Here is a 57,671-nt window from a genome sequence, read left to right as displayed (position 1 = left end):
ATTTTTGAATTTTCATTCCATTTTGTATAGCAGTTTCTCATTCGTTTTGGTTCTAAATTGTATTTTTGTAAAAGTGATAGAACTTCTGCTAGGCGTTTACTTCGGAATACGATTGAGAAACTTCCCATATTTTTTAATAAATAAGAAGAAATTTTTATTATTTCTTCAAATGTCAAATTGATATTATGCCTTGCATTTGCCAGCTGCTCCAAATCGTTTGTCTGGGAAATGTCGCCAGTAAATTCAAAATATGGGGGATTTGTAACGATGGTATCAAATTCGTTACGGTTAAAAATATTTTTATAATTTTTTATATCTTCATTTATTATTTTAACCTGATTTTCAAATTCATTAATTTTAATGTTTCTTATGGCAATTTCTGCCATTGTTTTTTGTAATTCAATGCCTGTAATTTGTGCTTTTGAGCGTTGTGCCAGAAGTAATGCGATAATTCCGCTGCCAGTGCCAATATCAAGAATTTTTTTAGTTTTTCGGTTAATTTTTACAAAATCAGAAATTAAAACAGAATCAAGCGTGAAATTTTGAAAATCGTTTCGCTGAATGATTTTCATATTTTTTATTGGAGTGATTGTTTCTTCTCCAGTTTTTTTCATAAAATGTAGCTCCTTTTTTTATACTAAATTTTTTTAAATGTTGCATTTTTAATATTCCAATTTATGATAAAAATAATTGCGGAAATTAATTCCGCAATTAAAATTTATAAATTTATAGATATTTTTTATAGTTCTCCAGCGTAGTTGTGATGAACTTTTTGGACATCATCGTCATTTTCCAGAGTGTCAATTAATTTTCTTAATTTCTGCAAGTCTTCTTCACCAAGAGTGTCAACTTCGATAGATGGCAAATATTGAATATCTGCTTCTAGCAATGTGTATCCTGCATCCCTTAAGGCATCCGCCACTGTATCAAAGTTCTCTGTTTCAGTTGTAATGTAAAAACTGTCTTCCAAAGTTTCCATATCTTCCATTCCAGCTTCAAGCGCTACTTCCATTAATGCTTCTTCATCAATGTCGTCAGTTTTTTCAATGATAATTTCACCTTTTCTTCCGAACATATATGAAACTGATCCAGAAACTCCGAGGTTTCCGCCATTTCTATCAAAAGCCATTTTTACAGATGAAGCAGTTCTGTTTTTGTTATCTGTAAGAGCTTCTACAATGATTGCAACTCCCGCAGGGCCGTAACCTTCGTAATTTAATGTTTCAAAGGCTGTTGAGCCGTCAGTTCCTGCTCCTTTCTTGATTGCTCTGTTAATGTTGTCATTAGGCATATTGATTGCCTTTGCTTTTTCGATTGCATGTTTTAGGGCAACGTTAAATTCAGGATTTTCTCCACCTCTTGCTGCAACTGTTATAAGTCTGACAAGTTTTGTGAATGATGCGGCTCTTTTTTTATCCTGTGCTTCCTTACGCCCAGCTATTGTACCATGTCTTCCCATTTTTTCCTCCTAAATTAATTATATGAAAAATTATATCATAAAAAAAAAGTCTAATCAATGGGGAAATTAAAGGAAATTTTGAGAAATATATTTAAAAAGCAATTTCTTGGCTTGAATTAAAGTCCATTTGCATATTGCTAATTTTTATTTATAAATTTTAATTGACTTTTTTAGAAAAAGTGCTATGATAAAGATAGAGATAAAAAGTTTGTAAATCAAATTATTTTGATTTGGGAGGAATTTACGATGAAAGAAAGATTGGAAAAAATGAGAAATGGAAAAGGATTTATTGCAGCATTGGATCAAAGTGGAGGAAGCACTCCGAAAGCATTGAAATTGTATGGAATTGACGAAAGTGAGTATTCAAATGATGCAGAGATGTTTGACTTGATTCATAAAATGAGAACTAGAATTATAAAAAGTCCAGCATTTAACGATACAAAAATTTTGGGTGCTATTTTATTTGAGCAAACTATGGATAGAAAAATTGATGGAAAATATACAGCAAATTTCTTGTGGGAAGAAAAGAAAGTTTTGCCATTCTTAAAAGTTGACAAAGGACTTGAAGAATTAGAAGATGGGGTTCAAATAATGAAACCAATGCCAGAATTGGATGAACTTTTGAAAAGAGCAAATGAAAGACACATTTTTGGGACAAAAATGCGTTCTGTTATAAAAAAGGCATCACAAACAGGAATTGAAAAAGTTGTAGATCAGCAGTTTGAAATTGCAAACAAAATTATTGCAGCAGGACTTGTTCCAATAATTGAACCAGAAGTGGATATTCACAATGTTGATAAAGCAGAATGTGAAACAATATTAAAAAATGAAATCAAAAAACATCTTGATAAATTGCCTGAAACCTCAAATGTTATGTTAAAAGTAACATTGCCAACAGTTGAAAACTTTTATGAAGATTTGACAAAACATCCAAGAGTAGTGAGAGTTGTCGCATTATCAGGAGGTTACCCAAGAGAAAAAGCAAACGAAATTCTTTCTAAAAATAAAGGAGTAATTGCAAGTTTCTCAAGAGCATTAACCGAAGGATTGTTCGCACAGCAAAGCGATGAAGAATTTAACAAAACTTTGAAAGCAGCTATTGAAGAAATTTATGCAGCTTCAATAAAATAATTTTTATAAAAATAAGGTAAATATGAGGGCTGGCTTGTTTTAAAAAAATGAGTCAGTTTTTTTATTTCAGAAAATTGTGTTGCTAAAATTTTGTAAAAATTATATAATAAAATTGGTTTATTTAAATTAAATTTATTCTTTGTAATCAGCAATTAAGTTGATTTCTAAATTTTTTTATATTTTTTTGTTAATAACAGTTTTTACTATTTTTACTTATGTTTTTTCTCTTTATATTTTCGCAGGATTGCTCATTGCCGCAAATCCTTATCTTGCAGTAAAGGTTTATCCTGATAATTAAAATTGTGGCAAGATTGCTACGCAATACCTATGGCTAGACTACGACTTTTATTTGCCCAACTCCGAAACGCCTCCTTTTAGTCGTCAAACAATCGTAGTTGAACAAATAAAAGCTCCGTCGGTTTATTAAAATTAAAAAAGTTTATTTTGTTATAATCTAAACCTTTTTAATAAAATTACCTGTTATGATTAAACTAAAAAATGCTTAGACAAGCTGGGATTAGTGCGTAGCACTTTCGCCAAAATCTTCAGATGTTATAATTTGAAGAAATTGAAATAACTAATATTGCGAAATAAAAGGGGATGGCGATTGATCCCCTTTACGTAAAATATAAATTAATAGAAAATTTTTATTAACTAAAATAATTAAAAAAAATCAAGAAAATAACTTAGTGAAAAGATTTGAGAATAGAAGTTGATTTAAAGTTATTTGATAAAAAATAGAAAAAGAAATAGGGGGCATAGATAGAAAAATGAGTACGAAGTATTTGAAGGTTAAGCCATCAGAAGATTTTTTTAGAAAATATGGAATTAAGAATTTTGAGATTGAGTATGTTAATCTGTTTTCTAGGAAAAGGGAGATGGAGATATTCATAAAGGTAAGCAGTCTGGTTGCACATAGTGAGATACAGGACTTGAGGCAGCTGCTTTATAAGAGTTTTGAGAATGGGCTGAAATTGAAGATTAAGATGGATGTTAATCCTGAGCTGATACAGAAGGATGTTGTTGGATTTGTAAAATTTGCGATTGAGAATTATAAGCATGAGAGCAAGAGGTATCAGTATATTTTTGCAAGTTATGAAGTGGAAAGTTTGGAAAATACGGTGTTTATAAAATTACCATCGCACCATTTGATAGAAGAGGCAAGACGAACTGAGGCAAAGGAAGAACTTACAAGAAAAATTTATGAATGTATGGATAATTCGATAAAAATTGAGTTTGTAAATGGGGATTTTGAGGAAGTGAAGGCTAAAATTAAGGCTCAAAATGAATTAAATTCGGTAAAAGCAAGTGAACTTCCAAAGTATGAAAATGTTAGTATGAGCAATGGTAATGGAAATAATTACGGAGGAAACGGAAATTTTAATAACGGAAATAACGGAAACGGTTATTCAAATGGCGGGAATGCTAATGGAGGCAACAATAAAGGTAATTATAAATGGAAAAAAATTCCTGATATAGATGCAATGCCATTTTCTACACTTGATATTTTGAACAATGGCGATGATGTGGCACTAGAAGGAAAAATTTTTAATGTGGATATGAGGGAAACTAAAAATGGGAAGTTAATGTGTGATTTTATGATTACAGATTATACAGACTCTGTTAGTTGTAGAATATTTTTTAACACGGATGAGGATATTAAGGTAAAACTTGGGGAGTGGATAAAAGTTACTGGAAGTTTTGAGGCGGATATGTATAGTGGGGAAAAATATGTCAGAACTCAAAGAGTGGAAGCTATAGAATCTAAAGATGTGAAAAAGGAAGACAATGCTCCGAAAAAAAGAATAGAACTTCATGCACATACGAATATGAGTGAAATGAGCGGAGTTATGTCAATCAAGGATTATGCGAAAAGGGCTAAAGAATTTGGGCATAGTGGGATTGCTGTAACAGATTACGGAGTAGTGCATTCATTTCCGTTTGCGTTTAAGGAGGCAAATGAGGATTTTAAGGTTATTTTTGGGATGGAGGCGTATGTAGTCGATGATGAGCAGGACTTGATTACAAATCCTAAGGACAAGATGATTGAAGATGAAATTTATGTTGTATTTGATATTGAAACGACAGGGTTTGATCCGTTTAATGACAAGATAATTGAAATTGGGGCTGTGAAAATGCGTGGAAGGGAAATTATTGGAGAATTTTCTGAATTTGTAAATCCTGAAATTCCAATTCCGCCAAAAATAACAGAGCTTACAACGATTACTGATGAAATGGTTGCAAATGCTGAAAAAATAGAAACTGTACTGCCAAGATTTCTAGAATTTTGTACTGATACAACGGTAGTTGCCCACAATGCGAAATTTGACGTGGGATTTATCAAGCAAAAAACTATAGAGCAAGGACTTGAGTATTCTCCGAGCGTGATTGATACATTGCCTTTGGCTAGAACATTGCTTCCAGATTTGAGAGGATATGGACTTGCTAATTTGGTAAAATATTTTGGAATTACGCTTGAAACACACCATAGGGCTGTTGATGATGCAAAGGCTACTGCGGAAGTTTTTCAGAAATTTTTAAATATGATTTTAAGTAAAGGGATTTTGAAATTGATTGAGATTAATACGGATTTACAGCCAAATATTCAAAATTCTGAAACATTGAACACGATGATTTTGGTAAAAAATCAGGCTGGGCTTCGTGACCTATACGAGCTTGTATCACGTTCCAACATAGAATTTTTTGGAATGAGAAGACCTAGAATACCAAAAACTTTGTTAAACAGCATGAGGAAAAATCTACTAATTGCAAGTTCTGCTTCGGCTTCTGAAAGAAATAAGGGAGAACTTGTAAATCTTTATTTACGTGGGGCGGAAAAAGATGACATTGAGGAAAAAGCGAGATTTTATGATTATATCGAGATTCATCCACATACAAACTATGCTGACATGGTGGAAAGAACGAGCAAGGAAATTGAAAGTTACGATATAATAAAGGAAATGAACAAGTATTTTTACGAACTTGGAAAAAGTCAGAATAAAATTGTAGTTGCCACAGGGGATGCACATTATCTTGAAGAGCGTGAAGCGATTAACAGGAATGTTCTTCTTTTGGGAAGTGGAATGATGTGGAAAACTGAAACTTCGGAAGGAGTGAGAGGATATGAGTTTTTTGATAGAAAATTGTATTTTAAAACTACCGAAGAAATGTTGGAGGCGTTTGATTATCTGGGAGAAGAAGTGGCTCAGGAAGTCGTTGTCGAAAATACCCATAAAATTAGCGATATAATAGAACAGGTGCGTCCAATTCCAACTGGATTCTATCCGCCAAAAATTGATGGGGCAGAAGATGAAGTAAGGGAAATGACTTATAAGAAACTTGAGGAACTTTATGGGGAAAATATTGATGAAAGCCTGAAGGAAAGAGTGGAAAAGGAGCTTAATTCGATTATTCAAAATGGATTTGCGGTGCTTTATCTGATTGCACAGAAACTTGTGCATAAATCGGTGGACGCAGGTTATCTTGTAGGTTCACGTGGTTCGGTAGGATCTTCAATAGTTGCCTATCTTATGGGAATTACCGAAGTAAATGGACTTTATCCACATTACAGATGTCCAAAATGTAAGCATACGGAATTTATGAATGAGGAAGGAAGTGGAGTTGACTATCCTGACAAAACTTGTCCAGAATGTGGTACAAAATATATAAAAGATGGACATGCAATCCCGTTTGAAGTGTTTATGGGATTTAATGGAGATAAGGTACCAGATATTGATTTGAACTTTTCTGGGGAATATCAAGGGGAAATTCATAAATATACGGAAGAGCTGTTTGGAAGTGACAATGTCTTTCGTGCTGGAACGATTTCTACGCTTGCTGAAAAGAATGCTTTTGGGTATGTGAAAAAGTATCTTGAAGAAGTGGAAGGAACGCCTGAAATAAAGGAAAGAAAAGCAGAAGTTATGAGAATCGCAAAAGGCTGTGAAGGGGCTAGAAAAACTACTGGACAGCATCCTGGTGGAATGATAGTCGTTCCAAAGGACAAGTCAATTTACGATTTTTGCCCAATCCAGCGTCCAGCAAACGATATGAAATCAGCTTCCAAGACAACCCATTTTGATTATCACGTAATGGACGAACAGCTTGTAAAACTGGATATACTGGGACACGACGATCCGACAACGCTTAGAATTTTACAGGATTTGACAGGTGTTGATATTTATACGATTCCGCTTGATGATAAGGAAGTAATGAGTTTATTCAGCGGTACAGAAGTACTTGGTGTAACTCCCGATGAAATCGGCTCGCCGACAGGTACATCAGGAATACCCGAATTTGGTACATCTTTCGTAAAACAGATGTTAGTTGACACACGTCCAAAAACTTTTGCGGAATTAGTCAGAATTTCTGGACTTTCACACGGAACGGACGTTTGGCTGAATAATGCACAGGATTATGTAAGAAGTGGAATTGCAACCTTGAGTCAGATTATCACAGTGCGGGATGACATTATGAATAAGCTGATTGACGATGGACTAGATAAATCATTAGCCTTTTCCATAATGGAATTTGTAAGAAAAGGACAGCCTACCAAAAATCGTGAAAAGTGGCAGGAATATTCTAAAACGATGAAAGAACACGGTGTAGAGCAGTGGTACATTGATTCATGCGAAAAAATAAAATATATGTTCCCAAAAGGGCATGCGGTGGCTTATGTAATGATGGCAGTAAGAATCGCTTATTTTAAAGTGCATTATCCAATAGAATTTTACACAGCTTTCCTAAATAGAAAAGTCGGAGATTTTAAAATGACAACAATGTTCAGACCAGTAGAAGAATTGAAACGTGCAAAAATGGAAATGGACAGAAAAGGAAACTTAAACGCTAAAGAAAAGCAAGAATTATTTCTATATGAAATTTTGATTGAAATGCATTACCGTAAAATCGAACTGGAACAAATTGACATTTATAAATCAGAAGCAAAACTTTTCACAATACAGGACGGCAAAATCAGAATGCCATTAATCGCAATGGATGGACTAGGAGAAGCTGTTGCTGAAAATATCGTTTCTGAACGAAAAGTTGACTTTTTATCAATCGAAGATTTAGTAAAACGTACAAAATTGAATAAAACGATTGTGGAACTGATGAAAGAATATGGATGTTTAAAGGATTTGTCAGCAACAAATCAGCAGACATTATTTTAGAAAATAATACAAAATCAATTTTGTTTTCAATATTGACAACATTTTAATCTATATTTTTTAAGCATAAAATATGTTATACTAAACCCCGTTTAAAAATAGGAATAAATTTTTATAATAGGGTTGTTTAATAGCTAATTCATAATCATTAAATTATTTTTTAGATATTTTGATTAATAAATATTTTTTCATATTATTATGTTTTTTCTTTTTATTTTCGTAGGATTGCTCATTGCCTCAAAACCTTATCTTGCAGTAAAGGTTTATCCTAATAATCAAAATTGTGGCAAGATTGCTACGCAATAACCTATGGCTAGTCTACGACATTTTTCTGCACTGACAAAAAACTCGCTATGCTCAGACAGTTTTGCCAGCACAGAAAAATGCTCCGACGGATTATTTATACTAAAATCTGTTTGAAAAATGAAAATTATATTTTAATTATTTTAAAATATAACTTTTTTGTTTTAATAAATCGACGGAGCTTTTATTTGTTCAGCTACGACTGTTTGACGACTGAAAGGAGGAGTTTCGGAGTTGGGCAAATAAAAGTCGTAGTCTAGCCATAGGTGCAGGATTTGCGGCAATGAGCAATCCTGCGAAAAAAAGAAAGAAAACAGTAAAAATAGTAAAAACTGATATTAAATAAAACAATCTAATATTAAATCTTGATTCTTTATTATCTTGCATTCTTCCAAAATTGAAGATTAAGTCTCATATTTATCCTTGTAAAAACAGTTTTTTAAAAAAATGAAAAAGACGAATTACTGTTAAAAATATTGACAATTATAAAAAGATATAATATGATGTATTTATGAGAAGATGATGTTAATTAGAATTGTAGGTTAATTTAGGGAAAGAGACTCACTTGTAGAAATTAGTAACTAATATGAATTTCTAAAGAAAAAATTATAAAAAATGAACAAATTATAAATGAATATCGGAAAAGTCTTTTAGTTACTAATTTATGGCTTTTTCGATTTTTATATAAATAATAAAAAATACAGGAGGATGTTAGGATGACGGATATTGAAATTGCTCAAAATGCGAAATTGAAAAAAATCGGTGAGATTGCAGAAAGTATTGGGCTTATGGAGGATGATTTTGAGCCTTATGGGAAATATAAGGCTAAAGTTAGTTTGGAAGTGCTAAAAAGAAATGCAGGGAAAAAAGATGGGAAATTGATTTTGATGACGGCTGTTACTCCTACGCCTCCAGGGGAAGGAAAGTCCACTGTTACTGTTGGATTGACTCAGGCGTTGAACAAGTTTGGGTATAAGTCGATTGCCGCACTTAGGGAGCCGTCTTTGGGGCCTGTGTTTGGGATGAAAGGTGGAGCTGCTGGTGGCGGAATGTCGCAAGTAGTACCTATGGAAGAGATAAACTTGCATTTTACGGGGGATATTCACGCAATTTCAGCTGCACATAACTTGATTTCTGCGTGCATTGACAATCATATACATTTTGGAAATGAACTTGATATTGATGTGAATAATATTACTTTTAAACGTGTGCTTGATATGAATGACAGAAATTTAAGAAGCATTGTCGTTGGGCTTGGACCAAAAGTGAATGGCGTGCCTCGTGAAAATTCGTTTCAAATAACGGTTGCTTCGGAAATTATGGCGATTTTCTGTCTTGCTGACTCTATTACCGATTTGAAGGAAAGAATTGGCGAAATAGTTTTTGCATATGACAGAAAAGGGGAAATGCTTAAAGTTAAGCAGCTTAATATTCAAGGGGCAGTAGCTGCATTGCTAAAAGATGCAATAAAGCCTAATTTGGTACAGACTTTAGAAAACACTCCTGTATTTATTCACGGTGGACCTTTTGCGAATATTGCACATGGATGTAATTCGTTGCTGGCTACAAAAATGGCTTTGAAATTGTCGGATTATGTGGTTACGGAAGCTGGATTTGCGGCTGATTTGGGAGCTGAGAAATTTTTGGATATAAAAGCTAGGCTTGGGAACTTGGAGCCAAATGTTATTGTAATCGTTGCGACAGTTCGTGCATTGAAGCATCACGGCGGAGACAAGGATTTGAAGTCGGAAAATATTGAAACATTGACAAAAGGACTTGTAAACCTTGAAAAACATATTGAAAGCATGCAAAAGTACAATTTGCCAGTTGTTGTGGCAATTAACAAATTTATAACTGATACTGACGCTGAAATTCAAGTGATAAAAGACTTCTGTGCAAAAATGGACGTGGAAGTTGCCAACTGCGAAATCTGGGAAAAAGGTGGAGAAGGTGGAAAAGAGCTTGTGGAAAAAGTTATGAACGCCATTGAAAAGAATGAAAAATCAGATAAAAAATACACTCCACTTTATGATTTAAACTTGTCAATTCAGGAAAAAATAGAAAAAATCGCAAAAGAAATTTACGGAGCAGATGGAGTGAATTTTGCACCAAAAGCACTTAATAATATTAAAAAATATGTAGAAAATGGCTATGATAAATTGCCAATATGTATCTCAAAAACACAAAAATCATTATCAGATAACCCAAATCTGCTAGGACGTCCAACAGGCTTCATAATTACAATCAATGAAGTAAGATTATCAGCTGGAGCAGGATTCTTAGTAGCAATGGCTGGAGAAATCATCGATATGCCGGGGTTGCCTAGAAAGCCAGCGGCAGAGTTAATTGACATTGATGAAAATGGGGTAATTTCAGGATTATTTTAAATTTAATATACAGATATAATAGAATGGAAAAATATAAAAATGGAAAATAAAAAGGTAAAAATGCGAAGACGGGACAGAGAAATTACAGACAACGAAAAAATAAAAGAAATTATAAAAGCCTGTGACTGTTGCCGTCTTGGCTTAAACGATAACGGAAAGGTGTATATTGTTCCATTAAATTTTGGCTTCACCGAAGAAAATGGAAACTATACATTTTACTTTCACGGTGCGAGAACAGGACGAAAACTCGATATAATAAGAAAAAACAGTCATGCAGGCTTTGAACTTGACACAAATCACGAAATTTACACAAAAGGCGATAAAGCCTGCAATTATACCGCTAGATTTCAAAGTGTAATCGGAAATGGAAAAGTTGAGATTATTGAAGATTCGCAGGAAAAAGTGAAGGCATTGCTGGAACTGATGAAACATAATACTGGAAAAACAGAATGGGAGTTTGATGAACGAATGTTGAAAGCAGTTTGTGTGTTTAAACTTGTAGTTGAGGAGATGAGCTGTAAGGAGCATGAGTAGAGGAAAAAATTTTAAAAAGGGATGTAAGGAGGGAAGATGTTAAAAACATTCACAGTTCAAAATTTTAAGAATTTTGAAAATATTACATTGGATTTTGGAAATATTGGAAATTATAATTTTAAAGAAAATATAATAGAAAATAATATAATTTCTAAAATGTTGATATTGGGAAAAAATGGAAGTGGTAAATCAAATGTCGGGCTTGCAATTTTTGATATTATTAACCATTTAACAGATAAAGAGAAAAGACTTAATGAATACAAAAATTATTTAAATTATAATTTAAGCAATAAAGATAATGCTTTTTTTTGCTACATTTTTCAATTTGATAGTGAGAAGGTAAAGTATGAATATAAAAAAATTGATAGTGAAACAATAGTAGAAGAAAAACTTTATATAAATGATAAATTGTGCATTGAGTATAACAAAAATAAAAAAATAGTAAAAATTGAAATAGAAGATTATGTTAAAAATTTTGAAAATTTTAACAAAGATTTGTCTGTTAATGAATTTGAAAAAATATCGTTAGTAAAGTATATTAAAGGAAATATCTTGCTTATAAAAGAAAAGGCATTATATAAATTTTTTGATTTCATTGACAATATGTTATGGATTCGTTCCTTGCAGGAAGGAAATACTTATATGGGTTATAGTAATGGAAGTGAGAAAATATTAAAAGGGATAATAGATTTAAATAAAGTTAAAGAATTTGAGAAATTTTTAGAAGAAGCTGGAATAAAGCAAAAATTAGTACAAAATGAGGATAGAATACTGATAGAGTTTAAGTCAGGAAAACAAGTGGATTTTTATAAAATTGCTTCAAGTGGAACTAAAATTTTGGCATTGTTATTTTTTTGGATGGAAATTTCTATAAAAAACGTAAGTTTTTTATTTATAGATGAGTTTGATGCCTATTTTCATTATTCATTATCAAAATTCATACTTGAAAGATTATTTTCAAATGACAATATAGAACAAGTAGCATTATCTTCACATTCGACAAGTTTGATAGATAATGAAATTTTACGTCCAGACTGTTATTTTGTTTTAAATGATAAAGGTAAAATTAAACAATTTTCAGAAATTACTGATAAAAAAATAGAGGAATACCACAATATAGAAAAAATGTATCGTACAGAGGTATTTGAATATGAGTAAAATTTTGATGCTTACGGAAGGGAAAGATCCTGATAAAAAACTTATAGAGCATATAATAAATGAATTTCAAATAAAAGGGGAAGCTATTTGGGCAAAAATTGGAACAATTTATGCTTTTTATAAAGATATTAAAGAAAAGTATGATGAAAATATAGACGTTATCAGATATATAAAATACAAATATTCAGATAAAATCAGTAAAGAATTTAAAGCAAGTGAAATATCTTATGTATATTTATTTTTTGATTATGATTTACATTCAAAATTAAATGAAGAATATAAAAATATTGAAAAAATATATGAAAGAATAAATGAAATATCGGAAATAAACAGTTTTTTTGAAAATGAAACCGAGAATGGTAAATTATATTTAAGTTTTCCAATGATAGAAGCGTATCATAAGCCTATTGGTTGCAATTATATTTATGAAAAAAATAACTTTGAAGAAAAGTTGGAGGATTTTAAGGTTTTTAAAAAGAAAATAAAAAATGAAACTGGAAACATGGGAATGACGGCTCTTAAATCACAATATAAGGAAATTATAAAATTTTATATTAATAATTCAGAAAACATATTAGAAATGAAATTTAAAGATGTAGAAAAAAATAAAATATTGAAATTTCAAAATGAATTACTAAAAAGTAAAAATAAAGTAAAAATTTATCCATCAATACCAATATTTCTAAATGAATATTATAAAATTGAAAAGTTACAGGAAAAACTGAAAATTTAGTATAAATTTGTTGAAAAAGGAAGAAGTGAAAAAATGTCAAAAAAATATGATTTTGAAACAATCCTAAGCAGAAAAGGGCAAGGATCGTACAAATGGGAGCAGATGTATGAAGTGCTTCCAGAGCTGGAAGACGATATTGTTCCATTTTCTGTGGCGGACATGGAATTAAAGATTGCTCCTGAGATAACGGAAGGGCTGAAGAAGTATATTGATGAGGCGGTTTTAGGGTATTCGGGGACTTATCCGAAATATTATGAGGCTGTTATAGGATGGATGGAGAGAAGGCACGGTTTTAAAGTGGAAAAAGACTGGATTTTATGTACTCCTGGAGTGGTTTCAGCTATATATGTTGCGATTAAGGCTTTTGCGAAGGAGAATGAAGGTGTGATTACGTTTACGCCTGTTTATTATCCGTTTTATAGCGCGATTACTTCAAATAAAAGAAAATTAGTGGATTGCGGCTTAGTTGAAAGTAAAAATGAGAATGGGAAAGCCAAGTATTCTATTGATTTTGAAAAATTTGAGGAATTTGCGAGAGATGAAAATAATAAGGTATTGCTTTTGTGCAGTCCTCATAATCCGCTTGGAATCGTATGGAGCAGGGAAGATTTGGAAAAAATTGGGAAAATTGCGGTTGAGAATAATTTGATTGTGATTTCTGATGAGATTCATTTTGATATTGTGATGGCTGGGCATAAACATACGGTTTTTCAGACTTTGTCAGAAAAATTTGCTGAAATTACAATAACATGTACTGCCCCTACAAAGAGTTTTAATCTAGCTGGAGCAGGAATCTCAAATATAATTATCAAAAATGAGAAACTACGTAAAAAATTCAAGACTGAAATGGAAAAAATGTCGATGCATGTTTTTGCAACATTATCATATAAGGCATGTGAACTGGCTTATACAGAAGCAGAAGAATGGCTGGATGAATTTTTGTTATTAGTTGATAAAAATCAGAAATTGGTGAATAAATTTTTTGAAGAAAAGTTCATCAATTTAAAAGCCCCGTTAATTGAGGGAACTTATTTACAATGGCTGGATTTTCGGGCATTGGGACTTAAAAATAAAGAACTTGCAGAGTTTATGAATAAAAAAGTAAAAATATTCTTTAGTGAGGGATATACGTTTGGAAAGGCTGGAGATGGATTTGAGAGGGTAAATCTGGCTGTGCCAACGAAATATTTGGAAAAAATGCTGGAAAGGCTTTATGAAGTGCTGAAAGTTGAATTTCCGAAATTTTGTAAATAGAATTTGATTTTATGTTTTACTTTTTTAGGGGTATTGTGGTATAATATACAAGAAAAATGAAATTTTCTACTTGAATAAAAATTTTGTAAAAAAGGATGGAGAGATATTAATGAAAAAAGTGAGCAACTTTTTGATTGATGAGTGGAAATGCTGTAGAAAGAATAGATGTAGGAGGGGAGTTCGTGACAAAAAAATTGGATAGTATTATTGAAGCAGGAAAAGAAAAATTGAAAATGAAAAAATGGAAGAAAATGGAAATCGGAGTATTGGCATTAATTAATACAGTTATAGCATTTAATGCAAGTGCGGAGCCATTAAACATGCCAAAGGAATATTCTGAAAATATTACGGTAAAGGGGCAGGAAAAGGACGTATTTGATTACGACTTTAACAGTGACGGAATCAATGAGAAAGTTGTCGTAACTTATAATCTGGTGGATAACTTGATTGGCGCAGTTCTTTCAATTTATACAAATCAGGGAGGAAAAGAAATTTTGACATATCAGGTAGCTTTTGATAAAAAGTTTGACATTCTGGAACTTCAGGCAATGCAAAAAATGCTTGACAAGGTGAAGGAATACTATCCTGAGTATTCTAAAAATATTCAGCCTAATGAAACTAGATATATTACAATTTATGGGGATAATAGAAATAATGACATAATTTTTGATAAAATAAAATTCAATAACCATGCACCGGAAAATACAAATAATTTTTTATTTATAAAAAGAGCATCTAGCATGTTAAATGCTCCAAATGGAAATGCTGTGGCACATCTGAGCTTTAGTGAAAAACCTGAAATATTATTTGATATGGTGTCAGATGCCGCAAATAGCCAGACAAGATGGTATTATACAGAATTTACAAAAAGAGCCAGCACTAATGTGAGCAGAAAAACTAGCAAGGATAAAAATGGTAAAGTTGTTGCAGAAAATCCAGTGACTGTCAGAGGATTTATTGCGGGAAGTGAAGATAATGTTTCACGAAGAGGATTCCATTGGGACAAAATGATTAAAAAAATTGAAATTGTAAATAAATTTATTGATACGGCAGTTAAAGCTAATGAGGAATTGTATATTGTTACAGAATATAGGCCTTTATCACGTGACAAACCTAGTGAAAAGGATAGATTTGGAAATAAAAACAATCAAAGTATTGTAGGTTATACAAATTCTAAAAAAGAAGGAGAAAAAATCAATATTCCTGATCAGTCAATTTTTAAAATAATTGGTGAAGAAAATAATATGCTAAAAATTGAAACACCATTTTATGGAGGGCCTTACTTTATCGAAAAAAATGAAGATGCCTATAAGAAAGTGGAAAATATAAAAGGTGAAGTAAATAAATTTATTGCAATTGATCCAAACAGTCAAGCAGAAGTGCTTTTCCAAAGAATTCCTGAAACTGAAAAATATGAAGTTGTAACATATTCGTATGTAACAACAGGAAAAGACGGATGGGGTTCATATGAAACGCCACATGGAGCATTCCTGATAGCTTTCACAAGGCCATATATGACATTTACAAGACACGCAAGAGAAGGGGATAAAACTCTTCCTGGAAGATCTGACTTGACTATCGGTGGAAGTGCCAGATATGCTGTAAGATTTAGTGGTGGAGGTTATATGCACGGAATTCCTGTAGGACTTAATTTTAGAGGCTCTACATTAAACACAGGAACAGCCCATAAAATAGGAACATACAAAGATTCTCACAAATGTGTAAGACACTTTGATGATCAGATTGAATTTATTGTCAAATGGATAAATGCAGACAGTAAAATCAGGGATAGGGATAATACAATTCCTGAAGAGCCTGTAATAGCAGTAGTTTTATAAATAAACCTTAAAACAAACAATAAGGAGAATTAAATTTATGATAAAAAAAATAAATTTACAAAAAATAAAATTTTCAGTAGTAATATTGGTAATACTTTCTGCAATGTCAATTAATACTTTTTCAGCGCCAAAGGAAGTAAAAAAATTAGAATGGAAGCAAATTTCACTGGAACCTGATTTAGATGGAGATGGAATTAAGGATAAAATAGATGTGGATTATGCAGTAGAAGGAAATAATGTACATTTAAAATTTACTCCTTACGTATTTAACGAAAAAGCTAAATTTACAAGAGGAAAAAGTGTAGAAAAAACGATAACTAAAACTGAATTTGAAGCAAAGTTTGATACTTTTATAAAAGGCTTTATAGCAGAATATCCAAAAAAAGGTGGAGCAGCATCTGCACAAAAACCAAAAACACAAACTTCAAAACCGGAAAAGAAACAGGAAACACAGCCAGTAAAGGAAATTAAAACTAATGAAACAGACAAAAAGCCTGTTTCACAAAAAAAAAATAAAGACGATTCTAAAGGAAATCAGAAAAACAGCCAAGCCGTAGGAAATAATAAACCTGCGGAAACTCCAAAACAGTCTAATATGGAAAAGGCTCAAGATTCTGTAATTGAAAAAAAGCAAAATGAATCGAAGGAAAAAGAACCGAAAGAAACAGCCAAAGCACCTAAAAATATAAATTCAATAAAAGGGCAGTATTCGTATGTTAAGGAATTTAATACTCAAAGGCCAAAAAACTTGACATTTGATTTTCAATATGACAAGCATTCTCCAAAGGAAATGGATGAATTTGTCTTTGTAAAAACGGCAGCAAGCATAAGAAAAGAACCAAATTCTAACGCCAAATCCATAAAGTCAGCAGCCTATTCTCATAAATATAAAACAACAGGCATTGTCAAAACTAACAGTGGAAATAAATCTGATGAATGGTATGAACTGTTTTTTGATAACCAGGTTGGATATATTCCAAAATCTGCTGTTGAAAAAAGGGAATTTGACTGGAATGATATGATGGCAAAAGTTGACAAGACAAATAAATTTATAAGAGAGGCAGTTAGTGCAAATAAAAAAATATATGTATTAGATGATTATGTTCCACTTGGCGGCGGTGAATCTGGAAAGCGGGATAAGTTTGGGAATCGTGCAAATCAAAGTGAATTTGGATATACAGATAAAAGTTTTAAAGACTATATAAATATTCCAGATAGGACTATTATGGTTGTAGAAGATGAAAATGACAAATATGTGAAAGTTAAAATAGATGCCTACGATAATGGCACTTATTACTTAAAACCTTCTACAAAAAGATATTTAAAAGATGCAGGAATTACTGGGGAAATAACAAGATTTATTTATGTTGACAGAGCCAGCCAGGATGAAATAGTTATTGAAAAATCTGGAAGCGGCTGGAATGTCGTAACTTCTTCATTTGTAACAACAGGAAAAGATGCTGGAAATTCATTTGCTACACCATACGGGACTTTTTTAATCGCCTACTCAAAACCGGTAATGTCCTACACAGGTTCTGGAAGTAATGCCGTTGTTGGTGATGCAAGATATGCAGTAAGATTTAGTGGTGGTGGATATATGCACGGTATTCCGTCACTCTTTGAGCCAAAAAATACAAGAGAGCAAAGAAAGGCTGCAACAGCCAAAAAAATTGGAACTTATCCAGAATCTCATAAATGTATAAGACATTACGATGATCAGATTAAGTTTATTTATGACTGGTTAGGAAATTCAACACCAGGAGATTCAGAAGGCCTTAGAGTGCCTAGCGTTCCCACAGTTATGTTAGTTAAATAAATTTTTTAATATAGTATTTTTGAAATTAATTCAGATGTTTGGGAAAATCCATCTCTAAAAAAAACCTTTTGGAAACACGTATTATTCAAAAGGATAGTATGTGTTTTTTATTTGTCTAAAAAATAGGGAAAAGTTTAATTAAATAAAAATAAAAAATTATGAGGAGGAAAAATTTTGGAATTTTTTAGAAACTTTCAGTTTGGAGTAAATGAATTAATGTGGTTGGGATATTTGCTGCTTAATTTTACAGCGGTTATTTTGGCTTATAGATTCTGGGGAAAGGCAGGACTACTTTCAATTGTGCCGCTTTCAATAGTTATTGCGAATATTCAAGTTGGGAAGATGATGACCTTGTTTGGTGTGGATACGACTATGGGAAATATTGCATTTGGAGGGATTTATCTGGCATCGGATATTCTTTCGGAAAATGAAGGCAAGAAGTATGCTAGAAAAGTGGTTTCGCTTGGGTTTGCCTCAATGCTGTTTACGACGTTTATTATGCAAATTGTCTTGAAAATACAGGTGGCGCCATCTGACACTATGCAAGGTGCGCTAAGCCAGATATTTGGATTTATGCCAAGACTGGCAATAGCAAGCGTAACAGGATTTGCGACATCACAAGCATTTGACATCTGGTCTTATCAAGTAATAAGAAAGTTACGTCCAAGTTTTAAGGATATATGGATCAGAAATAATGCAAGTACGATGTTGAGCCAGATACTTGATAATATAGTTTTTTCATTTATGGCATTTTTAGGGAAGTATCCATTAAATGATATAATTGTAATTATATTTTCAACATATTTCCTAAAAATAGTAATTGCATTGCTGGATACTCCATTTGTATATATTGCGACAGTTTGGAAAAATAATGGGAAAATAAATGAAGATTAATGAAAAGGAATAAAGATGATAAGATATAGTGTGATAAAAGAAAAAAATCCTAGAGAAATAGTGCTTTTAAAAGGATTCAGCTGTGCATACGGAAAATGTGCATTTTGTAATTATATTTTAGATAATACGGATGATGAAGAGGAAATGAATAGGACAAATTTAGAGGCGATTAATCAGATTACTGGAGAAACAGGAGTTTTGCAAGTTATAAATTCTGGCTCCGTCTTTGAGTTGAACGATTTTACGCTTTCTAAAATTAAGGAAGTTTGTCGTGAGAAAAATATAAAAATATTGTATTTTGAAGCGTATTTTGGGTATATAAACAGGCTTAATGAAATTAGGGAATATTTTAGTGAGCAGGAAGTGCGGTTTGCTATTGGAATGGAAACTTTTGATAATGAATTTCGTACAAAAGTGCTTACCAAGAATTTTGTTACAAATAATAAAGTTTTGGAAAAAATAAAAAAGGAATATAAAATGGGGCTTTTTATGATTTGTATAAAAGGGCAGACAAAGGAAATGATTTTGCGTGATATAGAGCTTGCTCAGGAGTATTTTGACGAAATTGCACTAAGTGTGTTTGTGAATAATGATACAAAAGTAGAGCGGGATGAGGAGCTTGTAAAATGGTTCTTGACAGAGATTTATCCAGAATTGAATAAAAATCAGAATATTGAAATTCTTGTTGACAATAAAGATTTTGGAGTATATGTACAATAAAAGGGGTTACTCCCTTTTATTTTTTGGAACTCCAATCCCATTTTCAAACATATCAATTTCATTTTCCAATTTCTTTAAGTCACTTCGGACATAATGCTCATTATCGCTTCCAAGTCTAAAAGTTCGTATTAATGGACTATTTTTATGATTTACTTCAAACATATATTCCTCCACAACCATCTTTTTACGATTATTAGTCAAATCATCCTCAAAATCTATAACAAGTGTCACATTCAAATCAGAAAGTTCATTAATATCAATCCCTTTTTCATTTACTAAATAGTTTAAAATACTTTGCTTTATTACAAATTCAAGTTCTTCTTCAATTATTTCACGTGGTTTTTCAATATTTTGCGTTAAATACAAAATAGCCTTATCTAAAAAAATCATCTTTTTTCCTCTCTTTTTAATGAATTATATAAATTTATTCCTAAACATTCAATTAAATTATTTTCTAAATTTTTTTTAGAGTTTTTTGTTAATAATAGTTTTTTCTTTTATTTTTATGTTTTTTTATCTCTTTAAAGCAAGGGAAATCAATCGCCATTTCCCTTCATTTCGCAATAATAGTTATTTTAACATATTTAAATAATGGCATATTAAAGAGAATGGCGAAAGTGCTACGCACTATCCCTGGCTCGTCTAAGCATTTTTTGAAAACAAAATCGAAACTCGCTACGTAAAACTTCGCTCAAACAATCGATTTTATTTCCAAAAAATCACGACACTTTTCAGTTTAATTATAATGGTTAATTTAACTAAAACAAAAATTAGTAAAAATTTTGTTAAAAAAATATTTGTTATGATTTTTCGAGATTTTAATTTTTCAGTAAAAAACTAATATTAAATAAAATACGAAAAAACATTTATTAATCAAAAAAATCTAAAAAAAATTTAGAAAATAACTTAATTGTTGATTTTAAAGAATAGACTTTAAATAGATTATACAATAAAAAAACTTTAAAAACAAATTTTTTAAGTTGCCTTTAAAGTTTTTATAAAATTGATAAATTTTTCAAATTAGAATTTATGTGTATAACCAAGTGTGAATACGTTTATGTTTTTGTCGTATTTTACTTTTGATTTATCAATGTGGATTCCTGGAAGTGAAGTTTGTTCACGTTTTCCATTGGAAGAATTATAATTTACGTGGGCAATTCCGAATTTCCATTCTGAAGATTCTGTTGGCTTATATGTTAGCCCTGTTGCGTAAATTTGTGAATTTATTGCAAATTCTACATCAGAGAATGATTCTCTTTTGGCACCTGTATCTGCATAATTGAATCCAGCGTGCCAAGTAAATTTATCGTTTATTCTGTAATCTACTCCAAAGTTTATTTCATACCCGTCGTTATATTTAAATCTGTCCATTTTTGCGGCTTTGTTGAAGTAATGTGTGTATCCGCTTGAAAGAGTCCATTTATCAATGTCCTTTGATACTCCTAATGCTAGAACTCCTGGCAAGTCACGTCTTGAATGTACACCGTCTGCATATTCAGGATAGAAGAATGAAATTCCAAGAGAATGTCCTCTAAATAACATTTTGTTGTTTTCTTCGGCTTTTGACTTAAATTTTAATTTTACAGGAGTTTCGTACTTTACTGCAAAGTTTAGAGTGTCAGTTGGCTTGTAGTCAAAGCCGATAACTGCTCCGATACCTTTAGCGTCACGTTTTGAATTCATTGTTAAATAATTTCTGCTAAGCCCGATTGCAGCACCTACACGTGAATTGTAGCCATACTGAGCTTCCCCGTCAAGTTTTCTATGGGCGTAAACATATTTTAGCCCTCCTGACATTGAGAAGTTGTCGTTAATTTTATATGCTCCGCCAAGCATTAGCTGATAGTAACGGTTTTGCCCCGTAAAACGGTTTTTTACAACAGTTGAGCCAAGTCTGCCGCCTGTTAAGTTATCAAAAGTTTCACTAGCCAGTTCGATTCCCGCTACGCCATTTTTATAACGTAAAGTCGCTCCACCTGCGATAACGCTTAAATTTCCGAAAAGTGAATAGTTATCTTTTTTGTGAAGAAGGTTAAAAGATGGCGCTCCTGCATATCTGTCTGATTTGAGTTTTTTTCCGTTCAATGTCATTGACTCTTCAATTAGTGAATTTTGCAAGTTTGCATTTATATAAGTCCCGTCGTCTAAAAATACAGTTCCTGCCGGGTTGTAAAATACGCCTTCCACAGAAATTTGTCCAGTTTGAGAAGGATTCTGGAAGTATGCTGCTGAGTTATTTGATAAATAGTCGATACTTGCTGCATTTGCGAAAATCGCAGTTAAAATTGACATAATTGCTATTTTTAATTTCATAAAAACTCTCCTTTTTGCTCTAATAATTTATTTTTATACTTTCAAATTTAATAATAAAAATCTAAGTACACAATAATATAACATGTGTTATATAAAAAGTCAACAAATTTATTTTGATTATAAAATTATTTATTGTATAAATTTTTATAAATTTACTTGGTAATATAGATAAAATTTTATATAAAATAAAATTAAGCATTATAAAAAATTAATAAAACATATAAAAAATATATGATTAAACCTTTGACAATATATTATTTATATACTATAATTATAGCATAAATAAGAATTCTAAAACCAATTTCACAATGAAAACTTAAATTTTTGAACGAATGAATGTGAGAATCAGGTTGAAGGGAAAATTTTAGTAAAGGTGGTAAAACTATGGGTAAAAACAGTGTAGAGAAAAAGGCTAAGAATAGCAGTGTGCTGATAGGAGCGGCATTTATTATGGCTACATCCGCTATTGGGCCAGGATTTTTAGTGCAGACGGCTAAATTTACGAATGATGTGAAGGCAAATTTTGGGTTTGTAATATTAGTGTCCGTCTTGCTTGCGATGATTGTGCAGCTGAATGTGTGGCGCGTCTTATGTGTGAGCGAGCTGCGTGGGCAAGATGTGGCAAATAAATTATTGCCGGGACTTGGGTATTTTGTGGCATTTCTTGTGGCATTAGGCGGACTTGTGTTCAATATTGGAAATGTTGGTGGCGGCGCATTAGGTTTTAATGCTTTGCTCGGTATTCCTAAAATGGCTGGATACTTTATTTCCGGCGGTATTGCAATAGCGATATTTTTGTTGAAAAATGCAACGAAGGCTATGGATACACTTACAAAAGTGCTTGGTGGATGTATGATAATTGTAATATTTATCGTTATTTTAATTGTAAAGCCGCCAATTGGTCTTGCTGTTAAAGATACATTTATGCCAAGTGAAAGTATTTCAAACTTAATTCCTGCAATTTTAACGCTGCTTGGTGGGACTGTTGGAGGATACATTACTTTTTCAGGAGCACATAGATTGATTGATGCAAAAATCACAAAAGAAGAGAATCTGGCTGAGATAAATAGAAGTTCAGTTATGGGAATAGGAATTGCAACGCTTGTAAGGGTTCTATTATTTTTAGCAGTGTTGGGAGTAGTAATTAAGGGTGTAACTTTGGCGGCTGAAAATCCAGCAGCAGATGCATTTCGTCAAGGAGCTGGAGAAATTGGATATAGATTTTTCGGTTTAGTTCTGCTAAGTGCGGCAATTACTTCTATCGTTGGGGCGGCATATACTTCTGTATCTTTCTTGAAAACATTTAATAAAAATATTGAAAAATATGAAAAATGGGTAATAATAGCTTTTATCGTAGTTTCTACAGTTGTTATGGCAATTGCGGGAAATCCAGCTACATTGTTAATTTTGGCAGGCTCATTAAATGGATTGATTTTACCGGTTACTTTGGGAATTTGTCTAGTCGCTTCACAAAAAAAGTCAATTATGGGAGAAAATTACAAACATCCGAAAGTATTGCTGATATTGGGAATAATCGTCGTGTTAATTACGGCATACTTGGGAGTTGTATCATTAGGAAGTTTAGCAAAATTATTTAGTTAAGACAGAAAGAAGGTATAAGAATGACGGGGAAACAGTTGGAAGATGTAAAAATACTTCCTGAAGGGGATTCAGCCATTTTAATTGAATTCCCAAAAGCTATATCGCCTGAAATTAATGGAAAAATCACTTCACTTGCACATTTGCTGAAGGAACAGCATATAGAAGGAGTGATGGATATGACGCCAGCGTTTTGTTCACTTCTTATTCATTATGATCCACGTGTTATTACATATGGGAAATTATTAAACAGAGTGAATAAAATAATGAAATTAAACTTGGACATGAAGTCAAAAATTAAAAAGGTGTATGAAATACCAGTCTGTTATGGTGGAGAATACGGGCCGGACTTGGAATTTGTCGCTAAAAATGCAGGTATTTCAACCGAAGAAGTTATAAAAATTCATAGTTCAAAAGATTATTTGATTTATATGCTTGGATTCTTGCCGGGATTTTCGTATCTGGGCGGACTTGATGAAAGGATTCATACGCCAAGGCTGGCTAATCCGAGAATAAAAATTCCTGCTGGAAGTGTGGGAATTGGCGGCGCTCAAACTGGAATTTATCCGCTGGAATCACCGGGAGGATGGCAATTAATAGGGAAAACGCCAGTGAAAACGTATGATTCTGACAGAAAAAACCCAATTTTGTTTGAAGCGGGGGATTATATACGTTTTGTGCCAGTTTCAGAAGAAGAATTTGAAAAAATTGAAAAAGAAGTAAATGAGGATAAATACGAGTGTGTCGTGCATATTGAGGAGGTGAAATAATGGGTTTTAGAGTTTTGAAAGGCGGACTTTTGACAACTGTTCAGGATATTGGGAGAACAGGGTACCAAAGTCAAGGTTTTGGGACGTCTGGAGTTATGGATGTGCGTTCCTTTAAAATCGCAAATATGCTTATTGACAATCCTGAAAACGAGGCTGTGCTTGAATTTACAATGATTGGACCGACGCTTGAATTTACGAGCGAAACAATAATTGCAATAACAGGTGGTGATTTTCAGCCGCTAATTAACAAGAAGCCTGCTCCAATGTATACAGCGATTTATATTAATAAAGGGGATGTGCTGGAATTTCAGGGATCAAGGACAGGAGTGCGGGGTTATATAGCTTTTTCGTGCTATTTAAATATTCCTGTAATAATGGGAAGCCGTTCTACAAATATGAAATGTGGAATTGGCGGATTTAAGGGACGTAATTTGAAAGAGGGGGATTATATTTCCTTTAGGATAAGACGCCGATACTTGCCTTATTTTTTATCAAGAACCCTCGACTTGGATGAATTTAATCAGGAAGATGAAGTAATCCGTGTAATAATGGGGCCACAAGATAATCTGTTTACAAAAGAAGGAAAGGAAACTTTTTTAAACAGCGAATTTACGATCACAAATGACTTTGACAGAATGGGATGCCGAATAGAAGGGCCTTATATTGCCCATAAAGAGTCGGCTGACATAATATCGGACGGAATAGCATTGGGAGCGATACAGGTTCCTGCACACGGAAAGCCGATTATTTTGCTGGCAGATAGGCAGACAACAGGCGGGTATCCAAAAATAGCGACAGTCGCAACGGTGGATTTGCCAAAGTTAGTACAAAGAAAAGCAGATCACAAAATCCGTTTCAAGGCAATCAGCGTGGAAGAAGCACAAAATCTTTTAATTGAAGAAATGAATGAATTTACTCAGTTTAGAAAAAAAATTCATGCGCCTTGCAAGGAAGTACTGGATGTAAGAGCTGTGTCCAAAAGGCTTGAGACGTTATTTGAGTAATTATTGCAAAGGTTAAGACTATTTAAGCTCAATCTCTTGAATTATCATTTTTACAGTTTGATTTTTAAGAAAATTTGAGTATATTTTTCAGAAAGGAAAATTAAAATGGATTTAGAACAAATTGAAAAATTAGTAGAAATTATAGAAAAATCAACGCTTAAGGAAATTACAGTGGAAGAAGGCAATCTAAAAATCAATTTAAAGCGTGAAAATAATGCAGAAATTCAGAATGTTCCAAAAAATATAGAAAGAAAGCCAGAAATTGTGGAAGAGCCAGATGAAGAAAGCTTTATCACTTCACCAATCGTAGGAACTTTCTATTCAGCGGCTTCTCCAGAAACTCCTGCATTCGTGCGTGTAGGCGACACAGTGAAAAAAGGGCAGCCAGTCTGCATCGTAGAAGCAATGAAACTGATGAATGAAATAAACTGCGACTTTGACTGCGAAATAGAAGCAGTGTTAGTAAGCAATGAGCAAAAAGTAGAATATGGACAGCCATTGTTTAGAGTGAAAAAAATATAGAAATATCGTAGGAAATTAAGAATTTTAGAGTTATCTTGAAGGTTAAGATAGCTCTTTTTTAATAAAATAAAATTAAAAAAATAATTCTAAGTCAAAAAAACACATATAATAATAGATTTTTATGCAAAATTGTGATAAAATAAAAAGGATAATTTCTTTTGGATATAAAAATTTAAAGGAAATACAAAAAATGGAAAATTAGGACAATGAAAATAATTATCCTTTTCAAAATAAGAGAAGAGGAGGTAAAAAGCGTGAGATGAAATACATAAAGAAATCTTTAATTGTATTTATTTTTCTTCTAATGTCTTTATTTGCGATAAAGTTTTATATTTCTACAAAAAACTTTAAGGGTATGCTGACTTCGATTTTGAAAAGCAGCGGACTGAATGTTGAATTTAAATCTGTTAAACTGATAGGATTCAATAAACTTCAAATTGATAATTTGAAAGTTAAGGATATGGCTGGAAATATAGTTATCTACGGAAAAAGGACTACAGCTGGAATAAGTCTTCTTATGCCGACACGGCTTAACAGAATTGACATTTACAACGGGACTGTAAATCTGGAGCGTAGAAAAAATAATGATTTTAATATTTTTCATGTGATAAAGCCGCAGCCTAACAAGCCGAAAACGTTTGATCCTACGAGCAGAATTGGAAAACTTTATATTCATAATGCAACCTTGAATTATACAGATATAAGTTTTGATAAAAAAATATCGAAAAGGTTGATAAAAGTGAATGGACGGCTGGAAATTGCAAAATCCCGTGGATTTTCACTTTTTGCTAAAGGTGTAGGAAATAAAAATCAAGATGGAACAGTGGAAACGTTAAAGATTGAATTGAAACAGATTGTAAAGTCGAAGCAGTCAATTTATTCGATGTTTGATAAAATAAAGAACAGCGATGACAGGAGAAAGGAATTTCGTCTGAACTTCAGTTTTGAAAATGTCGGGATAACAGAGGAACTGGGACAGTATGTGCCGCTTGAAATGATTACTGCAAAAGGCGGCATATTAAACGGTGTGCTCAAATTGGAAAATGACAAAGTCAAGAAGACAATGCACGCTTTGGGAAATCTGAAAATTCGGAATGGAAAACTTAAATATGTTGACCTGGATGGCGATATTGAAGGGGCAAATGCTTTAATTGACTTGAAAAAGGACAAAATTACAGTAAATGCTAATACAAAGCTGAGAGGAAGTCCAGTATCTCTGATACTGAATTATCTTGTTAAGGAGCAGAAGCTGAATTTAAAGCTCGTTGCGGACAAATTGCCTTTTGAAGAGGTTGCAAGATATAAAATAATTAAAGATGCTAAAATTAAGGCACAAGGAAATGTTACAGGAAATCTTGAAGTGAATGTCGATACAAAAAAGAAAAAAACTGTACTTGATGGGAAATTTTCGTCAGACAATATAAAAATTTCAAATTACAATTTTCAGAATATAAAAACTTCTATGAAAATTGCAGATGAAAAACTGACTTTGACTGATACGTCCTTTGTATTTAATGAAGAATTTTCAGGATTTAAAGTGAACGAAGATGTTAAAGTTTCAAAATTTGTGTATGACTTGAAAAAGAAAACTGGGACAGGAAATTATGTCTTAAATAATCTAGGCTCGGATTTTAATATCAAGACAATTATAGGAAGCGCTGAAATTTCACCTAAAAATATTATAACGGGAACAGCAAGATCTAAAGTTTTAAATGGAAGATATACAGTAAATCCAAAAGCGCAGACAGTAGTAGTAAATGTTAGAAGTAACGGTTACTTTACTGTAAATTACGGTGGAAAAAATTACACAATAAATCCTGATGTCGATAACCTGGTTATAAAATTTAATGAAAAAAATATACTTCGTTCTGGGCAAATTAATGCAAAAATAAAAGATTTGTCAATGCCGTTTGTGAATGCTGTAAATGCTAAAATAAAAATACATAACGGAAATTACAGCATAAATGGAACAGCTGGAATAAAAGGCGGTGGAGTGATAAATATCTCAGGAACTACAACTTCAGATATGAAGCATTCATATTCGTTAAACTTACCTAAAAGCATAGATATTGCAAAACTGCTAAGAGCAAATGGCTACAATTTCAAAGGTTTGAACAAGGCAAAGCTGCCTGCAACGCTTACAGCGAAAATTAGCGGAAATGGGAATAAAATTTCTGGAACGTACAAACTTTACAGCCCTTATGGAGAATATATCGGAGAGTATGAAAAACTGCATGCCAGCGGTAAAATTAATGATTTGGCAAATATGGACATAACAGTTAATACAAATATGGATGAATTGTGGTTTGGTTATCAGAGGTTTAAAAATGTTAGCGGAAATCTGAGAATAAAAGATAATGTTGTAAACATTACAAGTATTCAGAATGAAAATTTGAATGCCAGCGGAAAATTTGATATGAAAACCGGAAAAATGGACGTAAATGCAGGATTAAGAGATTATATGCTCTATAATACCTCTAGCCCAAAAATTAATTTGAGAGTTGGGACATTGGATGCGAGTCTATCGGGAACAATAGACAAACTTTCGGGGGCAATAACGATGCCATCTGCGGTAACGTCGATAAATTCAAATTATGTAGGTGATACAAATGCACGTCTTAGCATAAAGGATGGAGTTGTAAACTTTGAAGATGTGACTTTGCGTGAAAACAGCCTTTATGGGACTTATGACTTGAAGACGGGGATTTCAGATATTGGAATTAGTTTAAATGAGCCTGACATTCCGAAACTTTTGAAAATGAAGGACTTGACTTTTGGAACAAGATCGGATCTTAGCTTAAAAGGAGATTTGAATAATTTTAATCTGGCAGGGCAGGTAACTCTTGGGAATATGAGCTTTAAAACTTATAAAATTCCACATGTTGTTGCAGAGCTTGAATATTCCAATGGAAATATAGATAAATTATTCAAATATGGAACATTCGATTTGCAAAAACTTAGATTTGTTGGAGATAACGAAGAAACATTGTTTGAAACACAGACTAAATTTGATTTGGCAAATGTAAACATTGATTACCAGCTGGAAAAACAAAAGTTTTCACTTGATTCAGTTCAGGATTTGAAAAACAAGGGATACAGCGGAGATATAAATATTGGATTCATGTATCGTGGAAGTTTTGAGAATTTTACAACTGGACTTCAAATTCAGGCGGATGAAATAAAACTTAGCGGCTTTCCTGTGAACAAAGTTGATATTGATTTACAGGCCAATGAGAAAACCTTGAATATAGGGCAGTTTTATTTGGAATATGAAAATAATCCGCTTTTATTAAATGGATACGTTCAGTTTGTACCTATACAATACAATGTTTCGATGCTTGCAAAAGACTTTAACTTAGACTTTTTAGGAGTTAATAAGGATGTTCAGCAGGCAAGCGGTATTGCAAATATAGATACTATTTTTTCAAATGATTCTACGTCAGGACATATTTTGCTGGATAATTTTAACTATAAGACAAAAGACAAGTCAACACTTGTAGACAACGTAAATGCCAATATTGATTTAAATAATAATAAACTTGTGGTAAATAGGCTGGATGGCGGATATAATGGAGGAACTTTTAAAGTTACAGGAGATTTGGATGTTCCAACGATTCCTGCTGATTTTATGCAGACAAAGCGGCTGGAACTGGGGAAATTTGAATTGAATGCGGCACTTAACAAAGTTGGACTGCATTATGGAAAAGGAATTGACTTTGCGCTTACGGGAAATCTTATATTTACAGAAAACAGGCTGTTTGGAGATTTGGTTGTAAGCGATGCAGAAGTGCGTGAAATACCAAACTTTAATTCCAAATCCGAAACAGAAAATTTATCAGAGGAGGCAAAAGCTAAAAAAGCTCAAGATAAGACTGTCGTTGAAGGAATTGTAGAAGAAGTAATTGATAAGATAGTAAAACAATACACAGTTAACCTGAATGTACGGACTGGAAGCAATGTTAAAGTGAATATTCCAAATGTAAGCATCGTGCGAAATATAAAAGGAAAAGTGAAAGGTGCTTCTGAAATTTCATATTCTGGTGGAGAACTTGGAATGGATGGACAATATTCGATTACAAGAGGTTCATTTTCTATAAATGGGAATGACTTTAAAATAGATGGTGCTGAAATAAGATTTTTGCCGTCTTCCAATGGTTCAGCCACATTAATATCAGATCCGTTTGTTATATTTGATGCAAGCACAGTGATAAATGGAGATAGAATAGAAATAAATGTGACTGGAAATGTAAGTAAGCCAGACATTAAATTTTCATCTTTATCAGGGAAGACAAAAGAAGAGATTGTATCATTGCTCGCATTTAATACTGTAGTTGGAAACAGCGAAAGAAAACCGGGAAGTACCGAGGAAAATTCGGCTGACGGACTGGTAGTGGCAGGCTCTTTAGTTAATAGTGCATTAAATGAGTTGCTTTTTTCGTCAGTAACTGGTAAAATTAAAGATGTACTGGGAATATCAAAATTTGCTGTTTCAACGAATGTAAATCATTCGGATAAGACTGGAGAATACAGTGCAGCAACAACAGTAACAGTTCAAGATAATATCTACAAGGATAAATTATTCTGGAACGCTTCATTTAAATTCCCATATCAGACTTCAAAATCTGAAGAAAAAATTCCAATGGGATATAACGCATGGCTTAGCTATAATGTTACAAATGGGTTAGATTTGCGACTTGGGGGAGAGAGTATAAACAAAAGCAGAACAAGCGCAAATATGAGCAATGGAGCAAGAGTAAATTATTACTTTGGAATAGATTTTTCAACGAGAGGCGATACACTTGGAGATATTTTCAGAAAAATGTTTAGAAAGAAAAAACTTGATACATTAAAAAAATAGGAGGAAAGATGTCAAAACTAAAAGTAAAAAACAAGGTTTATGCTTTGATTATTGCAGTAACATTATTCGTATCTGTAAATAATTTGTCGCATGCTGAAGAAAAAAGAGGGATAATTGGAAAAGAATTGGCTGATAATACAAGCAGCGCTACAGAAAATGAAGTGCAAAATGATGAAATATCAGATGTCAAAATCAGATATAGTCAAGAAGAAATTGACATGGCTAATCAATTATCAGACAAAGTGAAGAAAAAAAGAAAAAAAGAAAAGAAAAAAGAAACAGCAAGAAATAGAAGAAGAGGAAAAAATAACGATATTTTTGAAGCTCAGGAACTGGCAAGAGAGGATCTGAAAGTTGGAACAATTGAATTTTCTCAGCTAAAGGAAGTTTCACCAGAGCTTCTGATGTCTAAGATGCCTGTAAAGACAGGAGATAACTATTCAAATAAAACTTTGAGTGACATTTATTTGGCACTTAAGAGACTGGGATATGTATCAGAAGTCAATGTTATTCCTAAAATAAGAGGAAATAATGTAAATATAGAAGTTCAAGTCGCAGAAGTGGAAAATGCGGGAACGGTTCTGCAAAGACAGCAAATGCAGGAAGAAATGCAAAAGGAAACAGAATACACAGTAGCAAATGTAGACATTGAAGGTACAAGCAAGCTTAATAAGGAAGATTACTTAAAAGATTTGCCAATCAAAGCGGGAGATGTTTTCGTTCCTCAAAAAGCGGTTGACGGAGCCCAAAAAATATTTAAATCGGGATATTTCTCTACAGTTGAACCAAAAATTGACAGAAAAGTTGACAATACTGTTTCAGTAGTTTACCAAGTTAAAGAAAATCCAGACATACAAAGTGTAAACTTTGAAGGTAATACTCTTTATAAATCTGAGGAATTGGAAAAAGCGCTAGGTGTAAAAAGAGGAGAAATCTTAAATGGTAACTTATTAAATCCAGATGACAATGGAATTCTTAAATTATACGCCAAAGATGGGTATTCCCTTGTAAGAATTGACTCAATAAATGTTTCAAATGAAGGGGTTGTAAATATTGGATTAACAGAAGGAGTTATTGATTCTGTTGAATTTGAAAAAGCGCCAGAGAAAAATGATAATGAAAGACAATCGTCAAGACGTTCTGTTTTAAGAACAAAACCTTATGTGTTTGAAAGATATTCAGAATTAAAGCCAGGACAAATTTTCCAAGAGAAAAATATAGAAAGTACAGTAAGAGAACTTTATAGAACAGGTATGTTCACTAAGATAGTACCGTCTATTGAAGGAAAAGAAGACGATCCGAATGCAAGAGTTATAAAGCTGCTTGTGGAAGAACGTCCAACTACTACAATTAATGGAAGTATTTCTTATGGAACTTCAGTTGGATTAGTAGGAGAACTTAAATTGGCGGACTCAAACTTCTTAGGAAGAGGACAGGATGCGTCGGCTACACTCTCAGCTTCAAATAAAGGTGATAAAACATTTGAGCTTAGATGGTTTGATCCTTGGCTGAGGGGAACAGAGCAAGTTCAACTTGGAGGATCGATTTACTGGACTCAATCTGTAGATGACAATGCTGATGCTGATGAAGTGGAAAAAGTTAAGAAAATAGGAACTCGTTGGACAATTGGTAAAGGGCTTAATAAAGACATTGGAGTAAGCTTCTCTGCAAGATTTGATAACTATAAAGAATTGTTTGCAAATAAAAAGGTAAACGACAAATATAAATTATTTGCATTGGGGCCAACACTTACTTTTGATACAAGAGACAACAAGTTTAACCCTACGAAAGGGCTTTATGCAACAATGTCATATGAAAGAGGGGAACTTATAAACGATCCTAGAAAATATGATCAGTTTGAAACAGATTTAAGAGCTTACCATCCGACATTCTTTGGTGATAAGAACATAATGGCATACAGAGCGGCTTGGGGAACAACAGGAAGCGGAACACCGGAAGCCTTAAGATTTAGTATCGGTGGAGCGGAATCAGTTCGTGGATATGAATACAGCGCATTTGACGGATTTGATAAATTCCATGCGACAATTGAAAACAGAACAAAAATTAATGATACATTACAGTTAGTAGCATTCTTTGATATAGGGAACGCTTGGCAAAATGAGTCAAGAGATCCTATTACAGGTAAAAAAATCTACAAACCAAACAGAAAAGATGCTCATGACTTCAAAGATCTTAAAAAAGGTTATGGAATTGGGGTAAGATTGAATACACCAATTGGACCGTTAAGATTTGATTATGGTTGGCCAATGGATCCTGAGAAAAAAGGTGAGAAAAAAGATAAAGGTAAGTTCTACTTTAGCTTTGGACAATCATTCTAGTTTTTTCATACTGATTAAAATATAAACTAAATAATTATAGGGGGTGATTAATTTCATCCCTATAATTTTATAAAAAATAAAGAAGGAGAGATCCAAAATGTATGATATTAAAGAAATTGCAAAATTAATAAATGGAGAAATCAGAGGAAACGATGAATTGAGTTTTACAAGACTTGCTCCGTTTTTTCATTCAACTGAGAAGGAATTAACTTTTGCTGCAGATGAGAAAATGTTGAAAAATATGGATAAATGTAATGCAGGTGCCGTGATTGTTCCTGATTTGCCAAATTTACCTGAAAATAAGACTTTTATTGTTGTAAAAGGAAATCCTAGAGAGTTAATGCCGATACTACTAAATTATTTTAAGCCTAAATTACAGCCGTTTGAAAATCAGATAGAAAATTCTGCACAAATCGATGAAACTGCAAATGTATCAAAAATAAATACTTATATTGGACATAATGTAAAAATTGGAAAAAATACTGTTATCTATCCGAATGTGTCAATTTTTGAAGGGACTGAAATAGGTGATGACTGTATAATTTATTCAAATGTTACAATACGGGAATTTACAAAAGTTGGAAGAGGGACTATTTTACAGCCTGGGGCTGTGATAGGAGCTGACGGATTTGGATTTGTAAAAATTAATGGAAATAATGTAAAAATCGAACAGATTGGACATGTAATCTTGGGAGAAGAAGTTGAAATTGGAGCAAATTCCTGTGTTGACAGAGGAGCAATTGGAGATACGATTATTAAAAAAGGTACAAAAATCGATAATCTTGTTCATATTGCGCATAATGATATTATTGGTGAAAATTGTCTGATTGTAGCTCAGACTGGTATTTCTGGAAGTGTGGAAGTGGGAGATAATTCGACTCTTGCAGGACAAGTTGGAGTGGCAGGGCATCTTAGAATTGGAAATAATGTAGTGATTGCCGCAAAATCTGGAGTAACTAATGATGTGCCAGATGGTAAGCAAATGTCAGGTTATCCACTTCGTGAACATATGGAAGACTTGAGAGTAAAAATGGCGATGGGAAAAGTCCCTGAACTTGTAAAACGAATGAAAAAATTGGAAAAAGAATTGGAAAAAACGGAAGCGAAAAAATAAAAATATAAAATTTTGCACATCAAAGTTGTGAAATTTTAAAACTTCCTTGACTTATTAATTCAAATGATGTAGAATAAATAACAGATAATAAAAAATATTATAAATAGAGAGAGAAGGGAGTTATAGATGAAAAAAATACTTTTAGGTATCCTTATGCTTTTGTGCATAGTCAGCTGCGGATCAGGGCCTGATAAGACAGTATCAAAGTTTATTGACAATGTAAAAGCTGAAAAAATGAAAGAGGCGGCAAAATATGCAATGGATGACAGTTTTGAGGGGAACTTGGATGTTAAATATAACAACAAGATTCAAGAACTGCTTTTCAAGACATTATTAAAAAATCTTGAATATAAGATTGTTAAAACAGAAAAACAGGATGATGAAACAACGATTGTAACTGTGGAAGTAACAAATGTGGATGTTGAAAAAATATTTTTACAAGTCTTCAAAAAAATGACGCAGGAAACTTTTTCAGGAAATGGTTCTCATTCAATGTCAGTTGATGACAGATTTAAAGAGGAACTTGAGGCAAAAGACAAGCCAAAATCAAAAAATGTCACAAAATTTGTAGTCAAGAAAACAGCCAATGGAGAAAAAATAGTTTTAACAGCAGAAAATATCGACGTATTACTTGGTAAATTAAACACAACATTATCAAACTTGAACACACTTGGTGGAACAGAAGAAGAAACAGCTGTAGAATTACCGGAAACAGGGCCATCAACTGGACTATCACAAAAACCCGAAGAACTTAGAAACCAAAATAAATAAAATAGTTTAAAGTAATAAATAAAACAATCATTCTTTTACTTGTAAAGTGAAGTTTGGTTGTTTTTTATTTACAGGAATTTTTCAAATTAATTAAAAAAAAATTAAAAAAAGTTGATTTTTAAATATTTTTATTGTATAATTGTAGTGTAAAAAAATAAAAAAGGGAGGAACTGTAATGGCTACATCAAGTTTTTTAAGATTGCCAGAGTTTAAAACTGAGAAGGAAATAGATGGTTTAATAAAAGCATTGGAGAATGATAGAAAACCAAAATTGACTGGTGTGAAAGCTGAAAAAATAACAGATGAAAAAAGAATTAGAAGGATATTGGATAAAAAAAGATGAAAATATCAAGACTGTCAATAAATGATTTGTTGAAATACGATACAGAAGAATATATAAGAGAAAAAATTTTAAATACATTTAGTAGTAGAGAAAATAATAATGTAGAAGATTTTTTACATAATAAAGCAATATTTTTTGAGAAAAGTTCTATTTCAACAACGCATTTAATTTTTGATAATAATGATACTTTATTAGGTTATTTTTCAGTAGCAAATAAAAGTTTAATATTACCAAATGAAAGATTTGAAAATTTAAGTAATAGTAAACAAAAGAAATTAATACAAAGTGGACAAAAGGTTGGTAATGGATTTTACTTAGTAAACAGTTATTTATTAGGACAATTAGGGAAAAATTTTAATTTATCAGAAAGTGAACAAATAAAAGGGAATTTTTTATTATCACTTGCTTTTGAGTTATTGCTGGAGGCAAAAGAATTGATAAATGCAAAATATGTCTGGTTGGAATGTAGAAATTCGGAGAAACTTATAGATTTTTATAAAAAATTTGGTTTTGAGAAGATAGATAATTTTATTTCTAAAGACGGATTGGTTGTTATGATGATGAAATTGGATAGAAAAAATTGATTGGAATAAAAAATACTGCTGTTGATTTGGACGGTGGTATTTTTTTGGTTTTCTATTTGATTTAAGAAATGAATTATCTTGTTTTTTTGTATAGAATGTGATATTCTAGTAATGTGATTTTTAAAAATATGCTTGAATCAAATTGAAATTGGACTTATAAAATTAAGTTAATTTGGTTTTGAGTAGAATAATTATAATTTTAAAATAAAGAAGGATGTTAGAAAAATATGAGAAAATCAGAAATAATTAGAGGAACAAGTAAATGTGCCAGGTTTTTTGTTTGTGATACTACAGAACTTGTAAAAGAGGCAAAGAAAGTACACGGACTTGATCCAATAGCAGTTACTGTTTTTGGGAAACTATTGACAGCGACGGCTATGATGGGGAAAGATTTGAAAAATGAGAAGGATTTGGTGACAGTTAAAGTAGATGGGGATGGACCTTATGGAAATATGCTTGCAACTGGAAATATGAAAGGGGAAGTGAAAGGTTATATTGGGAATCCTGAAGAGAAATTTCATCAGATAATTGACGAGAATGGAAATTTTATAAAAGATGAAACTGGGCAAGTGAGATTTATTGGAAATGGGACAATGCAGGTTATAAAGGACTTGGGACTACGTGATCCATTTTCTGGCGTTACAAAAATAAATGAAGAGGATATTGCAAATATAATTGCTCATTATTTTCTTTTATCAGAGCAGATAAAATCAGTTGTCGCACTTGGTGTAAAACTAGATGAAAATGGAGAAATAAAAAGGGCTGGAGGATATTTGATACAGTTGTTGCCAGGTGTGGAAGACGGATTTATTGACAAACTGGAAAATAAATTACAGCAGATTAGGACGATTACAGAACTTCTGGAAGGTGGAATGAGCCTTGAGCAGATTGTGGAACTGCTTTATGAGGATATTTCGGTATTTGAGGAAGAGACAGATGTTGATGGTGCTCATAAAAAAGTTTATGTGGAAGATTTTGAAATTTTGGAAAAATCAGAGCTGGAGTATAAATGTAATTGCACTAAAGAGAAATTTTACAAGGGATTAATCACGCTTGGAAAAGAAGAAATTGATAAAATTCTGGAAGAGGAAGGCAAAATTCAGGTGGAATGCCATTTTTGCGGTAAAAAATATGATTTTGAAAAAGAAGATTTTAAAAATTTATAAAATAGATTTGCTTGGAATTATATAGGTTTAAACGATTTTAGATAATTGTAAAAGTAATAATAAAAAAACTGGAAAGGAAGAGAAAATGTCAAAATTAAGAGTAGGAGTAATACGTGGGGGAGTTTCAACTGAAAGGGAAGTTTCTTTAAAGACAGGAAGTGAAATTGTAGCAAACTTGAATAGAGATAAATATGAGGTTTTTGATATTGTGATTGATTCAGAAAAGGAAGTTTTTGAAAAAGTAAAAGACTTGAATCTGGATTTTGTTTATATTGCTTTACACGGTGTATTTGGGGAAGATGGGAGAATACAGGCGATTTTGCAAAGTCTGGGAGTGGCTTACAGCGGACCTGGAGTGATGTCAAGTGCAGTTTGTATGGATAAGGAATTTTCAAAAAGAATTGTGGCTGGATACGGAGTTAGAATTGCAAAATGGAAAAGTGTACGTGTAGGTGAAACAGTTGACTTTGAAACAATAAAAAAAGAATTAGGAAATCGTGTTGTAGTAAAGCCTAATAGTGGTGGTTCGAGCATTGGAGTAAGTTTTGTGGAAAATCAGGAAGAACTTGAAAAAGGACTGGAACTTGTTTTTGGAATGGATAAAGAGGCTTTGATTGAGGAAGTCCTGCATGGTGTGGAAATCAGTGTGCCTGTGATTGATGGGGAAGTTTTTCCAACAATAAGAATTGAGGCCCTTGCAGGAGATTATTTTGATTATGAATCAAAATATGCAAAAGGCGGAGCAAATGAATATGTATTTGAATTTCCTGAAAAAGTACAGGCTGAAATCAATAAATTTGCAAAAGACAGTTATTACGGACTAAAATGTGAAGGATTTGCAAGAATAGATTTTATGGTGGTAAATGAAGAAACACCGTATTTTATGGAAGTAAACACATCACCAGGAATGACATCTGCCAGCTTATTGCCAAAAAGTACAGCTTCAAAAGGTTATAATTACGCACAAACATTGGACTTATTAATAGAATCTTCAATAAAAGTGGAAAGATAAATAAATTAAGAATTTTAAAAAATACAGAAAATAAAAATGCGAAAAGGAAGTGAAAAATATGGAAAAAATAGCAAGTTTTACAGTAGATCATAAAAAATTAAACAGAGGAATCTATGTGTCAAGAATTGACGAAATTAACGGAAATTACATCACAACTTTTGATGTTAGAATGAAATTGCCAAACAGGGAACCAGTAATAAATATCGCAGAACTTCACACAATGGAACATTTAGGAGCAACATTTTTGAGAAATCATCCAACTTGGAAAGATGAAATTGTATATTTCGGACCAATGGGTTGTAGAACTGGATTTTATGTAATTTTGAAAGGAAAATTGGAATCAAAGGACATTGTTGATTTAATGAAGGAACTTTACAAGTTTATGGCAGAATTTAAAGGAGCAGTTCCTGGAGCGACTGCAATTGAATGTGGAAATTACTTGGATCAAAACTTGCCAATGGCTAATTTTGAGGCTAAGAAATATTTGGAGGAAACGCTAGAGAATTTAGGAGAGGAAAATTTAAATTATCCTGAGTAAGAATATAAATATTTGGATGTGTCTTAAAATATTCTTAATAATTTTATTTTGATTGTTTTCAGGCACATCTTAAATTCGAATTGAATTTCATTTAATTGTAAGTATTATGGAAATAAATAACTCAAAATAAAGAATTTTAATGGATTTACGATTTAATAATTAATGAACGAGGAGAAAGAAATGCCTTACATTTTAAAAGAGGAAAATATTGAAGAGTTTGTGAAAAAATCGGAAATAGATGAATTTGAAGAAGAGGATTTTGGAAAATTTTATCCTAACGATTACGAAATGGTTGATAAAAGTGGAATGTTTGAAGATTTTAGATTTAAGCTGGTTGTTTTGGAAACTTTGCTTGGGAAAAATGCAAGTTTTGTTGAAGAATTTGAAAAATTGACTGAAAAATTAGAAGAAAAATATGATGATTATGTTTTTGAAATAGGAAATTTTATTAATCCTGTTATAGTTGAGCCGATTTTAAAATTTTTGGAAAATGTGAAATTGACGGCAGAGGACTTGGAAAAAGTAGATGAAATTTGTTTTGATGGTGGGCTTGAAATTTATGGTATTCTTTGTCCAAATTGGGATGGAGAAGATTATTTATTTCAAACACATAGTGTAAAAGGGTTTGAAAAATTAAAAAATTTGAAAAAAGTGATTTTTATTGCTTGCTGTGATGAGGAATTACTGGATAAATTTAGGGAAAATGGAATCGCAGTGGAGTAAAATAAAAGTGAAAGATTATAATTTTAACTTTGATTCTGAAAATAAAAAGGAGAGATTTTTTATGAAAAAAGTAATGCTTTTGGTTGCAAGTTTGATGGTTTCAGTTATCAGTTTTGCTGGTTATACGAGTGATATGATTAATAGAATGGAAACTAAAGAGAAAAGTGTAGAGGATTCTTTTGGAGGAAGTAACGCTGAAATGAAAGAAGCATCTTCGGTTATTTTGGAGAGCTGGGATAATGAGTTAAATGAAGTTTATAAGTTATTAATGTCAAAATTGTCAAAAAAAGAACAATTAAAACTTAGAAATGAAGAAAGAGCATGGATAAAAAGAAAAGAAAGAGTGGCAAAAGATGCGGCAGATAAATTTTGTGGAACTGTAAATGGAAAAAAACTTTGTGGAACAGGTTATGGCTTGGAATATACACAATCATTGATTAACTCGACTAAAGGCAGAGCGATTGAATTATCTAAAAGATATGAAAAATTGAAATAAATTTAGAAAGGAAATGAAGTTATTCTGAAATTTTGGAATAACTTTATCTTATTAAAATGAGTAAAATAATTGATACGCATACACACATTTATGATGAGCAGTTTGAAGATGACTTTGATGATGTGATGAAAAGGATTGAAGATGAGCTGGAGGGGATTGTAAGCATTGGGTTTGATTTGGAAAGTTCGCTTAAAAGCATTGAGCTTGCGAATAGATATTCGTTTGTGAATGCGGTAATTGGAGTTCATCCTGTGGATATAAAAAAATATAATGATGAAGTGGAAAAAGAACTGGAAAGATTGGCATTGACTGAGAAAAAGGTTGTTGCAATTGGAGAAATTGGGTTGGATTATCACTGGATGGAGGATCCGAAGGATGTTCAGATTGCTGGATTTAGAAAGCAGATGGAACTTGCAGAAAGGGTAAAAAAACCAGTTGTTATCCATACAAGAGAGGCTTTGCAGGATACACTTGATGTTTTGAAGGATTATAAAAATGTTGGCGGGATTTTGCACTGCTATCCAGGTTCTTTAGAAGCGGCAAAGCCATTTTTAGATAGGTATTACTTGGGAATCGGTGGTACTTTGACGTTTAAAAATAATAAAAAGACAAAGGAGCTTGTGAAAGAATTGCCTTTGGAAAAAATTGTTCTGGAAACAGATTGTCCGTATTTGACACCTGTACCTTTTCGAGGGAAACGGAATGAGCCAGTTTATACAAAATATGTAGCAGAAGAAGTGGCTAGAATTAAGGAAATTTCAGTAGAGCAAGTTATTAAAGTAACTACTGAAAATGCTAAGAAAATTTATGGAATGTAATGGAATTTAAAAATTAAATGTAGGAGATAAAATGTGTATTGAAAAAGAAAATAAAGATTTTAAAAATCCAATAGAATATAAATTAGAAAAAAAAGATGGAAATGCACGTGCTGGAGTTATAAAAACACCACATGGAGAGATAAAAACCCCAGTATTTATGCCAGTTGGTACGCAGGCGACTGTAAAGGCTATGACTAGGGAAGAGCTGGAAGAGATTAATTCTCAAATTATTCTTGGGAACACGTATCATTTATACTTACGTCCTGGAGATGATTTGGTAAATGATTTTGGTGGGCTTCATAAATTTATGAGATGGGATAAGCCTATACTTACTGATAGCGGTGGATTTCAAGTGTTTAGTCTTGGAGATTTGAGAAAGATAAAGGAGGAAGGAGTTCATTTCCGTTCACATATAGATGGCTCAAAGCATTTTTTATCGCCTGAAAAATCTATTTCGATTCAAAATAATCTGGGAAGCGATATTATGATGGTGCTGGATGAATGCCCGCCAGGACTGTCAACACGTGAATATTTGATTCCGTCCATTGAAAGAACTACGAGATGGGCTAAGCGTTGTATTGAAGCAAATAGAAATAAGGATAAGCAAGGGCTTTTTGCAATTGTGCAAGGTGGAATTTATGAAGATTTACGAGATAAAAGTTTTGAAGAGCTGTATGAGTATGATTATGGATTTGCTGGGTATGCTTTAGGAGGGCTTGCAGTAGGAGAACCACGTGAAGATATGTATAGAATTTTAAAATATAGCACGCCAAAACTACCTGAAAATAAGCCACGTTATTTAATGGGAGTGGGAGAGCCTGCGGATATGCTTGAGGCTGTGGAACATGGAATTGATATGATGGACTGTGTTCAGCCGACAAGAATTGGTAGACACGGTACTGTATTTACAAAGTATGGACGTCTTGTTATAAAAAATGCGAGCTATTCACGAGATGACAGGCCTCTTGATGAAGGTTGTGACTGTTATGCCTGCAAACATTATACAAGAGCATATATAAGACATTTATTCAAGGCAGGAGAAATTTTGGGACAGAGGCTTGCAACATATCATAATTTGCATTTTTTGCTAAAACTTATGGATAATGCACGTGAGGCAATTATTGACGGAAGGTTTAAGGAATATAAGGAAGAAGTGCTGAAAAACTATGCCGTGGGGAAAGAAAGTGAATGGATAAAGCCGAAATCGATATAAAAATTAGAAAATAAAATGAAATAAAAAAGTGCTATTTATCTCATAACGGATATTTTTTCATTCCAGATAAAAAATATAAGTTACAAGTAAATAGCACAAACATGAAATTACTACATTTCTTTAAATGTCAATGTTTTTCCATCATCTGTCATAAAAATCAAACGATTATTATCTAATTTAATCTTTTTTGAATTTTGCAAAATATTCAAATACTGGCTTTCAAGTTTCATAAAGTTATCTGGTCCTGCCATTTTTGTAGAGCCGATAGGTCCAACCATAATATTATCTGATGTCATTATATAATTTGAAAAATAGTTGTTTACTCCTGAATCGCCGTGTATTCTGTCTTCTGAAAAATTAAGAGTAATTCTTATTTCATTTGTTGTCAATATTTTTCTCATTTTTGTGTCAGAAATATCAACAAGTTTCCAGCTAGTATTCAATAATTTTTTTTTCAAATTTAAAAGAGAAAGTGAGTCCTTGTCTTTCTGATTAACTGTATTTGGATTTTTAAAAGTCCAAATATCTCCATCCTTGTTAGTTAAAGTTAAAGTATCCTTGCTGTACTTAATCATAGGGTTGGATTGCAGAATATCAAAGAAATCCTGTTCGAGGTTCATTAAATCTAAAGAACCTCCCATCAAAGTTGAAGTTACTGTGGCAGAAAGAGTGGAATTTCTGTTAATTTTATAACTTCCTGAATATCCGTTAATTCCACCAGATCCATTAATCTTATTTTTTGAAAAATTAATCGTAACATTTGTGTTTTCTGAAATATAAGAATTCCATCTATTTTTCTTAATTTGAGTTAATTTCCATGAAGTTCCATTTAAATTTGAAAGAGGAAGTGAATCCTTGTCTTTCTGATTAACTGTGTTTGGATTTTTAAAAGTCCAAATATCTCCATCCTTGTTAGTTAGAGTTAAAGTATCCTTGCTGTACTTAATTATAGGGTTGGATTGCAGAATATCAAAGAAATCCTGTTCGAGGTTCATTAAATCTAAAGAACCTCCCATCAAAGTTGAAGTTACTGTGGCAGAAAGAGTGGAATTTCTGTTAATTTTATAACTTCCTGAATATCCGTTAATTCCACCAGATCCATTAATCTTATTTTTTGAAAAATTAATCGTAATATTTGTGTTTTCTGAAATACGGGAATTTCGTCCATTTTTCCTGATTTCTGTCAATTTCCACGAAGTTCCATTCAAATTAGTGCTTACAGCGACTCTTTTTTTCACAGCCGCATTCAAAAAAACGCAACACAAAAGAAGCATTGTAAAAATTCCAACTAAAAAAAATCTTTTTTTCATTTTAAAAACCTCTTTTCATTATTTTTTCTCTTTTTTCCTTTATTAATTAAATAGTATCATATGTTTATTAAAGAATTATGAGAATTTTTAAAATTGTTTAGTTTTTATTTTTTTCTAAAGTATTCTTGTTCAGTTTGAAATTTCTTCAGTTATTTCATGTGTTTTTGTCATTTTTATCATCCTGCTATAGTCTGTTGGAATTAGTATAATTATGGAATAAAAAAGAAACCGCCACGAAAATAATTTGAAAGTGTAAAAAGCATAACAAATATTTCGCTCACAACAACTCTAAAACTTATCCATTCCAAATCAACCAGCCGTGGAAAACATTTTGCAAAAAGCTGAAAATAGTTAAATTCATTATGATATTCCTTATAAAGCATATTTGTGACATCAAAAGCATTTATTAAATAAACAATTAAAAATGTAACGATAAATAATGAAAAGGCATCGAAAAAAGAGAAATCATCAGCCTCAAATCTATTGAATCCATTTATTTTGTTTGAAAAAAACATATATCCAATATAAGATGCGATTGGAATGGAAATACTGAAAATCAAGGAAATAAAATTTTTATTAAAATAAAATGCGATGTAATATATGACAATTCCTATCAACGAAAATAGAATTGCGCCTAACAATCCAAATAGGATTTGTTTAAATTTATAATTAAAATTCTGTATAAGTTTGTTCATTACCATTCACCTTTCTCCATATCAAACTTGAGGCGGTGAACCTCAAAAAATATTATAACATAAAAAAATACCCCAATCAATAATAGATAAAGGTATTTTTTTCACCTGTTTAGTTTAATATGGATGAATTCCATTTCTTTTATTATTTATTTATAACACAAATTTTTCATTTTTTCAATCATATAATTTTTATTTTTTTATAAATTTATGATAAATCCAGTCAACTATAATAGCAATTGCATTATCTCCAGATACATTTGCCGCTGTCCCAAAGCTGTCCTGCGTTATGTAAAGTGCGATTAGTAATGATGCTAATGGACTGTTTGTGGCAATTCCAACCATTCCCAGAAAAGGAAGTGCGGACATTATTGCTCCTCCCGGTGCCCCTGGCGCTGCTACCATTGCGACTCCTAAAACTAGGACAAATGGGAAGATTGTGGAAATTCCGTAGGCCATATTGTTCATCATAAGTACAGTAACGACACAGCTTGTTATCGTAATGATACTTCCTGCCAGATGAATTGTGGCACATAAAGGAACTACAAATTCACGTATTTCGGGTGATGTTCCATTTCGTCTTGCACATTCCAGATTTATTGGAATTGTGGCGGCTGAAGATTGTGTTCCAAGTGCTGTAAAATAGCCAGGAATCTGATTTTTCATACAAGTAAATGGATTTTTTCCTGAAAGCCCTCCAGCGAATGTAAACAAGGCTGAAATATATAAAATATGTAAAATTATTACGCAGACAAACACTTTTAAGAAAATGGAAAGTGTTGCAAACATTTGTCCGCTGTAAGTCATATTCATAAATGTTCCAAAAATGTAAACTGGAAGCAGAGGAATAACTGATGTGCTAAGCAGTTTTGTAATTATTTTTGAAAATTCACGGAAAAGGCTGTAGGTAGTCTGCCCCTCTCCATTGTTTCTGAGCCAGCTAATTGAAAGTCCCATTATAAAGGCAAAAACAATTGCCGAAGTTACATCAAACATTGGGGCAAGTGGAATATCAAAATAGGATGTTAAAAGATTTTTTTCCGGATGTTCTACTGCCGCAAATGAGGTGAAATTAAGAATTTTTGGAAAAATATTAGTCGCCATAAGATAAGACAGACTTCCTGCAACAATTGTGGAAGCGTAGGCTATCAAAGTGGTAATTCCAAGTAATTTTCCCGCTCCTTGACGTAAATCCGAAATTCCTGTCACAACAAATCCGATTATCATAAATGGAATAACAAACGACAAATATTTACTAAATAACGATGAAAAAGTCACAAAAATTCGAATAACTGGACTTGGTAAAACTAATCCTAACAGAATACCAAGTGTTATAGCGATAATTAAACGTGGCACAAGTCCGATTTTTTTCATAAAATTTTTCTCTCCTTATATTTTTATATAGTCAATCCCGCAGCCCAGCCTCAATATTATTAATTAACATACGGTGGTAACATTTACAGTTAATTGTACAGATGTAACAATACTGGGATTAATCATAACTTTTGCAACTTCCCCGCATTACTTCATCTTGTAGGATATTTTTTCCCTAATATCCAAAGGTTTATGTTCACCTTAATAATATCTACACCTAAAATTTATTTTTTTTTCATATTTTTATTCTTCAATTAAATCAATAGTCCAGTTTGCCTGCTGTAATTTTGTATCAGTTTCCCTGATTTCCTTAGACAATTTATCTAGCTGTTTCTGCTGTTCTGGCACATTAATCGTGCTAAAAACTTTTATTTCCGTTGTGGAATAAAGATTTACCTTCTGGCTTGCAATTTCTATAAATTCACGCAGTATTCCTGCTTTTTGTGAAAGCGTATCCTTTTTTGCAATTAGTTCAACTAATGAAATTCCATCAATTTTTGAAAGAGTATTTGTTCTGTTTATTTTTATTATTAATTCATTTAATTGAGAAATCAAATCATTTAACTCAGTTAATAAAAATTCAGGATTTTCGGTAGGTTTTTCATTTTCCTGAACTTTGGCGTTATTATTAAGTCTTGTTTTTAGCTGTGCGATTCTTTTTTGAATATCGGCACGTAAAATAAGAGCTTCGGCAAGTTTCATTTTATTTATCCTCCCATTTTTTATTTTTACATAGTTAAAGTATAATAGAAAAATTAGAAAATGTAAAGGATATTTTTATGTTTTTTACTGTTAGAAATTATATGCAAGATATTTTTTTAACTTGCAAATATTTGTTGTAATCATTACAAATTTATGATAAAATTAAACATAAAATTTTGAGAAACAAAATATTAATTACTAAAAAATTTTGAAAACATAAAAATGTATTTAAATGGAGGGAATTATGGAATTGTCAAAAGGTAAATTGCTGAACATTTATGAACGAATGCTTAGCATTAGAAATTTTGATTTAAAAGTAAATCAGCTTGTGAAAAGAGGAATGGTGCCTGGAATGACACATTTGTCAGTAGGAGAAGAAGCGGCGAATGTTGGTGCTATTGCGGCATTGAATGCTGATGACCTTATTACATCTAATCATAGAGGGCATGGGCAAGTTATCGCTAAAGGGATTGACTTGAATGGAATGATGGCTGAAATTATGGGAAAAGCTACTGGAACTTGTAAAGGTAAAGGTGGTTCAATGCACATTGCCGATTTAGAAAGTGGAAACTTGGGAGCAAACGGAATTGTTGGTGGTGGACACGGAATGGCAGTTGGTGCGGCTTATACTCAAAAAGTAAAAAATACTGGAAAAATTGTAGTTTGTTTCTTTGGAGATGGAGCTACTAATGAAGGAAGCTTTCATGAGGCTATGAATTTGGCATCAGTATGGAATGTTCCTGTTATATTTTATTCAATTAATAACGGTTATGGAATCAGTACGTCAATTAATAAAGTTACAAATGTAGAACATTTGTATAAAAGGGCTGCGGCTTATGGAATGCCAGGATATTTTATTGAAGATGGAAATGATGTTCTGTCAGTATATGAAACGTTTGAAAAGGCTGTGGAGCATGTAAGAGAAGGAAAAGGACCAGTTTTCATTGAAAGTATAACTTACAGATGGTTTGGACATTCTAGTTCAGATCCAGGAAAATATAGAACAAAAGACGAAGTTGACGGATGGAAGTTAAAAGATCCTAACTTAAAATTCAGAAATTACTTGCTTGAAAATAATATTGCAACAGAGGAAGAATTAGTAGAACTTGAAGAAAAATCAAAAAAACAGATTGAAGATGCAGTGGAATTTGCGAAAAATAGTCCAGAACCTACGTTGGAATCTGCATTCGAAGATATATTTGCAAATTAGAAAAGGAGATAAAAAATGGAAAAAAAGTTGATGTCTGTAAAAGAGGCGATTATTACAGCAATGTCAGAGGAAATGAGACAAGATGAAAATGTATTTTTAATGGGAGAAGATGTAGGAATTTTTGGAGGAGATTTCGGAACATCGGTTGGAATGCTGAAAGAATTTGGATCAGAAAGAATAAAAGATATGCCAATTTCAGAATCTGCAATTTCTGGAGCTGCAATAGGTGCAGCGATGACAGGACTTCGTCCAATAGTTGATGTAACATTCATGGATTTTATCGTTTATATGATGGATAACATTGTAAATCAGGCAGCAAAAACTAGATATATGTTTGGCGGAAAAGGGCAAGTGCCTGTAACATTCAGATGTGCAGCAGGTTCTGGAGTGGGTTCAGCTGCACAGCATTCACAGTCACTTGAGTCTTGGTTTACTCATATTCCAGGAGTAAAGGTTGTTGCGCCAGGAACACCTGCGGATGTAAAAGGGCTTTTAAAATCAGCAATTCGTGATAATAACCCAGTAATTTTCCTTGAATATAAAGCACAATACAATATGAAAGGTAAAGTTCCCATAGATCCTGAATTTGTTATTCCTTTAGGAAAAGGTGAAATTAAAAAAGAAGGAAAAGATATTACAATTGTAACTTATGGAAGAATGCTGGAAAGAGTAATGAAGGCAGCAGAAATTGTAGAAGGTGAAGGAATTAGCGTAGAAGTTGTAGATCCAAGAACATTAGTTCCATTAGATAAGGAAATTATATTAAATTCTGTGAAAAAGACTGGAAGAGTAATTTTAGTAAATGATGCTCACAAAACAAGCGGGTTTATTGGAGAAATTTCTGCAATTATTTCAGAAAGTGACACATTTGACTATTTGGATCATCCAATAGTAAGATTAGCAGGGGAAGATGTACCAATACCTTATAATCACACTCTTGAAACAGCGATGGTTCCAAGTGTGGAAAAAATTGTAGAAGCAATTAGAAAAGTAAAAAATAAACAATAAAAAATATATAGGAAGAAATAAAATAGAAAGGAAGAAGCTATGGAAAATAATGAGTTAAGAGCTACTCCTGCAGCACGTAAATTAGCACAGCAGATGGGACTTGATCTTTTTCTTGTGAAAGGCAGCGGAGCAAATGGACGTGTTCATAAGGAAGATGTAGAAACATTTAAATTTGAAAATCATATTAGAATATCGCCACTTGCAAGAAAGATTGCGTTGGATCATAACATTGAGCTGGAAAGTGTTGTTGGGACAGGATACAATGGAAAAATAATGCGAGATGATATTTTGAAATTGATTGCTAAGCCACAGGAAACAGAGGACTTGGCAAGACACGAAAAAGCTGTTGTTGCAGAAGAAAAAGCAGTTGCACAGCAGGATATAGAAATTGTGCCAATGTCAGCAATGAGAAAAGTTATTTCAAAACGTATGACAGAAAGTTATCTAACAGCACCAACATTTGCACTTAATTACGAAATTGACATGACTGAAGCCATTGCACTAAGAAAGAAAATACTTGATACAATTTTGGAAAGTACAGGAAAGAAAATTACAATAACAGATATTATTTCATTTGCAGTTATAAAAACTTTGTTAAAGCACAAGTTTGTAAATTCAAGTTTGTCAGAAGATGGAACACAGATTATTCTGCATAATTATGTAAACTTGGCGATTGCAGTAGGATTTGATGGTGGACTTCTTGTGCCAGTTGTAAAAGGTGCAGATAAAATGACACTTAGTGAATTAGTTGTTGAATCTAAGAAGATAGTGAAAAAAGCATTAGATATGAAGTTGACACCTGATGAGCAAAGTGGAAGCACATTTACAATAAGTAATCTTGGAATGTTTGGAGTACAAAGCTTTAACCCGATAATAAATCAGCCAAATTCAGCAATCTTGGGAGTTTCTTCCACAGTTGAAAAGCCTGTTGTTGTAAATGGTGAAATTACAGTTCGTCCAATGATGACTTTGACTCTTACAATTGATCACAGAGTGGTAGATGGACTTGCTGGAGCTAAATTTATGCAAGATTTGAAAAATGCTTTGGAAAATCCAATTTCTTTGTTAATTTAAAATTAGATAGAAAATATGAAATGTAAAATTATTTGAGTATAAAGGAGTGAATTTTATGGCTACAGAGATAATTATGCCTAAAGCTGGAATAGATATGACGGAAGGGCAGATTATAAAATGGAATAAAAAAGAAGGGGAAAAGGTAGAAGAAGGGGAAATCTTACTTGAAATAATGACAGATAAGACAAGTATGGAACTGGAAGCTGAAGAATCAGGATATTTGATAAAAATAGTAAAAGGAGATGGAGAAACTGTACCTGTTACAGAAATTATCGGATATATTGGTGCAGAAGGAGAAGTAGCTCCAGAAGCAGGTTCAGCAAATACAGCAAGTGCAGCTCCAGCACAAGCTTCACAGCCGAAATCAGAAAATGTGGCTCAACCTGCCCCTAAAAAAGAAAAGGCAGAAGATGAATTTGATGTTGTTGTAATTGGTGGAGGGCCTGCTGGATATGTAGCGGCAATTCGTGCAGCTCAGCTTGGTGCAAAAGTGGCAGTTGTAGAAAAAAATGAATTTGGAGGAACTTGCCTGAACAAAGGATGTATTCCTACAAAAACATTCCTTAAAAATGCTGAAATTCTCGAAGGTATCGAAATGGCAAGTAAAAGAGGAATTATTTTGGAAAGTGAAAAATACACAATTGACATGCCAAAAGTTGTGCAGTTGAAAAATGAAATTGTTAAAACATTGACAAATGGTGTAAGAGGGCTTCTAAAGAGCAATGAAATTAAAATGTTTAATGGAATTGGAAAAATTAATAAGGATAAAGATGTTGTTGTAAACGGAGAAACTGTTTTAAGAGCTGATAAAATAATCTTAGCTGGTGGATCGAAAGTTGGAAAAATCAATATTCCTGGAATTGAAAGCAACAAAGTTCTTACAAGTGATGACATTTTAGACATACAGCAAATTCCAAAATCACTTACTGTAATTGGTGGAGGAGTTGTCGGAATTGAGCTTGGACAAGTGTTCTTATCATTTGGAAGTGAAGTTACAGTTGTGGAAATGATGGATAGAATCGTACCAGGAGTAGACAGGGAATCTTCAGCTGTGCTTAGAAAAGAGCTTGAGAAAAAAGGAATGAAAATATTAACTTCTACACAAATTAAGGAAATTGTTGATGATGGACATAATTTAACAATCAAAGTTGATGGACATGATGACATTGTTTCTGAAAAAGCGTTATTATCAATAGGAAGAGTACCTGACTTGGAAGCTGTTGGAGAGCTTGAACTGGAAATGGAAAAAGGGAAAATCAAAGTTGATAAATATATGGAAACAAGTATATCAGGAATTTATGCGCCTGGAGATATAAACGGAATTAAGATGCTTGCTCATGCGGCATTCAGAATGGGAGAAGTTGCAGCTGAAAATGCGGTTCAAGGAAATCACAGAGAAATCAGGCTCGAAACAACTCCATCGGCAATCTATACAGTGCCGGAAGTGGCAATGGTTGGATTAACAGAAGATGAGGCAAGAGAAAAGTATGACATTAAAGTTGGTAAATTCCAGTTCGCAGCAAATGGAAGAGCATTGGCATCTGGAGAAACAGCAGGATTTGTAAAAGTTATAGTTGATAAAAAATATGACGAAATTCTTGGAGTACACATTGTAGGACCATCAGCAGCAGAAATGATTAACGAAGCGTCAGGGCTTATGGCAATGGAAATTACAGTAGATGAAGTGATTAAAACAATCTATGCTCATCCAACTTACTCAGAAGCTCTGTTTGAAGCATGTGCAGATGCATTAGATGAAGCGATTCATTTACCTAGAAAAAGAAAATAATAAAAAAGTGAAATAAATTGAAATTTTGAAAGGAATTTTAAACATATGAAATATTATGTTAATAAATCAAATGATCCAGCATTTAACATTGCTTTGGAAGAGTACTGCTTTAAGCAGTTGCGTGATATTGACGAAATATTTTTACTTTGGATAAATGAGCCAACAATTGTTGTGGGAAAATATCAGAATACAATTGAAGAGATAAACACAGAATATACACGTGAAAAAGGAATCCATGTTGTTCGTAGAATTTCTGGAGGAGGTGCAGTTTACCATGATTTAAACAACTTAAACTACACAATTATTTCCAACAAGCAGGAAGATAAGGAAGGCTTTAACTTTAAGGAATTTTCAAAGCCAATTATAGAAACTCTGGCAGAATTGGGAGTAAAAGCAGAATTTACGGGTAGAAATGATTTGGAAATAGATGGACAGAAATTTTGTGGAAACGCTCAAGCATACATAAAAGGACGTGTAATGCACCATGGTTGCCTATTATTTGATGTAAATTTTGGAGAATTGGGAAATGCACTGAAAGTTTCAAAGGATAAAATTGAATCAAAAGGTGTAAAATCAGTAAGAAGCCGTGTTACAAATATACTTCCACATTTGAAACAGCCAATCACAGTAAACGAATTTGGTGAAAAAATAATGGAGTACATGAAAAAACATTATCCAGAAATGGAAGAATACAAATTTACTCCAGAAGAGTTAAAAATAATTGAAGAAAATGCAGAAAAGAAACATAGAAACTGGGAATGGGTTTACGGAACTTCCCCAGAATTTAACATAACTCGTGAAAAACGTTTCGCAAACGGAAAAATTCAAATTTTTGCCACAGTAGAAAACTCTAGAATTAAGAATATCAAATTTTATGGAGATTTCTTTGGAAAAAATGAAGATTTGAGTGAAATTGAAAATTTATTGAAAGATACGAAATATACAAGGGAAGCTGTGAAGGAGAAATTGGAAACGGTTAATGTTGGAGAGTATTTTTCTAGATTTACAGTGAATGAGGTTGTGGAAGTTATTGTTGAGTAGCAAATAGTTTTGAAATATAAAAAATATTTTATTTTTATATTATTTTTATTTTTTGTTGCACTTAACTTGACAATACACCTAATGTTTAAAAATTCTAATGTAAAGAAAAAATACTTGACAATTTTTGAAAATTTTAGTATAATCATATCATACTTAGAATAATAGATTTTCAAGTTATTAAATAAATGGAGGTAAAATTTAATGTTAAAATTAAGATTAACTAGATTAGGAAGAAAAAAAGTTCCTTTTTATAGAATCGTAGCCATGGAGGCTTTATCAAGAAGAGATGGAAAAGCAGTTGCTTACTTGGGAACATTCAATCCACTTGCTGAAGAAGGAAAACAAGTAGTATTAAAAGAGGAAGAAATCTTGAAATATTTATCACATGGAGCTCAACCAACAGAAACTGTTAGAAGTATTTTGACAAAAGCAGGAGTATGGGCAAAATTTCAAGAAACTAAGAAAAAATAGCTATTTATAAAAAGGCACTTGTATCGGTGTCTTTTTATTTACCTAAATTTAAGAAAATTTATTATAAATTTTGAATTATACACTATTTCGTAAGAGAGAATCCTTCTCGTTGTTAAAAAGATTTTATTTTTTTATAAGGTATAATGCTAGAGTGAAAGGGAAAATTAAATAATGAAAATAGATGAAGTTCTGGAAAAAATTTTTAATATGAGAACGATTGATAAAAGGATAACTAATGAATCTTTAAATCAAAATAATGAAAAAATGAAAAAAATTTATGAGTTGCTGGGAGAGCCTTGTAAAAATAAGAAAATTGTTCATATTGCAGGGACGAATGGGAAAGGTTCGACAGCTACGTTTTTAGAGGGTATTTTTTTTGCAGCGGGGTATTCTGTTGCAAAGTTTACTTCGCCACATATTTTATGGTTTAATGAGAGAATTTTGTTGAATAAAGAGATGATTTCTGATGAGGATGTTGTGAAGTATTATGAAGTTGTTATGGAGATTTTGGAAAAAAATTCGTTGCAGATAAATTTTTTTGAGATAACGACTTTTATGGCTTTACTTTATTTTGAGGCAAAAAATCCTGATTTTATATTTCTGGAAACTGGTCTTGGTGGAAGATATGACGCTACAAATGTTGTAAATTCGACAATTGCGGTTATAACAAATGTGAGTTTTGATCACGTTAGTCTTTTGGGAAATTCGCTTGAGAAAATTGCAGATAGGAAAGCTGGCATTATAAAGGATGGGCAGTTGTGCATTTATGCCCAGAATTTGATTGAATTGGAGAATGCTGTAAAAAAGGAAACTGATAATTCGGTAAATGTCTTGAAAAAGTATGAAAATTTGCAAGTCGAACTGGATACCAAAAATTATAAGACAATTGTGAAGATTTGGGAAAGTGGAAATTTGGAAGAATTTGAAAATATTGAAGATGAAAAAAATAAACATAATTTGGGAAAAACATTTATATTGCCACTTTTTGGAAAATTTCAGGCAAATAATTTTTTGATTGCTTACGAAATTGCTAAAATTTATGGTATCAGCGATGAAGTTATTCAGAAAGGGCTTGATGAAATTTCGCTGGATGGACGGTTTGAGATTTTTTCACAAAATCCAGCTACAATACTGGATGTGGCTCATAATGATGATTCTGTACGAGTTCTTGTAGAAAATTTGAATGAACTTTTTAAAAATAATGAAGTAATTTTTATTCTTTCGATACTTGGAACAAAGGACATTGCAAATATTTTTGAGAAAATTTTGGAAAAAAATTACAAAATTTTTATAACGTCTTTAAAAGACGTTACTTACGGACTTTCTGCCAATGAAATAAAGAAAAATCTGGAAAATGCAAATATTTTGACAAATAATATTATTTTTGAAGACAATATTTTAGATGCCTATAATCAAGCAAAACAGATGGTTTTGAAAAAGAATAGTCAGTATAAGTCGATAGTGGTTTGTGGCTCTTTTTATGAAATTGCGAAATTTAAGAAGCTGTGTGGAAAAAGAGATGAGTATTTTTTACAGTAGAAAAGGGAATTATTTAATGCCTGTATAGAAGTGTTTTACACGACATTGAAAAATAAACACACAATGAAAGGTTTGAAAAGAGAATGTACTAATAAGTAGAAATGTGATATAATAATAGCAAGAAACATAATAAAATAGGGACTTGTAATCCTAAATGAAGTTGTTGAATAGATATATAGATTTTAAAGTAATTACAAGAAAGTCTTTTAATTTCTAAAATTATGAGTAGAAATTAATTGTGATATTAATTTTTTAATACTACAAAAGAAAATAAAAAAGAAGGTGATATTTTTGAAATTAAAAGTGAAAATATTTTTTATTATAATAATTATATTTTTTTTGGTAACTATATATAATTATTATTTTCATGAAGCAAAAGATGAATGTCTATTTTCTTCAGAAAATGTGGAAAAAAGTTATTATTTAAAAGCAAATAAATTACTAAAAAAAGAAGGTATAAAATTATTTCTTTATGATAGTAATACGATGAAATATTATGAAGCTAAACGTCCTTATGAAATTTTTTATTCATTAGTACATGTGTCTGGAGATATAATGATAGCAAAAAAACAAAAAAGAATGAATAAAAAGGATAAAGTATCCTGGGCATTAGGTATCTCTAGAGAACCAACATATATTTATATTCCTGAAAATAAAAGAGCAGTTATTTTAAAAAGAAAGAATCAAATTTTAAAAAATATAGGAACATGTTATTTAGTTGATAATTTACTGGGATATCATGTTCCCGCAAAAGAATAAAGAAATTTAATTTTTTAGATAATCGTTGTTGTAAAAGACAGCGGTTATTTTTTTATTTGTAATCTTAAAAAATTTTTTTAATAAAATTTCCAATCTCTTTTCTTTCGTAAAAAATATGTTATACTTATAATGAGAGATTAAATATATAATAATATCACTTTAAAATAGAGGAAAATATGGAAAAATATGTGATGTTTCGAGGAAAAGTTATAGATAAATGGTATGACTTTGATAAAAGGGCACATTATCATATTGTGGCAATGGATGATGAGGGGAAAAGATATGATTTGGCGGTTAATATTGGGAGTATTTATGAGAAGATGAATGAAATTGTTTCTTCCAATTTGAAGGTTTATTATGATGAGAATTATAATTGCCGAAAGAGAATTGTCCGTAAAATGCTGTTGCAAAAAAATGGTATTACAGAATGTCACAAGGATTTATATCTGGATTATATTAGAATGAAACTTTTTCCACACGAAAAGATGATACAGATGAAGGGGTTTGATATAAAAAGCGTTTATTTGACTGGGATTATCGAGAAGAATGTTGTGCAGGCTATGAATAATGATGATTATGAAGTGATTGCGTTTGGAAGGCTTTATGCGAATGGGAAAGGTTTGCACGATATTCATATGAATCAGGGAAGTACAGATAAATTTAGAAAAAATGATGCTTCGTATTCTGATGGAGGGTTATTTTTTAGAAATAGACGAGATAATAAGATTACAGCTGTATTTATTGCATTTATTACTCAAAGTTTGAATATGCCTGAAAGTGTTTAGAGTCAGATTAATAAAAATTAGACGGAATTTATGAGGTTGATTTTGAAATGATTTTTTATAAAAATAAAATATGGGGAAATATAAAAGTTGGAAAAGAAAAGAGGTGTGACAAAGATGTCTATAAGAAATTTTGCTACAAAACTTAAAATGAAACGGGAAGAGTTTTGGAAATACATTTCCATATCGCATAAAAAAGCTAAAAATAATAATGAGTTTGTAGACTATTTAATAGATATTCTGTCAAAAAAAACAGATGAGGAAATTTTTGATTTTGAAATAATTACATTTGAATTAATGCGTGAAAGCTATAATGAAAAGTTGTGGTGTGCCTCATATCTTGTGAACGGCGACACAGCGAGCTGGAGCTTTGATTTTTTTAGGCTATGGTTGATTTCGCAGGGGAAAAAAATATATTATTCAATTATAAAGAATCAAGATAATTTATCAAAATATATAAACATATCTTTTGAAGCTAAATTTATGACAAATTATTTTGAAAATGAAACCTTTGCCTTTATACCAGCCTATGCCTTTTCCAGAAAAAACTGCTCACACAATATTTTAAGCAAGGAAAGCTACAAAATTAATAGCAAAACTATTTTTCAAGATGATTTCATTGACGATTATAATAAAAAGTTGAATAACTACAAAAGAAAAATAGGATACATTAACAAAAAATATCCAAAAATAATATTTCACTGGTGTACACAATTTCCAAATAGCATGAAAGAAGTGTGCCCGACATTATTTAAAAAAATGTATTTTTAAAAAACAAGGGAGTGCCTCAATTTGTGGGACATTCCCTATTTTTATAATTAATTTTATAATATTTAGTGTAAAATAATCAATTCCTTATTACTTTTATTCAATATTTCTCTGCCATCTTTCTTGACTACGACATCATCTTCAATTCTAACTCCGCCCCATCCGTCAAAATAAAGTCCTGGTTCAGAAGTTACAACCATATTTTCTTTCAGTTCAATATGTGAAGCGCTCGACAAGTAAGGCAATTCGTGAATTTCAGCACCAATTCCGTGTCCCAGTCCGTGTCCAAAATATTCGCCATATCCTTTTTCAGTTAAAAAGTTTCTAACAACTTTGTCAACATCATCTGACATTATTCCTTCTTTTATAGTATTCACACCCAATATCTGAGATTCCAGAACAGTATTATAAATTTCTACGTGTCTATCAGTAATGTTATCTCCATAATAAACAGTTCTTGTCATATCTGACACATATCCTTCATAATATGCCCCAAAATCCATTGTAATAAATTCTTCCTTTTGAATCTTTTTATCAGAAGCCACCCCGTGTGGCATAGCTGAACGGTACCCGCTGGCTAAAATTGTCGTAAATGAACGATCATCAGCTCCTAATTTTCGTTGGATATATTCCATATACGAAGAAACTTCCTTTTCAGAAACTCCTTCCTTTATAATTTTTAAAGCCTCTGAAAATGCCACATCACTAATTTCTACCGCCTTTTTAATAAGTGCAATTTCTTCTTCTGATTTTACCATTCTTTCCATCACAAGTTTATTTCCGACTGGCACTAATTCCACCTTGAAAATATCTTTAATTGTCTGATAAAGGGAAAACGACACATTCACGTCTTCAAACCCTACGTTTTTGAGCCCGAATTTCTTTATATATTCCCCAACTGTACGAAGCGAACCACGTGAGACTTCTACAAATTTAAATCCCATTTCACTAACTTGTTTAGTAGCTTGTGTCTTGTATCTAAAATCCGAAAAGAAAAAATTCCCATTTTTTGTCGCAAGAGCAACTCCAGTTGTCCCAGTAAACCCAGTAAAATATCGAAGATTATATAAATCTGTAATAAATAATCCATCAACATTCAATTCATTTAAAATTCTTGATAATTTTTCAGTTCTTTTTTCCATATTTTTTCCTCTTTTTTATTAAAATTTTTTTACTTTTAAAGTGTAACATAAATTCAAAATTTTTTCTATTTATTTTTTCCAAGAAATTTTAATTAATGACTATTTTTTTCAAATTTCAATTTACATTAGTTTTTTTTACATAGAGGTATAAAATGTTATGTCTCATTATTTTTCGATAATGCTATTCTAACATAAATAAAAATATTATTATGTCAAATTTTATTTGTGAACTAAAAAAGTTGCTGCCGCATGACAATAAAAAGGATTTAAGCATATTACATTTAAATTTTTTAGTTGGATTTTGAATATATTGAGCAATTATGTCATTTTAATTAAAAATTTTAACTATAATTGCTATTTTAGGTTGATTATAATTAAAATAACTGTTATAATAAATTGTATTATAACAGGTGATATATTTCTTATTGAAAATTA

General features: G+C 32.0%; 47 protein-coding genes (1 of these 47 only partly in view). 38 read left to right on the top strand and 9 right to left on the bottom strand.

What is annotated here, in order from left to right; translation table 11 throughout:
- Positions 1-614 carry the 5' portion of a tRNA1(Val) (adenine(37)-N6)-methyltransferase gene (locus HW275_RS03020; RefSeq protein ID WP_178935047.1) on the bottom strand. The gene continues 115 nt to the left of window position 1, outside the view, so only the first 614 of its 729 coding nucleotides appear in the window; it begins with the start codon at positions 612-614; the stop codon falls past the left edge of the window.
- A 125-nt stretch (positions 615-739) separates the two neighbouring features.
- Positions 740-1,459, bottom strand: a complete 720-nt coding sequence (locus HW275_RS03015) for a YebC/PmpR family DNA-binding transcriptional regulator (RefSeq protein WP_178935045.1) — start codon at positions 1,457-1,459, stop codon at positions 740-742.
- Positions 1,460-1,705: 246 nt separating this feature from the next.
- On the opposite strand from HW275_RS03015, the gene HW275_RS03010 reads away from it, so the two are divergent.
- The 11 genes from HW275_RS03010 to HW275_RS02960 all read left to right on the top strand — a co-directional run bounded on the left by HW275_RS03010 (position 1,706) and on the right by HW275_RS02960 (position 19,392).
- Positions 1,706-2,590 carry a fructose bisphosphate aldolase gene (locus HW275_RS03010; protein WP_178935043.1) on the top strand — a complete coding sequence of 295 codons (885 nt, stop codon included), beginning with the start codon at positions 1,706-1,708 and terminating at the stop codon, positions 2,588-2,590.
- Between the two features lie 770 nt (positions 2,591-3,360).
- Positions 3,361-7,758 carry a PolC-type DNA polymerase III gene (locus HW275_RS03005; RefSeq protein ID WP_178935041.1) on the top strand — a complete coding sequence of 1,466 codons (4,398 nt, stop codon included), beginning with the start codon at positions 3,361-3,363 and terminating at the stop codon, positions 7,756-7,758.
- Positions 7,759-8,774: 1,016 nt separating this feature from the next.
- Positions 8,775-10,445, top strand: coding sequence for a formate--tetrahydrofolate ligase (locus HW275_RS03000; RefSeq protein ID WP_178935039.1), 1,671 nt, complete (start codon positions 8,775-8,777; stop codon positions 10,443-10,445).
- Between the two features lie 39 nt (positions 10,446-10,484).
- Entirely contained in the window at positions 10,485-10,979 is a 495-nt protein-coding gene (locus HW275_RS02995) for a pyridoxamine 5'-phosphate oxidase family protein (protein WP_178935037.1), read from the top strand.
- Between the two features lie 36 nt (positions 10,980-11,015).
- Positions 11,016-12,137, top strand: coding sequence for an ATP-binding protein (locus tag HW275_RS02990; protein ID WP_178935035.1), 1,122 nt, complete (start codon positions 11,016-11,018; stop codon positions 12,135-12,137).
- Positions 12,130-12,870: a hypothetical protein gene (locus HW275_RS02985; protein WP_178935033.1), complete on the top strand. Its 741-nt coding sequence runs from the start codon at positions 12,130-12,132 to the stop codon at positions 12,868-12,870. The genes HW275_RS02990 and HW275_RS02985 overlap by 8 nt, the downstream gene beginning before the upstream one ends.
- Before the next feature lie 33 nt (positions 12,871-12,903).
- A complete protein-coding gene (locus HW275_RS02980) occupies positions 12,904-14,124 on the top strand; it encodes a MalY/PatB family protein (RefSeq protein ID WP_178935031.1) in 1,221 nt (406 codons plus the stop codon).
- 182 nt (positions 14,125-14,306) lie between these two features.
- On the top strand, positions 14,307-15,962 hold the full coding sequence (locus tag HW275_RS02975; RefSeq protein WP_178935029.1) for a L,D-transpeptidase: 1,656 nt from the start codon (positions 14,307-14,309) through the stop codon (positions 15,960-15,962).
- Positions 15,963-15,999: 37 nt separating this feature from the next.
- Positions 16,000-17,778, top strand: a complete 1,779-nt coding sequence (locus HW275_RS02970; protein WP_178935027.1) for a L,D-transpeptidase — start codon at positions 16,000-16,002, stop codon at positions 17,776-17,778.
- A gap of 174 nt (positions 17,779-17,952) precedes the next feature.
- Positions 17,953-18,672, top strand: coding sequence for a queuosine precursor transporter (locus HW275_RS02965; RefSeq protein WP_178935025.1), 720 nt, complete (start codon positions 17,953-17,955; stop codon positions 18,670-18,672).
- A gap of 15 nt (positions 18,673-18,687) precedes the next feature.
- Positions 18,688-19,392, top strand: coding sequence for a radical SAM protein (locus tag HW275_RS02960; RefSeq protein ID WP_178935023.1), 705 nt, complete (start codon positions 18,688-18,690; stop codon positions 19,390-19,392).
- Between the two features lie 6 nt (positions 19,393-19,398).
- Here HW275_RS02960 and HW275_RS02955 read toward each other — a convergent pair whose 3' ends face one another.
- Both HW275_RS02955 and HW275_RS02950 read right to left on the bottom strand, forming a co-directional pair.
- The gene (locus tag HW275_RS02955) at positions 19,399-19,782 is read right to left on the bottom strand and encodes a hypothetical protein (RefSeq protein ID WP_178935021.1); all 384 of its coding nucleotides are present in this window, start codon (positions 19,780-19,782) and stop codon (positions 19,399-19,401) included.
- Between the two features lie 630 nt (positions 19,783-20,412).
- Positions 20,413-21,705: an OmpP1/FadL family transporter gene (locus tag HW275_RS02950; protein ID WP_178935019.1), complete on the bottom strand. Its 1,293-nt coding sequence runs from the start codon at positions 21,703-21,705 to the stop codon at positions 20,413-20,415.
- Between the two features lie 384 nt (positions 21,706-22,089).
- Here HW275_RS02950 and HW275_RS02945 point away from each other — a divergent pair, with 384 nt between their 5' ends.
- The 17 genes from HW275_RS02945 to tgt all read left to right on the top strand — a co-directional run bounded on the left by HW275_RS02945 (position 22,090) and on the right by tgt (position 41,575).
- The gene (locus tag HW275_RS02945; RefSeq protein ID WP_218975080.1) at positions 22,090-23,307 is read left to right on the top strand and encodes an NRAMP family divalent metal transporter; all 1,218 of its coding nucleotides are present in this window, start codon (positions 22,090-22,092) and stop codon (positions 23,305-23,307) included.
- 20 nt (positions 23,308-23,327) lie between these two features.
- Entirely contained in the window at positions 23,328-24,074 is a 747-nt protein-coding gene (pxpB, locus tag HW275_RS02940) for a 5-oxoprolinase subunit PxpB (RefSeq protein WP_218975079.1), read from the top strand.
- Positions 24,074-25,078 carry a biotin-dependent carboxyltransferase family protein gene (locus tag HW275_RS02935; protein ID WP_178935017.1) on the top strand — a complete coding sequence of 335 codons (1,005 nt, stop codon included), beginning with the start codon at positions 24,074-24,076 and terminating at the stop codon, positions 25,076-25,078. The genes pxpB and HW275_RS02935 overlap by 1 nt, the downstream gene beginning before the upstream one ends.
- Before the next feature lie 105 nt (positions 25,079-25,183).
- Positions 25,184-25,600, top strand: a complete 417-nt coding sequence (gene accB, locus HW275_RS02930; protein WP_178935015.1) for an acetyl-CoA carboxylase biotin carboxyl carrier protein — start codon at positions 25,184-25,186, stop codon at positions 25,598-25,600.
- Between the two features lie 259 nt (positions 25,601-25,859).
- Positions 25,860-30,458: a translocation/assembly module TamB domain-containing protein gene (locus tag HW275_RS02925; protein WP_178935013.1), complete on the top strand. Its 4,599-nt coding sequence runs from the start codon at positions 25,860-25,862 to the stop codon at positions 30,456-30,458.
- Between the two features lie 8 nt (positions 30,459-30,466).
- A complete protein-coding gene (locus HW275_RS02920; RefSeq protein ID WP_178935010.1) occupies positions 30,467-32,797 on the top strand; it encodes an outer membrane protein assembly factor in 2,331 nt (776 codons plus the stop codon).
- 97 nt (positions 32,798-32,894) lie between these two features.
- Positions 32,895-33,911, top strand: a complete 1,017-nt coding sequence (lpxD, locus tag HW275_RS02915) for a UDP-3-O-(3-hydroxymyristoyl)glucosamine N-acyltransferase (RefSeq protein WP_178935008.1) — start codon at positions 32,895-32,897, stop codon at positions 33,909-33,911.
- 126 nt (positions 33,912-34,037) lie between these two features.
- Entirely contained in the window at positions 34,038-34,682 is a 645-nt protein-coding gene (locus HW275_RS02910; protein ID WP_178935006.1) for a DUF4878 domain-containing protein, read from the top strand.
- A gap of 175 nt (positions 34,683-34,857) precedes the next feature.
- Positions 34,858-35,025, top strand: a complete 168-nt coding sequence (locus tag HW275_RS02905) for a hypothetical protein (RefSeq protein WP_178935004.1) — start codon at positions 34,858-34,860, stop codon at positions 35,023-35,025.
- On the top strand, positions 35,022-35,609 hold the full coding sequence (locus HW275_RS02900) for a GNAT family N-acetyltransferase (protein WP_178935002.1): 588 nt from the start codon (positions 35,022-35,024) through the stop codon (positions 35,607-35,609). Before HW275_RS02905 ends, HW275_RS02900 begins: the two co-directional genes overlap by 4 nt.
- Positions 35,610-35,836: 227 nt before the next feature.
- Positions 35,837-36,775, top strand: coding sequence for an Hsp33 family molecular chaperone HslO (locus HW275_RS02895; protein ID WP_178935000.1), 939 nt, complete (start codon positions 35,837-35,839; stop codon positions 36,773-36,775).
- Positions 36,776-36,860: 85 nt separating this feature from the next.
- Positions 36,861-37,787, top strand: coding sequence for a D-alanine--D-alanine ligase (locus HW275_RS02890; protein ID WP_178934998.1), 927 nt, complete (start codon positions 36,861-36,863; stop codon positions 37,785-37,787).
- Between the two features lie 58 nt (positions 37,788-37,845).
- Positions 37,846-38,325 carry an S-ribosylhomocysteine lyase gene (locus HW275_RS02885; protein WP_178934996.1) on the top strand — a complete coding sequence of 160 codons (480 nt, stop codon included), beginning with the start codon at positions 37,846-37,848 and terminating at the stop codon, positions 38,323-38,325.
- Positions 38,326-38,505: 180 nt separating this feature from the next.
- Positions 38,506-39,048 (top strand): hypothetical protein, encoded by a 543-nt coding sequence (locus tag HW275_RS02880; protein WP_255459994.1) that lies wholly within the window; start codon positions 38,506-38,508, stop codon positions 39,046-39,048.
- A gap of 61 nt (positions 39,049-39,109) precedes the next feature.
- Complete coding sequence (locus HW275_RS02875) at positions 39,110-39,544, top strand: lysozyme inhibitor LprI family protein (protein WP_178934992.1); 435 nt, start codon at positions 39,110-39,112, stop codon at positions 39,542-39,544.
- A 56-nt stretch (positions 39,545-39,600) separates the two neighbouring features.
- Positions 39,601-40,362 carry a TatD family hydrolase gene (locus HW275_RS02870; protein WP_178934990.1) on the top strand — a complete coding sequence of 254 codons (762 nt, stop codon included), beginning with the start codon at positions 39,601-39,603 and terminating at the stop codon, positions 40,360-40,362.
- 31 nt (positions 40,363-40,393) lie between these two features.
- Positions 40,394-41,575, top strand: coding sequence for a tRNA guanosine(34) transglycosylase Tgt (gene tgt / locus HW275_RS02865; RefSeq protein ID WP_178934988.1), 1,182 nt, complete (start codon positions 40,394-40,396; stop codon positions 41,573-41,575).
- 110 nt (positions 41,576-41,685) lie between these two features.
- On the opposite strand, the gene HW275_RS02860 is transcribed toward tgt, so the two are convergent.
- The 4 genes from HW275_RS02860 to HW275_RS02845 form a co-directional block, all read right to left on the bottom strand.
- On the bottom strand, positions 41,686-42,885 hold the full coding sequence (locus tag HW275_RS02860; protein WP_178934986.1) for an META domain-containing protein: 1,200 nt from the start codon (positions 42,883-42,885) through the stop codon (positions 41,686-41,688).
- A 209-nt stretch (positions 42,886-43,094) separates the two neighbouring features.
- On the bottom strand, positions 43,095-43,586 hold the full coding sequence (locus tag HW275_RS02855; RefSeq protein WP_146996155.1) for a hypothetical protein: 492 nt from the start codon (positions 43,584-43,586) through the stop codon (positions 43,095-43,097).
- A gap of 183 nt (positions 43,587-43,769) precedes the next feature.
- Positions 43,770-44,951, bottom strand: coding sequence for a dicarboxylate/amino acid:cation symporter (locus HW275_RS02850; protein WP_178934982.1), 1,182 nt, complete (start codon positions 44,949-44,951; stop codon positions 43,770-43,772).
- Between the two features lie 243 nt (positions 44,952-45,194).
- Complete coding sequence (locus HW275_RS02845; protein WP_146996157.1) at positions 45,195-45,653, bottom strand: DIP1984 family protein; 459 nt, start codon at positions 45,651-45,653, stop codon at positions 45,195-45,197.
- A 244-nt stretch (positions 45,654-45,897) separates the two neighbouring features.
- On the opposite strand from HW275_RS02845, the gene HW275_RS02840 reads away from it, so the two are divergent.
- From HW275_RS02840 to HW275_RS02795, 10 genes are all read left to right on the top strand, one after another.
- Positions 45,898-46,863 (top strand): thiamine pyrophosphate-dependent dehydrogenase E1 component subunit alpha, encoded by a 966-nt coding sequence (locus HW275_RS02840; protein ID WP_178934981.1) that lies wholly within the window; start codon positions 45,898-45,900, stop codon positions 46,861-46,863.
- A gap of 15 nt (positions 46,864-46,878) precedes the next feature.
- Positions 46,879-47,871, top strand: a complete 993-nt coding sequence (locus HW275_RS02835; protein ID WP_178934979.1) for an alpha-ketoacid dehydrogenase subunit beta — start codon at positions 46,879-46,881, stop codon at positions 47,869-47,871.
- A 39-nt stretch (positions 47,872-47,910) separates the two neighbouring features.
- Positions 47,911-48,945, top strand: a complete 1,035-nt coding sequence (locus HW275_RS02830) for a dihydrolipoamide acetyltransferase (protein ID WP_178934977.1) — start codon at positions 47,911-47,913, stop codon at positions 48,943-48,945.
- Positions 48,946-49,000: 55 nt separating this feature from the next.
- On the top strand, positions 49,001-50,734 hold the full coding sequence (lpdA, locus tag HW275_RS02825; RefSeq protein ID WP_178934975.1) for a dihydrolipoyl dehydrogenase: 1,734 nt from the start codon (positions 49,001-49,003) through the stop codon (positions 50,732-50,734).
- 45 nt (positions 50,735-50,779) lie between these two features.
- Complete coding sequence (locus tag HW275_RS02820) at positions 50,780-51,775, top strand: lipoate--protein ligase (protein ID WP_178934973.1); 996 nt, start codon at positions 50,780-50,782, stop codon at positions 51,773-51,775.
- Positions 51,776-51,976: 201 nt separating this feature from the next.
- Entirely contained in the window at positions 51,977-52,246 is a 270-nt protein-coding gene (rpsP, locus tag HW275_RS02815; protein ID WP_178934971.1) for a 30S ribosomal protein S16, read from the top strand.
- A 171-nt stretch (positions 52,247-52,417) separates the two neighbouring features.
- A complete protein-coding gene (locus HW275_RS02810) occupies positions 52,418-53,785 on the top strand; it encodes a folylpolyglutamate synthase/dihydrofolate synthase family protein (protein ID WP_178934969.1) in 1,368 nt (455 codons plus the stop codon).
- A 555-nt stretch (positions 53,786-54,340) separates the two neighbouring features.
- Positions 54,341-54,544: a hypothetical protein gene (locus tag HW275_RS02805; protein ID WP_178934967.1), complete on the top strand. Its 204-nt coding sequence runs from the start codon at positions 54,341-54,343 to the stop codon at positions 54,542-54,544.
- Between the two features lie 176 nt (positions 54,545-54,720).
- Positions 54,721-55,329: a DUF2278 family protein gene (locus HW275_RS02800; protein ID WP_178934965.1), complete on the top strand. Its 609-nt coding sequence runs from the start codon at positions 54,721-54,723 to the stop codon at positions 55,327-55,329.
- Between the two features lie 87 nt (positions 55,330-55,416).
- A complete protein-coding gene (locus HW275_RS02795; RefSeq protein ID WP_255459992.1) occupies positions 55,417-56,097 on the top strand; it encodes a DUF4240 domain-containing protein in 681 nt (226 codons plus the stop codon).
- A gap of 62 nt (positions 56,098-56,159) precedes the next feature.
- On the opposite strand, the gene HW275_RS02790 is transcribed toward HW275_RS02795, so the two are convergent.
- A complete protein-coding gene (locus tag HW275_RS02790) occupies positions 56,160-57,236 on the bottom strand; it encodes a Xaa-Pro peptidase family protein (protein ID WP_178934963.1) in 1,077 nt (358 codons plus the stop codon).
- Positions 57,237-57,671: the final 435 nt, after the last annotated feature.

The sequence above is a fragment of the Leptotrichia sp. oral taxon 223 genome, assembly GCF_013394795.1.
In the GTDB taxonomy this organism is placed as follows: Bacteria; Fusobacteriota; Fusobacteriia; order Fusobacteriales; family Leptotrichiaceae; genus Leptotrichia.
Note: the sequence above shows the minus strand (reverse complement) of the source record. Positions and strands in the feature narration are given on the sequence as shown.

Coding starts and splice junctions, on each gene's coding strand:
- HW275_RS02955 (WP_178935021.1), bottom strand. CDS start 19,782: ATGATTTTTTTAGATAAGGCTATTTTGTATTTAACGCAAAATATTGAA.
- HW275_RS02860 (WP_178934986.1), bottom strand. CDS start 42,885: ATGAAAAAAAGATTTTTTTTAGTTGGAATTTTTACAATGCTTCTTTTG.
- HW275_RS02805 (WP_178934967.1), top strand. CDS start 54,341: ATGATAGCAAAAAAACAAAAAAGAATGAATAAAAAGGATAAAGTATCC.
- HW275_RS02845 (WP_146996157.1), bottom strand. CDS start 45,653: ATGAAACTTGCCGAAGCTCTTATTTTACGTGCCGATATTCAAAAAAGA.
- lpxD (WP_178935008.1), top strand. CDS start 32,895: ATGTATGATATTAAAGAAATTGCAAAATTAATAAATGGAGAAATCAGA.
- HW275_RS02885 (WP_178934996.1), top strand. CDS start 37,846: ATGGAAAAAATAGCAAGTTTTACAGTAGATCATAAAAAATTAAACAGA.
- accB (WP_178935015.1), top strand. CDS start 25,184: ATGGATTTAGAACAAATTGAAAAATTAGTAGAAATTATAGAAAAATCA.
- HW275_RS02980 (WP_178935031.1), top strand. CDS start 12,904: ATGTCAAAAAAATATGATTTTGAAACAATCCTAAGCAGAAAAGGGCAA.
- lpdA (WP_178934975.1), top strand. CDS start 49,001: ATGGCTACAGAGATAATTATGCCTAAAGCTGGAATAGATATGACGGAA.
- HW275_RS02900 (WP_178935002.1), top strand. CDS start 35,022: ATGAAAATATCAAGACTGTCAATAAATGATTTGTTGAAATACGATACA.
- HW275_RS02835 (WP_178934979.1), top strand. CDS start 46,879: ATGGAAAAAAAGTTGATGTCTGTAAAAGAGGCGATTATTACAGCAATG.
- rpsP (WP_178934971.1), top strand. CDS start 51,977: ATGTTAAAATTAAGATTAACTAGATTAGGAAGAAAAAAAGTTCCTTTT.
- HW275_RS02880 (WP_255459994.1), top strand. CDS start 38,506: ATGCCTTACATTTTAAAAGAGGAAAATATTGAAGAGTTTGTGAAAAAA.
- HW275_RS02810 (WP_178934969.1), top strand. CDS start 52,418: ATGAAAATAGATGAAGTTCTGGAAAAAATTTTTAATATGAGAACGATT.
- HW275_RS02840 (WP_178934981.1), top strand. CDS start 45,898: ATGGAATTGTCAAAAGGTAAATTGCTGAACATTTATGAACGAATGCTT.
- HW275_RS02875 (WP_178934992.1), top strand. CDS start 39,110: ATGAAAAAAGTAATGCTTTTGGTTGCAAGTTTGATGGTTTCAGTTATC.
- HW275_RS02855 (WP_146996155.1), bottom strand. CDS start 43,586: ATGGTAATGAACAAACTTATACAGAATTTTAATTATAAATTTAAACAA.
- HW275_RS03000 (WP_178935039.1), top strand. CDS start 8,775: ATGACGGATATTGAAATTGCTCAAAATGCGAAATTGAAAAAAATCGGT.
- HW275_RS02870 (WP_178934990.1), top strand. CDS start 39,601: ATGAGTAAAATAATTGATACGCATACACACATTTATGATGAGCAGTTT.
- HW275_RS03010 (WP_178935043.1), top strand. CDS start 1,706: ATGAAAGAAAGATTGGAAAAAATGAGAAATGGAAAAGGATTTATTGCA.
- HW275_RS02895 (WP_178935000.1), top strand. CDS start 35,837: ATGAGAAAATCAGAAATAATTAGAGGAACAAGTAAATGTGCCAGGTTT.
- HW275_RS03015 (WP_178935045.1), bottom strand. CDS start 1,459: ATGGGAAGACATGGTACAATAGCTGGGCGTAAGGAAGCACAGGATAAA.
- tgt (WP_178934988.1), top strand. CDS start 40,394: ATGTGTATTGAAAAAGAAAATAAAGATTTTAAAAATCCAATAGAATAT.
- HW275_RS02925 (WP_178935013.1), top strand. CDS start 25,860: ATGAAATACATAAAGAAATCTTTAATTGTATTTATTTTTCTTCTAATG.
- HW275_RS02910 (WP_178935006.1), top strand. CDS start 34,038: ATGAAAAAAATACTTTTAGGTATCCTTATGCTTTTGTGCATAGTCAGC.
- pxpB (WP_218975079.1), top strand. CDS start 23,328: ATGACGGGGAAACAGTTGGAAGATGTAAAAATACTTCCTGAAGGGGAT.
- HW275_RS02800 (WP_178934965.1), top strand. CDS start 54,721: ATGGAAAAATATGTGATGTTTCGAGGAAAAGTTATAGATAAATGGTAT.
- HW275_RS02945 (WP_218975080.1), top strand. CDS start 22,090: ATGGGTAAAAACAGTGTAGAGAAAAAGGCTAAGAATAGCAGTGTGCTG.
- HW275_RS02790 (WP_178934963.1), bottom strand. CDS start 57,236: ATGGAAAAAAGAACTGAAAAATTATCAAGAATTTTAAATGAATTGAAT.
- HW275_RS02950 (WP_178935019.1), bottom strand. CDS start 21,705: ATGAAATTAAAAATAGCAATTATGTCAATTTTAACTGCGATTTTCGCA.
- HW275_RS02920 (WP_178935010.1), top strand. CDS start 30,467: ATGTCAAAACTAAAAGTAAAAAACAAGGTTTATGCTTTGATTATTGCA.
- HW275_RS02990 (WP_178935035.1), top strand. CDS start 11,016: ATGTTAAAAACATTCACAGTTCAAAATTTTAAGAATTTTGAAAATATT.
- HW275_RS02970 (WP_178935027.1), top strand. CDS start 16,000: ATGATAAAAAAAATAAATTTACAAAAAATAAAATTTTCAGTAGTAATA.
- HW275_RS02820 (WP_178934973.1), top strand. CDS start 50,780: ATGAAATATTATGTTAATAAATCAAATGATCCAGCATTTAACATTGCT.
- HW275_RS03005 (WP_178935041.1), top strand. CDS start 3,361: ATGAGTACGAAGTATTTGAAGGTTAAGCCATCAGAAGATTTTTTTAGA.
- HW275_RS02960 (WP_178935023.1), top strand. CDS start 18,688: ATGATAAGATATAGTGTGATAAAAGAAAAAAATCCTAGAGAAATAGTG.
- HW275_RS02830 (WP_178934977.1), top strand. CDS start 47,911: ATGGAAAATAATGAGTTAAGAGCTACTCCTGCAGCACGTAAATTAGCA.
- HW275_RS02935 (WP_178935017.1), top strand. CDS start 24,074: ATGGGTTTTAGAGTTTTGAAAGGCGGACTTTTGACAACTGTTCAGGAT.
- HW275_RS02905 (WP_178935004.1), top strand. CDS start 34,858: ATGGCTACATCAAGTTTTTTAAGATTGCCAGAGTTTAAAACTGAGAAG.
- HW275_RS02890 (WP_178934998.1), top strand. CDS start 36,861: ATGTCAAAATTAAGAGTAGGAGTAATACGTGGGGGAGTTTCAACTGAA.
- HW275_RS02985 (WP_178935033.1), top strand. CDS start 12,130: ATGAGTAAAATTTTGATGCTTACGGAAGGGAAAGATCCTGATAAAAAA.
- HW275_RS02995 (WP_178935037.1), top strand. CDS start 10,485: ATGGAAAATAAAAAGGTAAAAATGCGAAGACGGGACAGAGAAATTACA.
- HW275_RS02850 (WP_178934982.1), bottom strand. CDS start 44,951: ATGAAAAAAATCGGACTTGTGCCACGTTTAATTATCGCTATAACACTT.